Below are 54510 nucleotides of genomic sequence, written 5' to 3' on the forward strand. Positions count from 1 at the left end.
ACCCTAATCAAAACAAACCTCAACCAAAAAAGAACTAATTCATCAATTAATCTTTGATAGATGAATGTGGGCAATTTTCCATGTTGGCTGCTTTACTAAAACAAAAGTAGCTCTTCCTTGGATTTCCATATGTTCTCCAGTGAATGCTTTGTTGTCTACTAGCATTCCTTTTTGATTTAATTCCATTGCAACAACTGCCGAATCTCCAAAAATACTGATTTTTGGATTTTTTATTTCATAACTATAATCTGAAATACTAACAAATCTTAATTCTTCTAACTCTATGGTATTTTGGTAATCTTTTAGATCATATGGTGGTAAATCACTAAAACTGGAAAATTTGGGGTCGTTAAGATGAATGTCTTTTAGAACTGATGTATCTTTTGTGATTCCTGCATGAAATAATGCTTCAATTATTTTGATTATCTCCTCATTATCTGACAAAACTGTATTTCCGATATGAAAATATTCAGTTTAAGTCTTCTGCACAAATTAGGACAAAATCCTGATTATTCTTTAGACAATCTTTATTAATTATAGATTGATTGATTTTTTGATTTCAATGAGCACAAGATTAACTATGATATTTGGCAAAGAATTGCTAGTTGTCCTAACACTGTAAAGTGTGTTCAAAATTTTAACACATTAAAATTATGGAGAGAAATTTGATGAATAATATGGAAAAGATGATTGGTGCAAAGGCTTTGATGACGGCAATGGAGAAAGAAGGCGTCAAGGAAGTATTTGGTTTACCGGGTGGTGCAAATCTTCCGATGTATGATGAATTTGCTAGATGTAATATTAGACACATTTTGGCAAGACACGAGCAATCTGCAGCACATATGGCTGATGGATTTGGACGAGTAAGCAGAAAACCTGGAGTCTGTTTTGCAACATCTGGACCTGGAGCAACCAATATTCTAACAGGTATTGCAACAGCACAAGCTGACTCTGCACCAATGGTGGCAGTTACTGGGCAAGTTCCTACTCCGATGATTGGTAAAGATGCATTTCAAGAAAGCGATATTATTGGAATGGCTAACCCTGTTGTGAAATATGCATTTCAACCAAGACATGCTTCAGAAATACCTGAAGCTGTAAAGAAAGGATTTTTCATTGCAGAAACTGGAAGACCCGGACCTGTTTTAATTGACATTCCAAAAGATGTACAACAAAACGAAGCTGAAATGGTTTTTCCCGATGAATTTAAAATTCAAGGTTATCATCCTTGGACTGATCCTGATATTGTTGCAATAGAAAAAGCCATTGATATGTTACTTCATTCTCAAAAACCTGTAATCTTAGCTGGTGGTGGTACAATCATTTCATCAGCTTTTGCTGAATTACAAGCTATTGCTGAAGCATTAATGCTTCCTGTAGTAACTACTTTCAAAGGCAAAGGTGCATTTCCTGAAAACCATCCTTTGTCATTAGGTCCTATTGGAATGCATGGTCATGCAGAAGCAAACAAAATCATGACTGAGGCTGATTGTGTTTTAGCAATAGGAACTAGATTCTCTGATAGGTCTGTTGGAACTTTTGAAGAGTTTGAAAGAAATCTAAAGATTATTCACATGGATGTTGATCCTGCTGAGATTGGTAAAAACCAAACAGCACAACTTGCAGTAGTCGGAGATGTCCAGATGAATCTTAGAATTATGGTAAAATTACTTTTGCAAAAAGCAATTAAAAAAACTGAGGAAACTCCATGGGTAAAACATGTAAAGGAAACTAAAGCCTATTGGCAAGAAAATTTGAAACTTCATCCAGGTGAAATGGGTGCAGCAAAAATTTTACGTAAACTTCGAGAGATATTACCTAAAGAATCAATCATCACCACTGAAGTAGGACAACACCAAATGTGGGCATCATTGTTTTATGATGTGATTCAACCTGGAACCTTCTTTAGTTCTACAGGACTTGGTACTATGGGTTGGGGATTCCCAGCTGCAATTGGTGCCAAAGTAGCAAAACCTGATGTTCCTGTTGTAGATATTGCCGGTGATGGAAGCTTTGCAATGACTGAAAATTCCCTTGCAACTGCAGTGTTAGAAGACATTCCAGTAATTGTATTTGTATTAAACAACTTTACATTGGGAATGGTAGCTCAATGGCAAAGAACGTTCTATGAAAGAAGAATGATTGGTGTGGACCAAGGACATTGTCCTGATTATGTTAAATTAGCACAATCTTATGGAGCACAAGGAATACGTGCACAATCAATGGATGAACTTGATAAAGCAATCAGAGATGCATTGAGCAGTGATGTTGCAACAGTAATTGACATTCCAATTGATCCTGAAGAAGATGTATTGCCATTTGTTGCACCTGGAACTTCGCTTAAGGATATGATTTTACCATCATAGTGATTCATCATGTGGGCAATTCTTTCTATATTAGTTGAAAACAAACCTGGAATCTTATTCAAAGTAACACACCTATTTCGTGCAAGAGATTTCAATATTGATAGTATTTCTGTAGGTGTGACTGAAAATCCTGAATATTCCAAAATGACCATTACTACCGTTGGTGATGAAAAACAGATAGACCAGATTGTAAAGCAACTTGATAAAATGATTGATACTGTCAAAGTAGAGCGTTTAGATGAGCACAAAACCGTCTATAGAGAACTTAGTATTTTTAAGATTAAACTACGTAATGCTAATGATAGTATGGAGGTAAACAAATTGGCTAATGCATATGGTGGTAAAGTACATGATGTCAAAAAGGAATCTATCATGGTAGAATTAACTGCAACTCCTGATCAAATCAAAGCATTTGAAGAATTAGCAAAACCCTTTGGAATAATTGATGTTGCAAGAACTGGAGTTGCCGCCTTACAAAGGAGTGGTGCTGAATGAAAATTAGAATATTTGATACAACATTAAGAGATGGAGAACAAACAATTGGTGTATCGTTATCACCCGAACAAAAATTAGCAATTGCAAAAAAACTCGATGAATTAGGAGTAGATGCAATCGAAGCTGGATTTCCAGTGATCTCTGATGGTGAATTAAAAGCAGTAAAGATGATCACTTCTGAAGGATTATCTTGTGAGATTGCAGGATTAACAAGAACAATCAAAAAAGATATTGATGCTGCAGTTGATGCTGGATTAAATTATATTCATACATTCATTGCAACTTCTGATATTCATTTGGAACATAAACTCCAAATGACAAGAGAACAAGCACTTGAAAAAGCAATTGAAGCAGTAGAGTATGGCAAGTCTCGTGGTCTTCAAGTAGAATTTTCTGCTGAAGATGCTTCAAGAACAGATAGAGAGTTTTTGAAAAAAGTATTTGGTGAAGTTGCAAAAGCAGGTGCTGATAGAGTAAACATTCCTGATACTGTTGGATATTCTACTCCTGAATATATGGCACAAATCACAAAGGATACAATTGAAGCTACAAAACTTCCAGTTAGTGTTCACTGCCATAATGATTTTGGATTAGCTGTTGCAAACTCTTTGGCTGGAATTCATGCAGGAGCTACATGTGCTCATGTAACTATTAATGGAATTGGTGAAAGAGCCGGTAATGCCTCATTAGAAGAACTTTCTATGGCACTCAAATGTTTGCCTCATGAACAAAAGTATGAGACTAACATCAAATCTGAATTAATCTATGATGTATCTAGATTCATCTCAAAGACTGTAGGAATAATTGTTCAACCAAACAAGGCTATTGTTGGTGCAAATGCATTTGGCCATGAATCAGGAATACATACTCATGGTGTGTTGAACAATCCTCTTACCTATGAACCAATTAGCCCAGAACTTGTTGGCAGAAAAAGATGGCTTCAAGTTGGAAAACATGCTGGTGTACATGGGATGAATGCAATGTTGGCTGAATATGGTGTAAAACCAAGTGAAGAACAATCAAAACAAATCTTAGATAAAGTCAAAATAATTGGTGATCAAGGAAAACAACTCACCGATGTAGAGTTGTTATCTATTGCTAGTGATGTAATGGGTGAGAAGGATCTTAAAAGAATTGTACAATTAACTGGATTTTCAGTATCTACTGGAATTGGAACAATGCCATATGCATTTGTAAAATTAAATGTAGATGGTGAAGATCATGTTGGAACTGATTATGGTGTTGGCCCTGTTGATGCTGCATTAAACGCTATTCAAAAAGTTACTGGAAAACTTTCTGAAATCAGAATCAAAGATTACGGATTAGCATCTATTTCTGGAGGTTCTGGTGCTCTATGTGAGGTTACAGTAAAAGTGGAAGATGCATTGGGAAACAAAGTTTCCGCAAAATCTGTAGGTGAAGATATTGTTACTACGTCTGTCAAAGCAGTTATTGATGCTATTAACAGAATAATGCTCAAAAAATTACTTCAAGAAAAACAGATTAGCTAACTATCTATTTACAAAATTCATTCTGTTAATGAAGAGCTTTCTCTCCTGCTTCTGCAGTTCTGATTTTTACTAGTCTGCCTATGTCGTATGAAAATACTATTCCATCTCCTTTTTCACCTGATTTACCTGCATCTTGAATTGTCTCAATTATTTTATCTTCATCTTTGTCTGCACATAAAATCTCAATTTTCAATTTTGGAATATAATCACTAGTTCGATTCTTTACTCCTGCATGTGCTTTATGAATTCCCGTGATTTGTACTTGATAAATTGAAAACGTTGGAATTCCTATTTCTAAAAGTTTTTCTTGTATGTCATGAATCTTTATTGCTCTGACTACTGCTTCAATTTTTTTCAAATTCTTACTATGCTACTATGATTTTATATTTATATCATCTTTCCAATCATTTAAAATTCCCACCTGTGATTGTCAGTTATGTACAAAATCTCATTAATTACTGGTGATGGAATTGGGCCTGAATTATCTGAATCTGCAATTTCTGTATTAACTGCCATCAATGACAAACTTGATTTGAAATTTGATATAACAAAATTATCTGCAGGCGATAAGGCATTAGAACAAACAGGAAAAGCACTCCCTGATGAGACAGTTGATGCAATAAAACAATCTGATGCCTGCATGAAGGCCCCTGTTGGAGAAAGTGCTGCTGATGTAATTGTTGTTTTAAGAAGAATTCTTGATCTTTATGCAAATATTCGACCTGCAAAATCATATCCGCACATGCCTGCATTACGTGATGACATTGATATGGTTATAGTCAGAGAGAACACTGAAGATCTTTACACTGGCAAAGAATTTAGTTTAGGTGATTCTGCAGTTGCTTTGAGAATAATCTCTGAATATGCATCAAAGAGAATTGCAAAATATGCATTTGAAACTGCAAAACAACGTGACTCTATGCGCAAAGTAACATGTGTGCACAAGTCAAATGTAATGAGAGTTACAGATGGCTTGTTTGCAAAAACCTGTACTGAAGTCTCAAAAGATTATCCTGATATCACATTTGAACAAATGTATGTTGATGCATGTGCCATGAACTTAATTCGTCAACCTGAACAATTTGATGTCATTGTTACCACAAATCTTTTTGGTGATATTTTGTCTGATGAATCTTCTCAAGTTGTAGGTGGATTGGGAATGGCTCCAGCTGCAAATATCGGTGATAACTTTGCATTATTTGAACCCGTCCATGGCGCTGCATTTGATATTGCAGGACAAAATATTGCAAACCCTTCATCATTCTTACTTTCAATCAAAATGATGCTTGACTGGCTTGGAACAAAACATAATGATTCAAAATGTTTTGAAGTTGGCCAGAAATTAGAATCTACAATATTTGATTTAGTAAAAACTGGAATCAAAACCAAAGATATTGGTGGAGACAAAACAACATCTGAATTTACATCTGAGATAACAAAAAATCTTTAATTCTAATTTTTGAAACATATTTTTCCAAAACTGAATTTTTTGATGTTTCTTTAAATTTAGCGTTTTTTCAAATCTCTGCGTATTTTTTACTAATCCTTTATTATTAAGATGTTTTTTATTGTAAGAATCATGGGATTGGAAAATTATGATGAAGAAGGTCTACTTAAAGTCATAAAAACATTTGAATTATCTGAAAAAATTACAAAACTTACTTGGAATTGGGATAATTATTCTGATTCAGTTATGCAAGCACATGAACTAATTAGTCAGGGTCAAAAACTTTTTGTTGAAATTTCTGAATATGAGGCCCGACTTGGTTCTCATCTTAGTACATATCAGAAAAATAAAATTAATGAAGCCGTAGAAAATTTAGGAAAACTTATTCCTTATCTGAAAAATAAAATCAAACCTTCTGAAATTTTGGAAAAAACTGATTAATCATTAGATCTTCAGTCTTTTCTTTACATCTGATTTTGGTGGATTCAATGACCAAAAAAACATGGCCAAACATACTGGAATCAAAATTAGAACTGCTGCAATAACTGAGATCACATAAAATCCTCCTTCTAATCCTGGCATAAATGGTCCTGGAAAAACTGCATAAAACCACAAAAATCCAATAAAGATGAAAACAAGTCTGTTTTTTCTAACAAGTTGTCTTACAGTTAATTTTCTTTTATGGATGTAACATTTCTTACAACGTGTTCTATCATCTACCATACTATATCAGTGTACAAATGTGATTTCTGTGGTTCAAATTTTGGAGATAGAGTTTGTTACTTTTGTGAGAAAAATTGTTGTACATCTAGATCCATTTCTTTGAATTTATCTCTTTTTTTAAAAATTCCCAATTTTTATTAATCAGATTTTTTACGATTCATTAATGGTAAAATGTTGTATTTGTAAACTTGTTGAAGGACCTCTTAAAATTAAGGAAGGTAATCCAAAATACAAAGGAAAACCTATCTGTAAAGAATGCCAGGGTTATAGGAAACTATTGTTAGAAACAAAATAATCTATTCTGATTTTGGCTTGTTTTTTTCTGCCCAATCTTCATACATTTTGATTAATTCATCAACGTCTTTTCCATCTTCAGAATAAGTCACAATCACTCCAAAATTTCCTTTTTTATCATGACCTCTGGCAAAATATCCCCAAAAAGAATCTGGAAGTTTTTGAAAACTACTTGAATCATGTGAGACTCCAATCAAATTATTTCCAATTACTTCAACGACTTTTTTTGCATCTTCTTGTTCTATCATGTCTTGCTGATTGTTCTATTAGAATAAAAATCTGAATCTCTATGGTCTGAGTCTATCAGGATCCCTAGGATACAATACCACTTCTCTAACATTGTCTATTCCAATTAATGTGGTCATTAATCTGTCAAGACCCATCCCCCAACCTGAATGTGGAGGCATTCCCCAATCAAATGTCTTGAGGTGGTCTGTAAATTGTGTAGGATCTAATCCTTGTTCTTTGAGTCTTTCTTTGAGCATATCTGGATTATGTAGTCTGGTTCCTCCTGATGATAATTCCAAATATCCAAATTGCAAGTCAAATGAACGAGATAACGTAGTGTCCTCGTCTTTTTCTCTAATGTAAAATGGTTTTAGTTTCATTGGCCAGTCCATCAAGAAGAAAAATCCTGGATGATTCTTACCGATTATTCTTAAATGAGCATCCATCAAATCATCTCCAAATTCTACTTTTTCACCTTCTTTTTGTAATTCTTCAATACATTGATTGTATGTAATTCTCTCAAATGGTGATGCAGGTATCTCTATAGTGTGTCCAATTGATTCTTGCTCTTTTTTACAGTTTTCTGCAGTAAATTTGTACACGTTCATCACTAGTGATTCTAATACATCCATGACATCTGTGTAATCCATGAATGCTGCTTCAATGTCAATACTGGTAAATTCAGTTAGGTGTCGTCCTGTGTGGGAATTCTCTGCTCTGTAAAAGTTTGAAATCTCAAACACTCGTTCTAGTCCTAATGTCATTTGCTCTTTGTATAGTTGTGGGCTTTGAGCTAAATATGCTGTCTCTCCAAAATAATCTAATGAAAATAAATCTGCTCCTCCTTCACTAGCACTGCCAATAATTTTTGGTGTAGTGATCTCTAAGAATTTTTTTTCTGCTAATGTTTGACGTAGGGATTGTAATACGTGGTGTCTTAATTTGAAAATGGATGCTGTTTTTTGATTTCTCATATCTAATGCTCTATGATTAAGCCTTGTGTCGATGTTGCTTTCCACTCTTCCAATAGGATCAACTGGTAATGGATGAACTGCTTTTCCTAACACATCGATTTCTTCTGCTTTGATTTCAAATGCAAAATCTCTTGCTTTTGTTTCTTGTACTATTCCTTTTACACTTACGACACTTTGTCGATTAATCTCTCCAAGATTATCATTTAATTCCCCTTTTACAATAACTTGAGAAATTCCAGACACATCACGTAATGTGATAAATGACATTTTTCCTAACTTTCTTAAATCCTCAATCCAACCGCCTAAGACAACTTGTTTTCCAATTAATTCAGATGTAAGTTCTGAAATGTCATGAGTTTTTACAAAGACCATTACTTTCTACCTTTATCCTCAAATTCTATCTCAATGTCAAGGTTTCGGGCATTCTTCACAATCTCAACTACTTTTTCTGTATCGATTGGGAATTTAGGTGTCCATTTGCCTGATACAACTGCTTTTGTCTTTTGAACTCCTCCAGGAGCCCAAACTGAATTAATTGAAAGAATTTTTGTTGGAAAGAACAAATCTTCGATGAATCTCTTATCTGTCTCATCTGCTTCAACCAGCCAAATTTTGCCTTTGAATTGGTCTTGGAGTATTCGGTATAGTGTCCTGCTTTGCCTAATAATCATAATGTCATTTTTTGCCAAAGACAAAACAAAATTACCTTGAAATTCTTTACATGAGTATAATGTGAAATTTTCAATTTCATTATTTGATTTTGCAACTTTAGCTAGAATTATTGCTGCATCAACATCTGCTTGTGTTAATTCTCCTGATTCAACTTTGCCTTCACATTGGGGGCATAGTACTGCATTTTTTGCGTCAAACCCACATATTGGTAATTTCATTTGAATCGATTTTTCATTCTGACAAAGTTGTTTATATCCCTTAGTGCAAAACAGAAATTCTAGTTTGAATATGAAAAATTATGCGATTTCTATCTGTTAATGGATTAACGTCTAGATATGATTCTTCACAAGGTCCTGTCTATGCAGTAGATGATGTCGATTTTTCATTAAATGATGGAGAATCAATAGGGATTGCAGGTGAAAGTGCATGTGGAAAAAGTACTCTGGGATTGTCTATTATTCGCATGCTTTCAGGAGGGAAAACTCAAGGTGAGATTATCTTTAATGATGAATCTATTTTGGATATTAGTGAAACTGAATTTAATGAAAAATTTAGGTGGAAAAAAATATCCATGGTCTTTCAAGGTGCAATGAATTCTCTTGATCCTGTTTTTACTATTAACGAGCAATTTCTTGAAATCTTAAAACAGCATAACTATGAAGGTAATTCAAAACAGTTAATCTCTGATGCAATGAATTCTGTAAATCTTGATGATGCCGTTTTGAAAAAATATCCTCATGAACTTAGTGGTGGAATGAAACAAAGAGTTGTAATTGCTATGGCTTTACTCTTAAAACCAAAATTTGTAATTGCTGATGAACCTACTACTGCACTTGATGTTCTAATTCAGGCTCAAATAATCAATCTATTAAAATCTCTAAAAAAAGCAGGTATGTCTTTTATGCTAATTACCCATGATTTGGCAGTTCTATCTGAGATTGCTGATAAAGTTGGCATAATGTATGGTGGACAAATGATTGAATTTGGTTCTTCAGAAGAAATTTACAAAAATCCAAAACATCCGTATACCCAAGGACTTTTAGAATCAATTCCAACTTTGAAAGGAAACAAACCAAAATACATCAAAGGAATTCCTCCAAGCTTACTTGATGCTCCAACACAATGTCGATTTATTGATAGGTGTCCTTTGGTTGTTGAAAAATGTAAACAACTTCCACCTAAATTTAAAACTGAAACTGGATATGTTCGCTGTTGGTTATATGAAGACAAATAATTTATTTTGTTTTTAGATATTCTTCATCAATTTTTTTTAAATAGATTTCTTGAATCTGTGTAATTTCTCTTTGTGTAGTATTTTTACAAATCATTTTGGCATATTTTATTAAATCTGGATTGTCTTGTGTTTTTTCAAACTCTTCTATTTTCTGAAATGATTCTTGTTCAAATTTCATAACTTCTCTTAGTTCCTTACCAATTTCTTCTGCATTCATTTTTTCATATTCTTTAGAGTTTGATTTTCTAAAACTAATCTCATCAATTAGTTTTTGAATCTCATCAGGTGCATCCATGATATTTCATATTTCAAGTAATAAAAAAAGTTAATTTTGATTTTCTTTTTTATGCTCTAAAACATGTTTTAACCCATCTGTCATGCTAAGCGAATCTAAATCAATTTCACAATATGGGCATTTCAATTTCTAAGAATATTTTTTTACAATCGGTAGACAAGAATCAATAATTCTGAGTACTTCTGATCTGATTACTTTTTTATCAATTGATATCCACACCCTTTCTTTTTTGATTGCAAATGATATAGTTTGGACTTTTTTTCGCTCCTCCCATACAAATTCAATTTCTCCTAGATTTTTATCAAAAAATCCTTCCAAGTCTGTCTTTATGGCAATATGTGAGAATTGGTATTGGGTATTCTTTTCATTCAATAATGGGACTAAATCTGGACGTCTTTTGTATACCTGTAGTTCTCCACTTTCTCCTATTACTCCTACAAATCTAATGTAAGGACTAATTCCTGCTATCATTTCACAAATTTTCTCATAATCTTTTTTTGCCATTTACTGGAGTTGATAAAATATGATATTTTAATGATTGTCACACATCTTCTTCTAGTTTTAATTAAATAATACATGAAAACAGTTTGAACAGTGGATTTTGTTGATCTTTTTCCATTCGCTCCTGAAATAGGATATCTTAGTTTGGCACTTGTCAACTTTTTTGGTTCTCTTGTCCCCTTTGTTCCTTTACCTGGATTTTTGTTGTTAGCTACAATGGCTGTGGGTGATCAATTTGATCTACATGTGTTAGCAATATTATCTGCAGTTACTGCAACTGTGGCAAAACAGATAATTTTCTATGTCAGTTATGGTGGCCGAAAAATGATTAATGAAAAAACTCGAAAAAGAATGAGACCTTTTGAAAGACTAGTAAAACGATATGGCGCAGGTGCTGCATTCTTTGCTGCTGCAACTCCCATTCCTGATGATTTAGTTTATGTCCCATTAGGACTTGCAAAATATAATCCAAAACGATTCTTTATTGCAACTCTAACTGGAAAATTTGTTCTAAGTTATACTATTGTCTTTGTTTCTCATTATCTTGGATTGTCTTTGGTTGAACCGTTCCTTGAAAACATTGATGATGCTACTCCTGTTTACATTGGAATTATTATTTTTGGAGCCATGATGACTTCGGTTGTAGTTTTACTTTTACGATTAGATTGGCAAAGAATTCTTGGTAAATTTGCTCCTTGGACTTTGGATGAAAATAACAAAGACTAGATGTTTATTTTAAAATTCCACAACTTGTCTGTTGCTTCTTTTATTCCTATTCTAGGCGATGATACAATCTTTTTTACTTTAATCCCTTCTGTTATGTATAATTTTGAATCTTTTGTCAAATCTACCCCGTAATGCTCTTTTGTGATTTCTAATGCTTGAGTTAGTTTTGCAGGTCCGTTTGTAAGATTTTTCAAATCTTTTTTGTTTCTATTTTCTTGCATCTTCTTTATTCCTTTTTCTGGTTCAATTGCTCGAATTAGAACTGCTCCTGCTGTAACTTTTGGATTCCTAGCTACTACATTAAAACAATAATACATTCCGTATGTAAAATAAACATAAGCCATTCCTACATCTCCAAACATTGCTTTGTTTCTATCCGTGATTTTTCTATATGCATGACTTGCAGGATCGTCTTTGTGTCTGTAAGCTTCAGTCTCTGTTATTATTCCAGAAATCTCGCTTCTTCCTATTTTCCTGATAATTTTTTTACCTAACAGATTTTTTGCAACAGTTACTGTATCTTGAAGATAAAATTTTCTAGGAAGTGTATTCAATATCTATCACAACAGCTTTATTGTTTTTTAATTCATTGATTAAATCAAAAAGTTTTACAATGTCTTCGTTTAATGTTGAGATTAACTCTTGATTGTATATTGTTGCCGCAGGATGAATTGTCAAAAAATACAATTGCTTGTCTTTTCGCACTAATTTCCCTCTAAATTTTGTAATTTCTGAACCTCCTAGCACTGAATTAAATGCAGTATTTCCTAAAATGCAAATAATTTTTGGTTTTATTATTGAAATTTCTTTTTTTAGATATTCTTTACACGTGTCTCTTTCTTTTGTGCTTGGTACTCTGTTATTTGGGGGTCTGCATTTTACAACATTAGTAATGTACACATCTTCTCTAGAAATTCCTGCCCCTTCAAGTGCTGCAGAGAGCTTTTTTCCTGCTACTCCTACAAATGGCTCTCCATTCTTGTCTTCATTTCTTCCAGGGGCTTCTCCTACAAACATTACATCTGATTGAGAATTACCTTTTCCTGGAACAGAATTTGTTCTGGTTTTGCACAAATCACAGTTTGTACATTTGATTACATTTTGTTTTACTATTTCTAACTGATTCATCTAGTTCACACTCTTTACTGTTGCAACCCCTCTAATCGAAGGTCCACCGTTTCCCATAATCATTGATTGCATTGGATCACCTTTTCCACAATTTGTAATTGGTCTAACTGTAAAGTCGTTTCCACATGCATCAATTGATTCAAAAAATTCTGGTGCTGTTCCCATAACAATTACATCTCTGAGTAAATCTGTTACTTCTCCATTCTCAATTTTTTGTGCATATTGACATGATATACTCCAATTGTATCTTTTCATGTCAATTGATGGGATTTTCATATTGGAAATCAAATATCCATTTTTTACATCTTTTATCATCTCATTCACATTTTGATCTCCATTTCCAATACATGTGCATGCCATTCTAATCAATGGCATAAAACGAAAATTTGTTGCTCGCATATTTCCTGTAGGTGGTTCCTTGAAAATTTGTCCTGTCTCTCTATTCTGCATATGATTTTTCAAAACCCCTTTTTCCACTAGAGTAGTTTTTTTTGTTTGAACCCCTTCATCATCAAAAAAATACCATCCTAAACTTTCTTTAATCGTAGGATCATCAAAGACGTTTAGATGTTCGGAGCCAATTTTTTCTCCAATTTTCCCTTTCCACCATGCTCCTCCTGCCCATGCCATCTCTTTTCCTAAAACCCTATCTGCTTCTGATGGATGACCTAAAATTTCATGCGTAAGTAATGCTACAAAATCAGGATTCATAATCACAGTTGCTTTTTCTTCTTTTGCAGGTTTTGCTGATAATAACTCTGATGCTTTTTTAGCAATTTCTTGTGCACTGTTTTGTGTTTTGTTATTTCTTGTTATTTGCTCCATTCCTCCTCTTCCTCCTTCTGTAATGTTTACTGATTGTGTCAATCCTGATTCATGTGCAGTAGCAATCATATCAATTACTACGTCTGAAAAATTTTGTAAAATCTTAGAACCTTCACTGTTTGTAAAATATTTTGAATTATTTGCATACCATGGATTTACAATTGACTTAATAATTTTTGGTGTATCTGAAATAATTTTATTACATTCTGTTCCAATCTTGATTAACTTTTCTAAATTTGGTTTTTCTAGTATTGGGTAGTCTATCTTTTTCTTTACTGTAACACTTGGATATAGATTTAATTTTTCTTTTTTATTTTTTGCATAATGAATGGAATTTTTAATCGCTTCATCAATTGCGTTTTTAATTTCTTCTTTTGATTTTGGATTTGTAATTGAACAAAAACTCCATGTTCCATCTTTAACTAGTCTGATTCCTATTCCTGTATCATTAATTGATCTGACGTGCTCTGTTTCTCCATTTTCAATTAATACTGATTTCCTTTCTTGTTCTTCAGCCCTTGCATCGCAATATTGTACTCTTGCATCAACTGCATATTTTATAGCGTAATCTGCCAATTCTTGTAATTGGTCATCCATATGCTATGAAACTTGGAGGTATTCCTAAATCTTCTGGTTCTTAATTATTTGAAATAGCTGGCATGGTAAAGTAATACTCATCTTCAAACTCATAGTCTTTTTTTCCTACTTTGCGCAAGAATTCAAAGTACTGTGTACAGTTTTTGTAAAATTCTCTGTTTTTTTCGTACTCGTCCATGCTGTATGTTGCTAAATTGACATTTTTTGAAGAGAGTGAGTGATTTTAGTTCTCAGAGCTTGTTTTCTTTAAGTAGTTCCTATTGGACTTCTTGGTTGTTCTCCAGAATCTTGTTTTGGAAGAGTTAATGAAAACGTGGCTCCTTGATTTTGACTACTTTTTACTGAAATTTTTCCACCATGATTATCCACAATTCCTTTACAAATTGCAAGACCTAAACCACTTCCTCCCGTTTCTCTTGTTAAAGTGGCATCCACTTGATAGAATTTCTTGAATAGTTCTCCTTGTTTGTCAACTGGAATGCCGATTCCGTTATCTGAAACATTAATTTTAATTTCTGTTGGGAATTCTTCCATTGTAATATCAATTTTACCTGTATTTGGTGCTACTGCTGTTAGACTGTTTTTGATTAGATTTGACATGACTTGTTTTATTCTGTCAGGATCATGACTTATTTCTAAATCTCTAATGTTTGCAGTCAATTCAATGTTGTTCTTTGCTGCCTCTGGCAATAATGAATTTACTGAACTAGATATTGTTTCATTGATGTTTCTCATTTCTTTTTTCATTCTTAATTGACCTAATTCTAATTTTTGTGCATCAAGTAAATCTGAAATAATTGCTAACAGTGCTTCAGAACTGTTTTTGATAATTGAAATTCTTTCTTTTTGTTTAGCAGTTAGCTTTCCTAAATGTTCACTAAGCAAAATATCTGCATACCCTTGAATTGGAACTAGAGGGGTTTTCAATTCATGTGTAATCATTGCAAGAAATTCATCTTTTGCAATGTCTGTTTGTTTAGCTTCTTCTTCTTTTTCTTTAATTGTATTTGACATTATGTTGAAGTTACTAACTAGTTCTCCTACCTCGTCTGCACCTACATATTCTATCTTTTCTCCATACACTCCTTCTTTGACTTTGGAAATTGCTCGTGTAATTGACTCCAGTGGTGACAATGACTGTTTAATCACAAATACCACTATTGCAAAAATTGCTATGTTCATTGCTAATAATCCTTGAACAATAACTTCGCCTGATGAACTTTCAGATACTAATCTGTCATTCCATGTTTCAATAACTTCATCAACATGTTCAAACAAAATTAATTTTTGTTCATTCATCTCATTTTTAGCTACATTAAACTCTGGAGATAAAAGTGCCCTTTCTTCAAGTATTTGAATTCGGATTTGAATAGATTCCCACAATGGCTCTAATTGTCGTAATGAACTTGCATTTTCTCTAGGGATTTGTTCCAAATCTTCGTGAGTTTTTCCTATACTCTCTACGTCTATTCCTATTGTTGAAATTCCTAATAGTTTTCTAATTCCAGTTTCAAATTCTAACCTTTTTTCTTTTATGATTTCTTGTGAATTTCCTTCTTCTCCAATTGAAATCAACAAAGTCTGTTGACCTATAATTCTAGCACACTCTGCTAATTCTTGTGCAATTTGTTTGTGTCTATTATAATTTCTGTCTAGTGGGTCTAGTTCGTTGACAAATTTGTCTGTAAGTAAAACTAGATCTTGATTCTTTTGCAGTACATAGTTAACTGCATTTGTAGCTTCTTGATCAAACACTGAGGTTGTTTTCACATTTTCTGCTTTGAACTTGTAATTTTCCCATTCTGTTATGATGTCATTAAAAGTTGTACTAATTCCTGAATAAGGTTTGGCAACTTTTACACCATCTAACTCTCCACCACTTTGTATTTTGTTTAATATTAAATCCACATTTGCTATTTCATTATCTAAATTTTCTTTATCTTCCAAATTTCCATTTGCAACTGATATTGCATATCCTGAAATCGATTCAGCTTTTACTTTAACGTCTGATAATTCTATAATTGAATGTGATTCATCAAATTGTCCTGCCCCTTCTTGATATAACAAGAACAAGTTAATTCCAGCTACTGCCACCACCACCGATATCAAAAGATATGTCTTAGTGACTATTTTCATATGAAATTGGCCTCTAGCATATAGTATAAAAGTAATGGTCAGATTTTAGCTGTTGTTATTGTAATGTCTGATGAGTTTATCAAACTAGCAACTAAAGAAATTAATGAAGAAATTTTAGGCATAGAAAATATTCTAAACTCTTGTTCTGATGATGCTAAAGTCTTTCAAAATTCTGATCAACTTCAAAAACATACTCACAAAATCAAAGGGCTAGCCCCAATGATGGGTAAAGGGCCAATGGGTAGTTTGGCAACTGTTCTTGATGATATTTTAAAGCAAACCATGGCTGGAAAAACACCTCAAGGATTATTTGATGTCATGACTGCTTCTCATGAAAAATTGGTACAAAATATGAATAATAATTCTGATTTAGAGCCTGCAATTGAGAGAGCGAAAAGCCTACTATCAGGCATGTGATTATGAATATTTTTTATATGTAGAGATTTTTACTTTCATATGGCAAAAATAATGATAGCTGATGATTCTGATGCTATCCGGTTAGTTCTAAAAGATATTTTATCCATTGGTGAACATGAAATAGTTGCTGAAGCTGTTGATGGGGCAGAAGCAGTTGATTTTTACAAACAACACCGTCCTGAGATTCTTTTACTTGATTTGGCTATGCCAAAAAAAGATGGATTAGACGTGGTAAAAGAAGTAATTGAATATGATTCAAATGCAAAAATAATTTTAATCACTGCAAGTGATGATCAAAAAATTATAAATGAATGTTTGAATTGTGGTGCTACCTCTTACATTTCAAAACCTTTTGATTTTAACAGCGTTCTAAAATCAATCACTGATATCTCAGGAAACGATAATTAGGACACATTATAATTATAATTTGTAAGAAATTTGTCAAAAATTGTAGCTGATACTAGCGTTATAATTAATGGTCAATTAGTATCTCAAATAGAAAAAGGGTCTGTGAGAAATTCACAAATCATTATTCCTCAAGCTGTTTTAGATGAATTACAATCTCAAGCATCAAACAAAAAAGAACAAGGATTTGTAGGACTGGAAAAAATTCGTAAACTAAAAGATCTTTCTGGTAGTTTTGGTTTAGAAGTAATTCTGAAAGGTTCTCATCTATCTTCTGATGAAATTAAACTTGCAGGGGGTGGAAGAATTGATGCACTAATTGCTGATATGGCAAAACAAAATGATGCTACACTTTACACATCTGATCATGTACAGGATTTAGTTGCACAAGCAGAAGGTATTCCAACTGTATTTCTAAAAACAGAAATCACAAAAGAAACTTTGGAATTTCTAAAATTCTTTGATGCTGAAACTATGAGCGTTCATCTAAAAGAAAATCAATTCCCCCTTGCTAAACGAGGAAAACCTGGTGCATTTTCACTCACAAAAGTCAATGATGATCTCCTTACACGAGACTATCTGGAGATGATTTCTTCTCAAATTCTAGATGTTGTAAACGCAAATGATTCTAGTTCTATTGAGATATCTAAAACTGGGGCTTCTGTAGTTCAGTATGATGATTACAGAATTGCAATTACTCATCCTCCTTTCTCTGAATCATTTGAAATAACAATTGTTCATCCTATCATACAACTGTCTCTTGAGGATTATGATATCTCTGAAAAATTAATGGAGCGATTCTCTGATAGGGCAGAAGGAATTGTAATCTCTGGTGCTCCTGGTTCTGGAAAAAGTACTTTGGCATCAGGATTGGCAAATTTTTATCACAACAAAGGAAAGATTGTAAAAACATTTGAATCTCCACGTGATTTGCAAGTTGATCCTGGTATTACCCAATACAGTAAACTTGATGGTAGTTTTGATAATACTGCTGATATCTTACTTCTTGTACGTCCTGATTACACAGTATTTGATGAAGTGAGACGACGTGAAGACTTTAGAACATTTGCTGATTTGAGATTAACAGGAGTTGGAATGGTTGGTGTAGTTCATGCAAATTCCCCTTTAGATGCAATTCAAAGATTTATTGGAAAAATTGAGCTTGGAATAATTCCAAATGTTTTAGATACTGTAGTATTTGTCAAAGATGGGCAAATTGGAAAAGTCTATGACTTGGAGTTAAAGGTCAAGGTGCCTTCTGGAATGACTGAATCTGATCTTGCTAGACCTGTTATTGAAATTAGAGATTTTGCTGATAACACACTAGAGCATGAAATCTACACATTTGGTGAAGAAAACGTGATAGTTCCTGTGGGGAAAAAGACCAAAGTGGGCATAGAAAAACTAGCTGAAGACAAAATTCGTGAGACCTTTAAAAAATATGATCCAAGGGCTCAGGTTGAAATTCTTTCTGATAATAGAGTCAAGGTAATGGTTGATGAGCAATACATTCCATCTATTATTGGTAGAGGAGGCTCTAACATTAATGAAATTGAAAAATTATTACAGATACATGTTGATGTAGTCAAAAAAGACTCTGAGCATTATAATTTAGATTCTAATGATTTGCCATTTACTTTTTCAGAATCAAAGGTTGCCTTGATTCTTACTGTGAGCAAAGAATACACTGCAATGCATGCTGATGTTTATGTTGATGATGAATACATCACATCAATTCGAATTGGTAAAAAAGGACAAATCAAAATTCCAAAACGATCTGATGTTGCAAGAAATTTAATGAAACTTGCGTCATCTCAAAATGACATTAAATTATTTCTCAAAGATTTTTAAAATTTTCAATAATCTTTGGATTTGCTTTTAGAAATGTAATGAATTTTCTTAATTGTTTAATTGTCTTTGGATTAAGATGATGTTCTATTCCCTCTGCATCTTGATTTGCAGTATCGTACCCAATTCCTAGAATCTCAAAAAATTCTAATAGTATTCCATGCTTTTGTCTTATCCCCTCAGCTATGTCTGTGCCTTTTTTTGTTAAATTGATGCCACGATATTTTTCATATTCCAGATATCCTCCTTCATCTAATCTTTGAAGCATTTTGGTAACACTTGGTGCGCTGACATTCATGTGCCTTGAAATATCCAGAGTAGTTGCATATCCTTTCAACTCTACTAGTTCTGAAATAATTTCCAAATAATCCTCCATTCTGGTACTAGAACGGGCCCTTTCTGATTGATGGGCTGCTTTGATGGAATCTAATCTCTTGGAATTTTTATCTTTCATGTAATCTTTGTATCTAAATTTTATCTACTATAATTGAGTGTCTTTTCGCAGATTTTTAGTTACTCTTTGTTGACTCAGAAGTAACCGTTGTTGATCTTTGAATCTTAACTATTTTTTCCTACATTCAATATAGGATGACAGACCCCCTAAAGGAACGACTAGAAAAACTCCGTAAAATCTCTGAATCTGCAAAACGAAGAGCAAATTTGTATTCAGATGTTGCAAAAATGGATGATAAACACACTGCTCGTTCATTGGGTGCGCTTCAAAAAGCACCTGCTCCTGGAAAAAAACTCCAAAAAATAGGCTTTTTGATGTTGTGGATACCAGAACCTACCGGCGTTACATGTGCCGTTGGCGGTCCTATGATAGTTGCCGGTAGATACTTGGAAAAAAAATACAATAGCGCAACAATTCATGATATTGGCCATCAGACAAAAAACACATTCTCATCAATTAGTGATTTTAAAACATCTGTGATGAATTCCTAGATTATGTTTTTAGATTAGAATGTCTTTTTCTGAATTTACCAATGGTTTTTTTGGAACGTCAAATATCTCAAATGAATCTAAATATTTCAAGTGTTTTGAAATTGATTTTTCATCTAGTGTGATTAGTATTCTGTCATTATGCTGTATTTCGTATTGTGAAATATCTGATAGAAACCTTTCTCCATTGACAAAAACTTGAACTGTTTTCTTTTCTTCTCCACAAAATTCATTCATATCTTTGGAAAAATCATATTGCACAAAAATACAATTCTGTGTTATCTTTAATCCAATTGATGCAAAAAGCATCTCTAGTGGAACCCCTGTTGCATGTTTGTGAATTAGATATGGATTGTGATCCTCAAAATGAATATACTTACTTGATAGTTGAAATTGTGGTAGACCAAAATTTAGTTGTTCTCCATCTAACACCACAAGCATTGCTGCATGTGAATGATCACTTCCATATTTCCCAATATTGTATTGATTTGCCAAAATTTGTTCAGGACTCATGTTTAATGTATTTTGGATAATCTGTGAATCTATTTCATTTTGATTAATAAAATAATACGAAAAAAAACCTGCTGATACTATTCCAAAAACTATGATTCCTATTACAAGACTTTTACTTTTTGATTTTTGTGTAATTTCTAGTGGAATTGGTTGTTGATATTCAAAATTACTTTCTTCATAACGGCCTGGCAAACTGTCATCTGAATCAATATCCTTTGGGAGTGTTTTGTCTTCAGACAATTATATGGAATTTCTATTGTTTGTATAAATGTCCTTGATTCAAAAATTGATTAACGTATTTTAAAAGGCCTAGCCAAATTGAATTGTGACTACTAGGGCTCAGGCACTAATTCCAATCACAATTGCCGCTGTAATTATTGGAGTTGTAGGCTTGATGTCCATTCCTAGTGAGAGTAAATTAGAATCAGTCGAGTTTCCTAGGGGCACGATCATGGTTGATGATGTCCCGCTTGAGGTGCAAATAGCAGACACTGAACCCAGAAGAGTCCGTGGCTTGATGTTTCAAGATCAATTACCTTATGATCAAGGGATGATCTTTGTCTTTAATGAACCTGGACTATATTCTCTGTGGATGCTTAACATGCAATTTCCACTTGACATGATCTGGTTTGATGAAAACGGTAAAGTTGTTCATATCGAACAAGACGTTCCCCCATGCAAAGCTGCTCTAGAAATTGCTACATGTCAAAGCGTAGTTCCTGAAAATGATGCAGTTTACATTCTTGAGGTAACTGCTGGATTCATTGAACAAAACAATATCACAAAAGATTCTATTCTAACTATCATCTCAATTTAGAATTGCAAAACCTTATCTTTGAATAATAGATTTGTTGTTTGTGAATAAATTAATTATAATTCCAATAATTCTTGGTATTGCAGCTATTACTTCATATGCAATGTTAGTTCCTGAAGATTCTTCTGAACCTCTTACAACTCCGATCTATGATTCAGGTTTTACTTATTATGATATTGAAACAATTCAAACATCCCTAAAGGAACATGGAATTTTTGTTTCATCTCCTACAGCTATAACTGATCATACTATTAGTCAATACTGTACATTTTTTGAAAAAGGACTTCCAAGAAATGTAGAATATTGTACAACTACTGCTGTTTTAGATTCTGATGGTAATTCTATTGGAAACATCAATATCGGCGGAAGTACTTCGTCTCCAATTTTAGCAATTGCAAATCTTGAAACTGATACTTTGGAATCTGATAAAGAAACGACATATGCAATATTTGAGGCTGTAATACAAACACTTGTTTGTGATTGTTGGGAAGAAGAAGAATCCATTGGCTTTGAAACTATTCCTGAATGGCTAGATACCGTGCACACTTTCTATTATGACTCTGATGAGCGTAACATCAAATCAAAAATTGATAATTTGGCTGATACTGAAATTCTCTTTGAGATTACCTCAAAAGATAATTCTGTATTGCAGACATTAATTATCACAAAACACGTCTAATTATATACAACAAAATTCTTTGATTGGCGATTACAATGATTGATCATCTATGGCTTATTCCTTTAGGATTTGCAGCAGGTGTGCTGGGTTCTATGATTGGATTAGGTGGAGGTGTTATTGTAGTTCCAGTTTTAACTTTTTTGGGGTTTCCTCCAACTGCTGCTGCAAGTAACAGTCTTTTTGCAGCTCTTAGCAATGCAGTTGCATCTACAATATCCTATTCCAAACAAAAACGAATTGAATATTCTTTAGGATTAAAACTTGGCTTGTTATCTATTCCTGGAACTGTATTGGGTGCTGTTGTTTCTAGTGACGTGGCTTCAGATATTTTTAAGATATTGTTTGGATTTGTATTGATTGCTTCAGCAGCTTACATCTTCTTGAGAAAAAAACTTGCAACAAAAGAAAAGAAAATTTCTCTTCAAATGATGATTTTTGCAGTAGGTGCTAGTTTCTTTGCAGGAATCATATCTTCTTTCTTTGGAATAGGGGGCGGAATTGTGTTTGTTCCGTTAATGGTAGTTGGAATGGGAATGGCAATGAAAAAAGCTGCACCAACTTCTCAAATGATATTGCTATTTGCTTCATTATCTGGAGTAATTGTTCATAGCTTATTGGGACATCCTGATTTTCTTCAAGCGGGATTTTTGGCAATTGGCTCTTTTATTGGTGGACTAGTTGGAGCAAGATTATCTATTGATATCAAAGAAAGGTATCTTCAAATTTTAGTTTCTGTAGTTATTTTAATTGCAGCTGGAAAATTATTCTTTGATTCTTTGACTGGAAATTCTATATCTTTAGGATTTTAGGCTCAAAATTCTATTTGTGCTTTTATACAAATTTTGTAATGTAAATTGTTCGTCAGGTCTTATGATCTGAGGGCGGGGGAGACTAGTCGGCTCTCCTGTTTTAATTTTAAAATTGTTAGAATTGTTTTGGTAAATAATTTGGCGAGTTATTTTGGTGTTTTCTTCTAAATAGTATATGATATCTCAAGATTCGGTTTAATTTTTACCCAACATTCTGTGAGTGAATTCAAGTGAAGGCAGACCTGCAACGCATGTTAAATGGCAGCTGTCTTATCACGAATTCACTGGACATTATAGGACTATTAAATAATTAAAATATCCTTTAGTTGATTTCCTTTAAAATTAAATCAATTTTTGTCTTGCTTAATTATTTGATCATTCATTACTTATCCTTGGTGATAAACTATGACTACAAACTATTGCCAAAAATGTGGTGGATTTCTAGCAGAAGTTGTTAGATACACAAACCCTCAGACTGTCCAAAAGGTATGTCTTGGATGTGGTTATCGTCTTGGTGGTGATTCTAAATGGAGTTGATTTACAAGATGAAAAATCATGTTAAAAAGTGGAACAAGACTGTATTTTCAAACTTAGTAAAATTATCCAAACTAAGAGGAGGTGTGCATGATGAAGTGGTTTGATGAATTTGACGAAATATTTCACAGAATGAACCGACCATTCTTCGATATTGAAAATCTGTTTGATCAAATGTCAAAATCTGACGGTAAAACATTGGGACCATACGTCTACGGATATTCCATGACTGTAGGACCTGATGGAAAGCCTGTGATACAGGAATACGGAAACGTAAAGCCAAGTCTTCCTGATGCTTCAGGTAACAGACAACCTGTAGTCGAACAGATTTTGGATGAAAAAACAAAGCAGTTAAGACTAATTGTTGAACTTCCAGGTGTCGAAAAGAAGAACATTTCTGTAAATGTAGTCGACAATATTGCTCACATTGAAGCACCTTTCCAAGATTCCAAGTATGTAACAGATGTAAAGATTCAACATAAGGTTGATGAAAACTCTGTCAAAGCCTCATACAATAACGGAATTTTAGAAGTTGTCTTTGACACTAAACAAGAAGAAAAATCAAAAGGCAAAGTCGTTAAAATCGACTAACCTTTATTTTCTTTTTTTATTTTACAAGCATTTCTACTATGACCACTTCTTAATGAAAAAAATTGAAATCCTAGTTGTTAAAAGATAATTTCATTGAATGGCTAGGATCCATTTTTACTGCATAAATTAATCTTTTTTCAAGTTTCTTGATAAATGCGTCTCTGCAATCATCGCAACAAAACCTTTCATTTTTTCCTTCAAATAGGTTTTTACAATTTTTGCAAACCCGCAAATCATTCTTTTTGCTTTTAATTGATTTTAAACTCATTTTGTTTCATCACGTAATAACTGGTGATAACCGAATGGTTGGTATGTCGCTTAATAGACATAAGGAATGGTATTGAATGTCAGTATCTAGTAGACATCTACTACATGTAAATTGATTTGCTTGCTTGCATTCAGAACATTGTGATTTAACATGTAATTCTGTACCACAAGCACGACATAACGTATCTGGCAAATTTACCACCTTTGAAAAGTTATGTATTTCAAATATATGAAATATGAATCAGTTGATTTTATCCAAAATGAAATCAACTTGTATCTAGATTAATAGTTCAACACGTGTATTGTCATACAAGATAAGCGCGGTAGGGATGAGATTGAATAACAACACAATGTCTGAAAATATGAATGAAGGGGAAAACATTGAGGAGAAATTTGAACATCTGTTTCCCGAATACAACTATTCTGTAAACTCATCTTTTCATGAAAAAGACATGCGGAAGAGAAAACGCATGAAACTATATAGTGATATTCTGTAAATTAATCTAAAATAATTTGGATATTTTAATACTTAATTTTGGATTGGTTCCAAAAAAATAATTCATGAATATAATTTAAAAAATATTGATTCTAGATATAAAAAAAGACAGATTATTTCATCTGTCTTCTAGAGGTGTTATGAAAATTAAATATTGGTTACAATAAAGGCACCAATACCCATACCAATTACAACACCAATGCCCATACAGATCAGGTCAAATTTTACGACCTTTCTAAATGGAGCATGGACCATTTTGTCCCACGTGCTGATTTTTTGAGATTGCATATTTTTCACCTCGAATCTGCACATTACATAATTGAATTATTAAACAATCAGAGAGTTGACTTGATTTAATCTGAAATCAACTCCCAGCCTCTTTAATTAAGTGATAATTAATTATACAATATTAGAGATAGAAATGAACATCTACGATACAAAGACGCTTTCATGTAAAACATGTGGGAAAAACATTGGAGAAATAGAATATGATGCAGAAGTTTTGCTTCCAAAATGTGGCCAATGTGCAAATCCCCTTCCAGAAGGAGACAAGATATTGTATACAATCAGTGCAATAAAGAATCAACCACAAAAAGTGATGTTAACACATGCAAATCAATAAGCGAAGATATACGGTTCAGAAAAAATGTGATGATTGTAAAAGGATGCATTGTACAAATGGTTGCGTCTGTGATTGTCACCCTACACAGTGGTGGTAATAGGTGAAGGTAGAAATCATTCAATCCGAATCTGTTTCTGAATTGGATAGATTGATCAACGATTGCATACAAAGACGTGAAATTGTAGACATAAAACTCTCATCAACAATGTTGGATGAAGAAAAAATCTTATACACATCTTTGATCATGATTGATAGTTAATCTCATAGCACACAATCCTGTGCATTGTTGTTAAAGATAATTTATTCTCCAAGTTTAAATTCAGCATTACAAGTCTGAATTTGCCGTTACAAGGTTTGTAGGCAAAACCTAGTTGGTGAAATCCATACGGAAAGAAAAACCTTCAAGATAATTTTTACAGTGGGTTGTAATTATTAAAATTAATTTCCTGAGATTAAATCCCAGATAAATCCAAAAAATTCCTTTATCACAATAATCACTTTTAAAAAAACTAGTTAATTTTCAACCTAAAATTTCATTGACAAATAATAGACAAATTTTTAATCAATAATCGTACCTGGATTGAATTTGTTAAAAATGAATTATTTAAAGAAATCATCGTAAGTCTCTTTTGTTATAAAATTTCTTTTTTGTGACTGATGCAATAAACTCACATTGGTATGAACAGTATGGAAAGCTGTCCTCAAAAGTTCGTCTGCCGCAACACAGACATGTATTGACCTGCATTTAATTCTCCATATCTTGGTTGGCACATTTTGAAGAACAATATTCACTTGTACGCAGAGAGAAATGTTTGCCACAGATCTTACATTCTTGTTCAAAATAATCTTCTTCTGAAAATAACTTTCTTCGTGTTTTTGCCATTAATCAAAATCAAATCATTTTTTATTTTAAAATGAATATTTTTTGATTTACTATAGGATGAAGTTAACTAGTTGATTTCATTCTGACTGTAAATAACTGATTCATCTCTCAAATATTAAAAATCAAACATGATTTTGGAGATTAAATTGGTAAAAAAACGAAAGTCAATTACTGATGAGGAATAATAAGAGCAAAGAAACATGTCTCAATATCTTTGTCACTGCTTTTCTCTTCAGATGTGTTTCTTTTCTTATTCCTTTTTACCCTGATAAAATGAGACATGAAAAAGATTCTAGTTCTGGTTTTGTTTGTACTGGTTTTTACAACTTATCCAATTCAGGAATCTTTTGCTAAAATTCCAATAAAACGAGTCGAAGAAATTCGCTGTTCTAATATCTATGAAAAGTTCCTAAAAATGGGCGAAGATGGATTCCTAAAACGATATCCTGCATATCCAATCATGGACAAATGTATGATGTTGTTTAAAGATCCTAATTTTGTTTCTAAACATACGCCAAATTCAGAATCATCTGAGTCTAATCTCTCTCTTTTATCAACAGAAACAAAAATCATATCTTCTAGAACGATTGGTTCAAACAAAATTTTAACAAATTTTAGCATTTGTTATGATGAAAATAAACGAACAAACTATGTTCTGATTGCATCTGATCTGGAAAAGATTTTTGGTAAGGTACATAGACTGCCAGATAAGCCATGTCCTTCGTTTTGGATTGTGATTAATTCAATGGATATATCAAACACTCAATTTTCATGGGATTACGGGCACAAGTCAAATCCTCAAGTTGAGAGGAAGATGTTTTAAGACTGTTTATGCCTAAAATTCAATCCAATATTTCTAATGCTAATGTATTTTTACAATTTGGGCATTTTGGGATAACATCACTCATGATTATCATTTCACATTTATCACAAATTCTCATATCTTCAAAAATTTTTTTTCTGTATAAATACGACAACCAAACATCCCATTTTTGGAACTCTGATTTGTTAATGCAAATTCATATTTGCAGAAAGTAAACTTTCATAAAATAATTTTCATATTTTATTGGATGATGTATTTGTTATCTTGGTGGTTCTTTCTTGATTCTGTAGATGTTTCTTTTAGAAAGTACAATTGTTTCTCCTTCGTTATCTGTTCCTTCATAGTCTACTGCAATCTTTCCAAATTCATCATCCATGTCTTCTACTTGTGATATTGTAAATTTTAATTTCAAAACTTGATCTGTGTAAAATGGTTTAAGAAATCGTGTGTTTCTATTTTTCCATTCTGGGTCTCCATCTGTTCCAAGAAAAATAATATGATTTCCATAAATTTGACTTAGTCTTGTAAATTCTCCTTCCATTCTTGATAATATTGCACGTCCTGAAACAATTTGCTCACCTTTTTGTTTGTCTTCTAAGAATGCATTTCTAACTCTTGAAAAATTTAGATACTCTTCTAGTTCTTTTTCAGAAATACTGCATGTAGAATGAAATGCATCACCTACTCTGAATTCAGAAAATTTTTTCATTCTTATCTTGATTCGTCAACACAGAAAGTTACTTCAGATGATGAAGCCGCATTTTCTGATACTAGGAAATTAAAAGCATCTGCAATTTTTTGATTGTCTGGTTCTATGCCTGTGACAGAACCTGGGAAAATAGTAAACATTCTGATTTTAGATTTTAACACGTCGCTTAATTCTTGATTAACTGTAGTTGTAAATGGTCTTAGTGCTCCTCTGAAGACTTCGACTTGAGCTCTTTGTGTGCCTGTAACTTTTTTCCCAACTGGTAAATCTGGACCAATTATCATAATAGAGCCTGTTGTATCTTTGTATAGTCTTGGATCCTTTCCTCCTCCTGGAACAAATTGTTCTAGTGCTCTTTGTGCAACAGTTGCTGGAGTTGAGATGAATTTTGCTACTAGTTCTTCCCATCCTGCTCTAGTTAGGTCAGTCAAGTTTCCTGCTTCTGGGAGTTTTCCTGTGATGTGGACTACTGCTAAAATCTCTCCGATGTTTGTCTTGGCAGTGTTTAACCATCTTTCTACCTCTTCAGGGTTTTTGATATCTACTACATGAGAGTGGAATTTACCGCTGATTGAATCTTGAATTTCTTGAGGTGTTGATTGTGAAATGAAACATGCAACTTTGCCACCATTTTTCTCAACATGACTTGCCAAAAACTCTACTCTTTCTGCATCTGTTTTGTCTGTTCCATCAATAGTGAAGACTACTGATTTTCCTGTAAAGTCTGGTTGATGAACTCCTGGTGTAGTAGTTCCAATGTGTGGTTTTACTGGATAAAATACTCTGTCCCCTGGAATTACTTTACCATTGAGAATTTTTGCAATTTCATCATCACACAAATTGAGAACTGATTCAGCAACTTGTGATTGTGACAAAAATTCTCTATTTGCAATCATATGTGATGTGTTGTTTTGAACTTTCTCTGCTATAGTTTGAATTTTAGTTAATAGATTTGTAAATGTCTCTGTTAATTTTGCAACATCTTTACCATTTGCTAATTTTTCTGCAGTCTTTGCAATTCCTTCTTTATCAATTCCATCTGCTTGTATACATTCTAACAAATCATCTTTTGCCTCTTCAACTTCTACTGGGGTCAAGTCTTCAAAACCACTTACTCTCATAAATTCTGCTGCTGCTTTTGGATATACTGTCTTGTAAATTCTATCTGAGTGAACTGGACCTGGATTTGTTGCAATTGATATTATTCCTTTATCAGTTAATTCCCATGACATACATTCAGCTAGTCTATTCTTTGCACCTTGTGAAGCAGTATATGGACTTCTAAATCTGTAAGGTCTTTGTTCTAGTGGTCTTTCTTCAGTAAAGAATGTTGAAATTGTAATTATCTTTCCTCCTTCTTTCATTACTTTTAGTGCTTGAACTGAACCCCAAAACGTTCCAGTCAAATGGATTCCAATTGTACTTTTGAATTCATCTAATGGTGAATTTGCAAAACATGTAACAGGACCTGATACTCCTGCATTGTTAATTATGTAATCTACATTGGTTCCCTCATTTTTTAGAGTGTCAAACATTTCATTCATTGCTGTTTCATCTGCAACATCTACTCCTGCAAAAATTTTGACTGTAGCATTTGTACCCTGTGGGATTTTTCCTTCAAGCTCTTTTGCAGCTTCTTGTAATGGCTCTTTTCTTCTGCCAAGAATAATCACACTTGCACCATTTTCTACAAATTTTGTTGCAATGGCTTTTCCAATCCCTGTTCCGCTTCCTGTAACCAGTGCGACTTTGTCTTGGAATTTCAGCAAGATAAAAGTCTGAAATCTTTTGTAATATTTAATTGGATTGATCTCTAGAAGTTTTTTCTTGATATCTTTATTTGTGGGTATGATTCATGATTTTTTATGCATGATACAGAGCCAGATACATTTGTCTATCAGACATGGCCTGAGAAATTTAGTAGTATGTTAAAGGAGATCGGTGTAGATTCTGAATCCAAAGATATTGGAACTGATGATGTTGAACAAGGTGATTATTACAGTAGATATTTTGCTCATACCGCAAGAATGATAACAAATAGAGGATGTCTTGATGTCAAGAACTCTAACATTGACGTAATTCAAATTATTCAAAAGGGATAAAAATGCAAGATCCAAATCCACTCCCTTGGGGCGCACTAGACAGATATCAAGCACACTTTATTGTACGAAAAGACACTGGTAGAAACGTAGGTAACTATGTTGCAAAAACACAACTTCAAACTAGAGGTCATTTTGCATCAAAAACTGTTGAGAGTGTAAGTTGGAATGGTCCTGGTGCTCTTGCTGAAAAACTAAACCACGATTCTGAATTAAACGAGATGATTGCAAAACAGTCTGTAAAAGATGCAACCATCTATGTTGAACCAACTGAGAATGCAGTAAGAATCCGTGGTAAATGGGATAATCACTTAGCATTTGGAATTACAAAAGAACTTTTTGAAATCTATGACCGTATTGCTGGTCACATAAAATCTGTTTAGGCCTTCCACCAATCTAAAGCTAAAAAGTCAACATTATCTTTACCTTTTGGAATTGCCAAAATGAATTGTTTTCTTACTGTAGTTGCCAGTCTTCCTGCAAGCACAATTCCTGTTGATGTTATTGGTTCATTTCTATTGTACACTTGAATCAAAAATGGGGCATGATCTATTCCTGGACCTTTCTCATATACTGCAAAGTCACAACCAAACTTTATTCCGGGATTAATGATGTATCCTTTGTCTCTAAAGTTTTTGTAAACTAGATATTTTTTATCAAAATCATGATGTTCTTTTTTACAAATTTCTGTCATTTGTTCTGCTGTAACTTTGTGTTTTGATTTTGAAATTGTAATTTTTTTATTTTCAAGCAAATACAATGATTCAATTAAATCTAAAACAAGAGGTGCATCAATTTCTTCAATTTTTGGTTTTGGAATGCCTATAGGTTTTCCGTAATATCCATTACTGAAAAGTTTACGAGAGTCTTCAATATTCCAAACAATTACTCTGTTTTCAATTAACTCACCTTTCATGATTTTTCAAAAACTATAGTGTATATGAATTCATTAGCTTTTAGATGTTCTTTAAAATATAAAATAAAGTAAAAATGTAGTTGTGATTTGTTTATAGGCTCAATGCTAACAAAATGAAAGAATCTGATACTCTTTGACATTTATCTGCCATCTCTTCAATTCCCTCAATCACGTCTTTCATTAACATTAATTCTTTGGTGTTAGTTACTTCAGATAGAAGTTTTATTGTTGCTTGTCTGTATTTGATGTCTATTTCTCTTTCAATTGTTTGTGTTTCTTGTGCTAATTCAATTGCATTTGCAGTGTTTGTGTTAAGACTTCTAATGATTTCATTTAGTTTGTAGACTTCATCTACAACTAACTCAATTAGTTTTGTCAAGTCTTTGTCTAGTTTTGCACTTTTTAGAGTTGCTGGTTTTACATTTGAAAGTTTGAATGAAATTCCGGTAATGTAACCTGCAATTTCATCCATTGTGTATGCTGTGTTTAGAAGATTCTCTCTGTTCATGATCAAACCTCCAACATCTGCTACTTCTCGTGTAATCTTTCTTCTTAGATTTTCAACTTCTTCTTCAATTGTAGAGATTTGTTCTAATGTGTTTTTGATTCCTGTCTTGTCTTTTTTCATCATTAGTTCAGGAAGTGTTGCTAATTCTCTGGATGCATTTAGAATTCTATTGATTTCGTCTTGTAAAACTGCTATAGCCTTTCTTTTTGCTTGAACCTCAAGCTCTCCGCTATACATAACAAAAACTACCTAATCCTGAGGTAATTTAAATCCTCTATGATCTTTGATATTTTTTGAGCATGATTACATGAGACTTTTGTCATGTGCTACTTTTTTCTGACCTTGGTATAGTGTGATCACTTCTTCATTTGTGGATGCATCTTCTGCCATTTTTTCAACTCTTATCTTTCCTGTAAACTTTGGAAATCTCAATGCAAGTCCTGCACCTTTTCTGATTTTGTCTCTTGCTGCTTTGTGAATTGGACTAAGTGTAATTTCAGATGCAACCACTTCAATTACTAGTTCTGGTTCAAACCATACATCTGCTTCCATTTCACTGTCAATTCGTGGATTTTTCTTGATTGTTACTTTGGGATTTAGAATTTGGTATAATTGATCTAATGCATCATCTGAAAACCCTGTACCTACTTTACAAACACTGGTGAATGTATCTTCATCTTCTTCATATGTTGCTAAAAGTAGGGTGCCATAATTTCCTGTCCTTCTTCCTTTTCCAAAGAATCCTCCTATTACAACAAGATCTAAACTATCTCCCAATTCATTTTGATATTCTCTTTTGAGTTTAAGCCAATGACTTCCTCTTGAACCTGCTTGATATGGTTTGTCTAACATCTTTAACATTAATCCCTCACTTCCTGCATTGATACTGTTTTCAAAAAAGTCTTCAATGTCATTTTCATTTTTTACTATGGTCATTGGTATGTGTTTTACAAAATCGTCTTCTTTTACCACTTTTTCCATCTTCTCTCTTCTTTCTTTGTAGTCTAATTCCAAACAACTTTTTCCATTACAATACAAAACATCAAACAGATTTACTGTTATTGGATATTGTGTAACTGCTTTTTCTATCTTGTATTTTCTTCGTCTATGCATCAATTCTTGAAATGGTAAAAACTCTCCCGTGTTTTCATTGATTGCAACTGCTTCGGCCTCTAATACTATGTTTTCTGCTTGAATTGATTTTGGAATTTTTTCTATAATGTCTGGATAATAACTTGAAATATTTTCTAAGCTTCTTGAAAATAAAACTACTTTGTCTCCCTCAATATGTAGTTGCACTCTTTCTCCATCTAATTTGTATTCAGCTGCAAACTCTTTTCCCATTTTTTCAATTGCTTCTTGTTCACTCTTTACTCTGTCTGCAAGCATTGGCCTAATTGGATTAAACAAAATTATTTTGAATTTCTCTACTCCTTCTAATCCTTCTGTTGCCAAAACTTCTGCAACTTTTCCTAAATCACTAGAAACATTGTATGCATGCTCCAAAACTTTTCTATTTTCTTTGTTGCCAGAAAATGCTATTGCTAATGCGTCCATCACTGTATTTTCTGCAATTCCTAGTCTTAATGTCCCTAACAATATCTTTAGAATGAAACTTGCCTCTAACGGACTTGCATCATTGAGCAGACTGGAAATGTATTTCATTTTCATGTCTTGTGATCTGTTTCCTTCTAATTTTGCAATTTTGAATAGCGTTTCATAGACTCGCTCAACTGTAATGTCTTCTACAAGAAATGTTGTCTGCGTTTTTTGCTCTAGTATTATGGTTGCAGCATGTCCTATGTCTCCTCCCTTTCTATATTCCTCCTCAATTTTTTTAATTGGAATTCCTGAAGACTTTGATATTGCTCTTATTGCAAGTTTTTCTGCCACCCCTAATTCAACTCCTTCAAAATCTGGTCTGAGTTTTCCTTGTAGCAGATAGACTATCTTTGAAATTACTTCTTGTGGGGTTTTTTCAAATAATTCTACCAAGTACTGTGTTAATTCTAGTCTTTTTCTTGTTGATTCCATTTTGTTAAATGAATCAGCCAGTATGGAAAACTCCATTCTATTTCCTTGTGTGCTGTTGAATAAAAATTGAATCTAGATGTATCTGAAAATTGTTGGTTTGTCTGACTTTGGAAGATCTGATACTAATGCAAAGTTGCATAGTGGATAAGATTCCTTGTACTGTTTCATAAAACTCCATGCAACATCATGTGTCTTGAATTCTGTTCTTAATCCATCAATCTGACTCTTTTTTCCATATACGTCAAAGACTACCACTGAATATTGTTTTGGACGATTGTGAGGTTTTGCTTTGAGTAGCCATGCAAGTGCAAACACAAAGACTGCCCCTAATACGACATATTCTCCTGCAACTTTGAAAAAGTCTAAAATTATTACTGGTATGGTTTTGCCAAATAATACTGCCATGAAATTTGAAAATGAAATTACTGCTAATGCTGTGAAAATGTAAGTCTTCCAATCAAAAATCTTTTGAAAATCCATTTCTGCCTATATTCTGTAAGCTCTTTTTTGATTTAACTATTTCTTATGATTTGCAGATTTTGTAATGACTAATCTGGATCTTCGTAATTCTCTTTTCTGTCGCCGCTGGATGTAGTTCCTTCCATTGGTTTCATCTTACTTTCAAGAACATCCATTCTAGCTCTGTATCCTTCTGCGTATTCTAATTCTGATGGAACAAGTGTTGCTGGGTGGATGAATCCTTGACTTCTGATTGCCATAGCTTTTTCTGTTGCTCTTTCTCTGATTAGATCCCAATCTGGAGTTGAGAATCCGTCAAATGGTCCAGTAAACTTTCCATTATGCATACTAAAGACAAGTGCTTCTACTATTGGAATACAAAAGTTGATTGTAGCTGCAGAGTTTAGTTTTACAGGCATTAATGGCATGTTGTGACTACCTCTTGTATTTCCTGCAACAAAGTGTGGATTGTTAAATACACTTCCTACCTCTTCAGTTGCTGGGAACTTTTTTTGTGTTCTAACAACACAAATTGGATCGTCTTTTCCAACATATGTCCCTGCAATGTTATGTAATCTGTCAGTTGAAGCTGCTAGAATTGGTTCACCATCTTTTGTTGTAACTGAATCTACAACATATCTTCCTGGATACATTAATGCGGCTTCAATTGTTGGCTTGTCTTGCCATAACTCTAATTCTGCAATCTGAGCTTTTTCCACATCCATAATGTTGATTTTTACTCCGTCTGCAAGACTCTTGTTTACAATTAATCCTGTGTTACTTAGTGCATCTACAAACATTCTATAAATTGGATAGTTGAATGCACCTGGTTCTGTTTTATCTGCTGCAAATACTGTGAATGCCTCATTTGGCCTTTCTTCAAATTCCATCTCTGCAACTCCTGGACCCATTCCTTTTACGTTTCCAGAAAATGAATCTTTGAGCAAGTCTTGTCCCGCACCATACAGTCCCTCTTCTTTTGCAACTTGAGTTCCTGCCATGAATGCATCCCATGCCATTTTGTGAATTTTTTCATTGTCCACACCATGAGTATGAGACATTACGATATGAGTATCATCTCCACAATATCCTATGTAATAATCGATAAGCAAATCTGCTGAATTTTTGACGGTATTTTTTATTGCGTCTAATAATCCGTCACTAGGTTTTGTATGTCCTCCAACACCGCCAACATCGGCTTTGATAACTGAAACTGTAATTTTCATATCTTCCATTTTTGGACCTTTGATTTATGTGCTTTTAGCAAAGTCGTCTGATCTGAAATTAATTGAAAAATTTTAGATTTTTTTTCAAAAATTCATAACAGTAATAAATGCCCTCAGATACGCACTCTACATGGCAGATAAACCACACTTGAACCTGATTGTTACAGGTCATATTGATAATGGAAAATCAACAACTATGGGTCATTTCTTGATGGATCTTGGAGTTGTAGATGAAAGAACAATTGCAGCACATGCATCCGAATCCGAGAAGACCGGAAAAGGTGATACTTTCAAGTATGCATGGGTTATGGATAACATTAAGGATGAAAGAGAGAGAGGTATTACAATCGATCTTGCATTCCAAAAGTTTGAGTCTCCAAAGTACTTCTTTACTTTGATTGACGCTCCTGGTCACAGGGACTTTATTAAAAACATGATTACTGGTGCTTCTGAAGCAGATGCCGCCATTCTAGTACTATCCGCAAAAGAGGGTGAAACTGACACTGCAATTGCTGCAGGTGGTCAAGCAAGAGAACACGCATTCTTGCTCAAGACTTTAGGTGTAGGCCAACTAATTGTTGCAATCAACAAGATGGATGATAGCAACTATTCTGAAGAAGCATTCAAAACAGCCAAAGAAAAAGGCGAAAAATTAGTTAAATCTGTAGGTTACAAACTAGAAAACGTACCATTCATTCCAGTTTCTGGATGGAAAGGCGATAACTTGGTTAAAAAATCTGAGAATATGCCATGGTACTCTGGTAAAACACTACTTGAAGCATTTGATGACTTTACAGTATCTGAAAAACCAACTGGTAAACCATTACGTGTTCCAATTCAAGACGTTTACACTATCACTGGTGTCGGAACAGTACCTGTAGGTAGAGTTGAAACAGGAGTTATGAAAGCAGGCGACAAAATTGTTGTAATGCCTTCAGGTGCTCCTGGTGAAATCAAATCTATTGAGACTCACCACACAGAGATGCCATCTGCAGAAGCAGGTGATAACATTGGTTTCAACCTTAGAGGTGTTGAAAAGAAAGATATCAAAAGAGGCGATGTTCTAGGAACCCCTGACGCTCCACCAAATGTTGCAAAAGAATTCAAAGCACAAATTATTGTAATTCATCACCCAACAGCAATTGCACCTGGTTACACTCCAGTTATGCACGCACACACTGCACAAGTTGCAGCAACCGTTACTGAGTTCTTACAAAAGATCAACCCAGCAACTGGTGCCGTTGAGGAAGAAAACCCAAAGTTCCTCAAAGTTGGTGATTCTGCAATTGTAAAAATTAGACCGGTAAGACCAACTTGTATTGAAACATTCCAAGAATTCCCTGAGATGGGTAGATTCGCCCTTAGAGATATGGGTGCAACTATCGCAGCAGGAATCGTTAAGGAAATTACCGAAGAGTACAAACCATAGGCGGATTTTTTATGACTCAAACCGCCCGTGTAAAACTCACATCAACTAGTCTACCAAAATTAGACGGAGTATGTGGGGAAATCATGGGTATCGGTAAAAAAACCGGTGTTAAGGTAAAGGGTCCAACCCCACTTCCTGTAAAAAGACTCCATGTTGCAACTAGAAAATCCCCATGTGGTAGTGGAACTGAAACCTATGAAAAATGGGAGATGAAAATGCATAGAAGAATTATCAATATCAATGCTGATGATAAAGCAATCAGACAATTAATGAGACTAAAAATCCCTGATGACGTATACATTGAACTCTCCTTAACATAATCTCTAAATTACAGAAATTTTGATGATAAACATGGCTGAAGAAAACTTTGATGAAGTAGAAGAAACACCTGTTGAGACATTTGATGTAAACTATTCTTGTCTTAGATGTGGAACAATGGTTTCAAACACTGAACTATCTAGATTACCTGAAATCAAATGTATCTGTGGATTCAGAGTATTTACCAAAGTAAGACCTCCAGTAGTTAAAACAGTTAAAGCAATTTAGTTATCTGTCTTTTTTGTAACTGTGTTCTTTTTGTAAATGGGTTCTCATATCTTCCATATTTGAAAAAAACTTGTTACATTCTTTGCAATCATACTGCAAATCTTTTCCGTGAACAATTTGTTTGTGATTCATCAACTCTTCTTGTTTTGAAAACTTACTATTGCAAATGTCGCATTTAATTTTCTTAAAAAAACCCAATTGTTATCCTAACTCTGCCTTTTTTTTATCCCAACATGTTCTGCACAACTGACCATCAATCTTCCATTTTCCTTTTGGATTATATCTGATTAATCCCATTTTACCTCCACATAATGAACAAAAGTTTTTCTTTTTTCCATGGGATTCTTCTTTTTTATCAAAACATGGTTTGCAGAGCAGACCTTCCATATCCCATTGCCATCTTGGTTCCCACAAATCTGTAATTTTCTGAGTTTTACCACATTCAACACATGGTTGCCTTACTTTTCCTTCATAGTACTCTTTTTGTTTGTCAAAATGACAATCTCCACAAAGTGGACCTTTGATATTCCATTCTCTTTTTGGTTTGTGTTTGTGAGTTAGTTCTTTATTACAAATAGTGCAATGTGATGGTTTTTTACTAAATAATCCCATTTCAAATCTCCCTAATACAGCTTATTCTATAAATGTAAACAAAATAAAAATAACAAAAAAGCGTTTATTGACTTAGAAGTTTTTCAAGAGCTTGGCTTGCATTGAGCATACCGTTTCTCTTGGCATATTCTTCGATCATTTTGTATTGTTTTTCAGTAAAACATACTGGCATTGAACGTCGTTCCATGCATGCCAATAGTATTTTTTACTAATATCCTTTTCTCTCGGAAGATATTTCAAACCAATTTATCAATATTTGATGTGGCCAAAAAACGTCAGATCTTAGTTATTGGTAATAATACCAATGGTTGTACTCCTGAACATGAAAGAATTGCTTATGAAGTTGGATCAGAGATTGCAAAATCTAATTCTGTATTGATTACAGGTGGGTTGGGTGGAGTAATGACTGCAGCATCTCATGGTGCAAAGGATATGGGAGGTTTGACTGTTGGAATAATTCCTCAAGATGATGCTTCTGAGGCTAATGAATTCTGTGATATTGTAATTCCTACTGGAATGGGATTCACACGTGATTTTCTTAATGCCTTGAGTGCTGATGGTGTGATAATTATTGGTGGCGGTTCTGGAACCTTGTCGGAGGTTTGTGCATCATACATGTCCAAAAAACCAATGGTTGCAATTAGAAATCTTCATGGTTCTGTAGAACAATATATTGATGGATATTTAGATCATAGAGAAAATGTCAAAATAATAGGTGTAGACACACCTCAAGAAGCTGTTGAGAAAATTATAAAATTAATTTCTGCATAATATTATTTAATCAAAAGTGTGTATCTACCTTAATGGCAATTCAAAATGATGAAGAGTGCAAACAACTCATTGACAAATTAGACAAGGGACTGCCACCACAAATGATTGATGAGATTATATCATATCTTGAGAAAACAAACAACTCTGAATTTACAATGACTTTGGTAAAATACCTGAATAATCAAAACATTCAATCACGAAATTCTGTTTGGGCATTAAGCAGTCAAATTACAATGCTTGGAGAAGATATTAGTAAAATCAAAGAGCATTTAGGAATTACTTGATTTACTGCATAGATACAAGTAATGGATCTGGTTTGTAAAACTCACCGTGTTCTTCGGCAAGTTTGTTTAACTCATCTACAATATTTTTGATGCCTATCTCTTTTGCAGTCTCAAATAATGGCTTTTTTAGCCCTAGTCCTAACTGAGCAGCTTTTTCGATTTCATCAATGTCACTTGCACCATTTGTTACAAGCCATGCTGCATTGTTTAGAATATTTGCAACAAGTTGAATTGGATTACATTTTTCTGCTAATTCTTCAGACAGTGTAACTCTCTCATATTTGTCATCAGAATATTTGTAATACCCTTCACCTGATTTTTGTCCTAATTTTTTCTCATCAAACATTTTTTCAACTAGCGGATGTGGGTTGATCACCTTTTTGTCTCTCAAATGCATCTCCACTGTTGCTTTGTGAATAACATCCATACCTGTAAAGTCTGCTAGTTCAAATATTCCCATTGGAAATCCTAGTTTGAATTTTACTGCTGAATCAATTTCTTCAAGAGTTGCACTAGTTCTATCTTTAACAAAACATGCTTCATGAACCATTGGGATAAATAATCTATTAATGATAAAACCTGGAACATCTTTTCTACATAGAACTGCTTGTTTGTTAACTGATTTTACATAATCTTTTGTTAAATCAGTAATCTCTTGAGCTGTTTTTTCACCTGGAATCACTTCTACTAATTTCATTAATTGTGGAGGATTAAAGAAATGAATTCCAATGAATCTCTCTGGTCTTGATGTGGTGTTTGCAATCTCTGTAATTGGTAGAGTGCTTGTATTTGATGCAAAGATAACTTCTGGTGCTGCTACCTCGTCTAGTTCTGCATACACTTTTTTCTTTAAATCCATAATCTCTGGAACAACTTCGATTACTAGTTCTGCGTCTTTTACTGCTTCTTTCAAATCCACTACTGGTTTGATTCTGTTAAAAATTGCATCTCCTTCTTCTTTTGAAATTTTTTCTTTTGAAACTAGTTTATCTAAACTCCATCTTATTTTCTCCATTGCTTTATCCAAAAATTCTTGTTTAATGTCTCTTAGAACAATATTGTACCCTGCAGTTGCTGAAACTTGAGCAATACCGTGTCCCATTACTCCTGAACCCAAAACAGTGATATTTTTTATCGTCATGTTTTTCCAAAAATCACGTATCCTTTATAATGTATTTCAAAATTTTAAGAAAATATGGGTTTGTTCAAACGTAACAAAGACAATGATAGTAAAACAAAATGTGATACTTGTGGTACAGAACTACATGATCCCGAGCGCCTGAAAAGACATATGAAAAAAGCACATGGAAATGTCCCTGCAAAGAAATTAGATCCTAATTCAGGCGATGGCGGTACTTGGTAGGATGGAACTTAGCTCAAGTCAAAAGGCTGGATTAGTTTTTGGAGGTGCTTTTGTAGTTGCAGGATTGGTATTATCCACTATAGTTTTCCCATTTTGGAATTTAATTCGAGAAGATGTTTCTGAAGAAGTTAAAATTTTGAGTAATGATAATGGAGTATGTTATGTTGAAACCAGTGATGATATTCCTAAAACTATCGAAAACTGTATTGCACAACCTGGTGATGTAGTAACTATTACGTATGGTGAAGGTTTAGCATGGGCTACAATTACTGAACCATGATTAATGATTTAATATTAAAAAAAATATGAAATACCATGGATTGTATATTTTGTAAAATCATTGCAAAGGAAATCCCATCTAAAATTCTTGGGGAAACTTCTAACTCCATTTCGTTTCTAGATGCATTTCCTCTTGCAAAGGGACATGTCTTAGTAATCCCAAAAAATCATCACGAAAAAATTCAAGACATGTCAAATGATGAAAATACTGATTTATTTTCTCTTGTACATACGATGATTTCAAAAGTTGATTCTATTACTGGTGCAACTCTGGTTGCAGTTCATAATGGAAAAGAAGCTGGACAAGAAGTACCTCATGTTCACGTACATTTAGTTCCAAGATCATCTGATGACTCTGCATCTGCAATACACAGTATGTTTGATGGAACTGTAAAATTATCTGAATCTGAATCCGATGAACTTTATGAAAAATTAAAAATCTAATACTAGTATGGATACATTCGTTCTTTAGTATCTGCATCTTCAACAATTATTGCTTTTGTAGGGCAAGTCATGGCTGCATCCATAATCTTGTTTACTCCTGCACCTTTTTGATTAATCACTGATGATTTTGGATTCATCATTTTTTCTTTGTTTATTTCAAAAACATCTGGGGCGATTATTTCACAACTACAACATCCAATACACAAACTTGCATCCACATCTACAAAGAGATTGGGCTGTTTTTTAGGCTCTTTTGCCTTTTCATATTCTCCATTTTTTCCATCTGCACGAACTCTAGCATTATATTCTTCCCAGAAGTTTTTCTCATATTCTTTCCAAAAATCAGGATCTCCTTCTTCAAACTCTTTAGTGTATTTCCCCCAGTCTTGTTCTGGAATTTTTTCATCATCTGGTGCTCCCCATGGTTTTCTTTTGAAATTTGATTTCTGTTTTGCCTGTGTTGTTCCATGATGATAGACATCATTTCTCTGGTGATGATTATTTTTTAGAAATTCATAGGCCTCAGTAATTTTCATAAACTCACCATCTTCCGATTTTTTGTTTTTATCTGGATGATGCTCTAGTGCTTTTTTTCTAAAGGCTGACTTTATTTCATCTTGGGATGAACTCGAATCCACATCTAGAATCTTTAGGGCCTGATACGCATTCACTAAAATTTAGAGATTTGTCATATCATAAAAATAATTGCTTGTGTGTTATTCTAAAATGGTTTCATCTTCTGCTTTCCATGCTGGTTCAACAATGCACAAAAATCTCAAATTTCCCTCTCCGATGTTTTCAATGTTTTGCTTGGCATTTGGCGGGACATATGCTGAATCATCTTTTCCAAGTTCCATAATGTCATCATCGATTCTTAAATTTGCTTTGCCTTCAAGGATATAGTAAATTTCAGATGATCTCATTTGGTGCAGTGTTGATTTTTTTCTTGGTTCCAAAGTGAACTGAGCAAGACTATATCCTATTCCTCCTAATGTATTATGAGGATGAAAAAATTGTTTAATGCTGGTTCCTTCATTTCCTTGAATTGATTCTATCTCTGAATTTTTTCTCAGTGACATCTTTAGATTATTGTAGTGGCTTTTGTTTTAAAGTCTGATTCCCACCAAACTGTTTTGTATTCAGAATTCTTTCGTGGCAATATGTTTATTGCAATATGTGAAAATGTCTTTTTCTTATCTACAGAACCATGAGTGTGAAGTGTTTTTGCTGGTATGTGTACAATGTCTCCTTCATTAAGAGTAATTTTTTGAGTCTTTTTTATTTTGAAATTGTTTTTGGTTGTTCCATACTTTCTAAATATTTCCAAACTGCCTTTGCCTTTAGTTGCAATTAATATTTGATTTCCATTGTGTGTATGAAGTTTTGTTCTAGATCCTTTTTCAAAATGAACGTGATAGATATCTTGGTCAGTTGATTTAATTTTTTCAGATAACACCTTCATCCATGTCTTTGATGTAAACCACTTTGGATTTACATTTCTTTTATCGTTTGTTCCTTGAATGTTTGTTTTTTTCATCCTAAATTTTATCCAGAATTTTCTTTTTCTTTGACTGAAATTCTTTTTCAGTAAGAACTCCTGCCTTTCTGAGTTTTCCTAGTTTTTCAAGTGTTGCTAAATCCTCTTCAGTGTTTGATGATACATTTTTTGCAGCAGTAATTCCCTCTTCAATTTTTTTGGCACCTTTTTTGTGTAACTTTTCACTTTCTTTTTTTGCTTTACTTTGCATCTCTTTACTTGCTTTTGCTGCTTGTTTTGCTGTCATTGTTCCAAATTCTACTGCGTCTTCTAGAACCTCGTCTGCTCTTTTTACTCCATCATCAATTGCTTTATCTGCTTTTTTCAAAAATCTCTCAATATATCCGACTTTCTTTTTTGCTGCCATGATATAGTTTGAAAAATCTATTATTTAATTCCTAGTAGAATTGGTTTAATAGATAGAATTGCGTACTGTGAATAGTTTTGGCCCAGACGTATGATGTAAAGACTGTTGTTCTTCGAAAAAATCTTGAACTAGAAGGAGCAACTGAAATTGTAGAAGAAAAGAAGACAAAACCCTTCACATCATTATTGTCTAGACCAAAAAAGGAAGAAATCCACATCCATTCTGTCAAGCTATACTATGAGTGCATATTGTTGGTTTCTGGAAAATACATTGCTGATTACTATAGAAAGGCAACTCATACTCTCTCTGTCCCATCAAATGTAAAAGAAATTGAAATTGGAGATGGTGTATTTCAAACTCGCTCAAAGTCTGGACTTGAGAAAGCCTTTGTTGGAAAGAGAGGCAAAAACAAAATTGACATAAAATTAGAAGAACATGTGTTTGTTGAAGAAGAAGATGAACTTGCATTTGATCATCATGGAAGAGAGATAAAATTCCCATTCAAAGTAAATTCTAAAACTGTAGAGAATTATCCAAAGAAACTTTTACAACAAAACGAACCCAATGTTAAAAAACCTGAAATCACATATGCTGCTGCAATAGACAAACTTCAATCTCAACTAAAAAAACCACTTGAAACTGATGTTAGAGAACTTTCTGAAGAATTTGTATTGCGTGAAATTACTGAACTATATGTTCCAATATTTGAAGCAAGAGTAATTGGCCCAAACAAGAAAGTTGAAATTATTCGTATAGATGCAGTTAGAAAAAAGATTCTATAATTTAACTAATTTTCTGAATTGATCATTGCTGTGTAATTTTGTAAAAACCGGTTCTTCTTTTGCCCATGCCCTAATAACTTTGGGGCTTGCAGATACTGCTTGCTTTAGTAATTCTAGTGATTCTGGATATCTCTCAAGTGCTGCCATACTACGTGATTTTGCATAAATGACATTCACATTGTCTTTGAATTTTTTAGAGATTTCATTAAAAACATCTAATGCTTTTTTGTGTTCTCCTAACTCTGCTAACTGAACCCCTTTTTGGAAAAATGCATCCAAATTATTTGGATATTTTTTACAAACATTTGAAAAACAATTCAAGGCTTCTTCATTTCTTTTTAATTTCCCCAAAACAATACCTTTGTAGATCATAGCGTTTGGTTTTCTTGGGTCAATTGATATTGCTTTTTCTAAAACAGTTAGAGCCTCTTCATGTTCTTGGAGTTTGTCTAGTAGAACGCCTTTGTTAAAATAGGCTGAAGCATATTTGGAATCAGCTTCAATTGCCTTGTCATAGTATTCTGCAGCTCCTTGGATATTTCCAGTCTCTGCCATAGATATTCCTCTGTTGTTTAGTGCTTGAGCGTCTTTAGGATTGATTTGAATTAGTTTATCAAAACAAGTAATTGCATCTTGGTATTTTTTTACCAAGTTTAATGCCAGTCCTTTTTGGAGTAATGCTTCAGTATTTTCTGGCTCTTGTTTTAGAACTTTGTTGAAAAATGAAATTGCTGCTTTTGGTTGGTTCTTCTCTAGCATGCCCATTCCTTCATACATCAAATCTTCGGGGTCTTCTTTTTTGCCAAACAATCCCATAATTTTCTCACTTTTTTCTCTATTATCTAATTTTGCTAATTATTCAATGATTTGAATTTCTTGATTGCCTCTTTTGCCATGTCTTCTTGAGATTTTGCATCTGTATTAGTTGGGTCCTCAGTCGCATAGGCCTCTTTCTCCTCTTTTTTCTTTTCCATAATTTTTGGAATCACTTATTTTATAAAAACATGAAAATAAACTCTGATATTGCCTGAATTTTCCTTTCTAGCTGAAAAAGTCTTTGTTCACAGATGGCCCCATGATACTCCTCTGTGGAGCGATGAAATAAAAAAGAAACTAGATGACACCATATCAAAAAACCCTCAACCCAAAAAAATCACCATAAAAGAAAAGGTAATCCAAATCGAAGACTTTGAATTCTCAAAATTAATCAAGATTGGAATCTCTGTTCCATTTTTCAAAGATGAATGCAGGATGATATTTGAATCCCAATTTGGAGAATTATATGCTCATATTCACATTACTGTAAAATCCTCTGAATATATGGAAATTTTTTCAAAACTCAAATCTTGGAAATTAGAATTTTTTCCAAATGATTCTAACAAGTAAATTCTTCAGATGCCTTTACTATTTTTTTAATGTCTTCTTTAGAATGTGCATCTGATATTGCACCAAGTTTTCCTGGCAAAAAGAAGATTCCATCATGGGCTATCATCTTAAAATGATATTTTGCTAATAATTTCCCATCACATTTTGCAGCTTGAACTGAGTTTGAAATTTCTGTAATTCCATCTTTTAGAAAATGAGTCATAAACAAAGAACCTTTTCCAGTAACTGCGACTTTGCCATCAAATACTTTGGTCAATTCCTTTCTGGCAAATTTACCTAACTCGTTAATTTTTGAATAAACTGCTTTTTTTGTTTTTAGATGATTTAGTGTAGAATATCCTGCTACCATTGAGGCTGGATTTGCAGAAAATGTACCTCCGCCAACATAACTTCGCTCAGATTTTTTCTTGCCAGTTGTATCTGCAAATTCCATGATTTCCTTTCTTCCACACATTACTCCAATTGATAATCCTCCTCCAACTATTTTACCCAAAGTTACAATGTCAGGATCAAGATTCATTGTTGGATAAAGACAACCAAATCTGAATCGAAATCCAGTTACAATCTCATCTAGAATGAATAATGAATTATTTTTCTTACAAAACTCTTGAACCCCTTTCAAATAATCTGACTCTGCTGGTATGCATCCCCCTCCACCTAAAACTGGCTCAATAATCACTCCTGCCAAATCTTTAGAATATTTTTTCAAAATGGATAATGATGCTTCCAAGTCGTTGTAAGGAATTGACACAATCTGTTCTTCATTTACAACTCCCGAACTCTCAGATTCTGAAAATGGCCAGTTTACTGACTTTAGCAAATCAGAAGTATATCCATGCCATCCCCCATCTATCTTGGCAATTATTTTTCTGCCAGAAACTGAACGAGCTAGTCTTACTGCATACATTGTAGCTTCAGTACCTGATGTAACATAACGAATCTTTTCAGCTATTGGGACTGCTTTAGAAATCAACTCTGATAATTGTATTGTCTGCTCATTTACTGTTCCATACATCCAAGATTTCTCAATTTGTTTCTGCAAATTTTTCTTTACTGTTTTTGGACCGTGTCCTAAAATCAAAGCCCAATGACCCATCCAATAATCTGTATACTTGTTATCATCAACATCAATCAAATTTTTTCCTAAAGATGATTTCACAACAAATGGATATGGTTCATAAAATCTTATGTTATGAGAAACACCATTGACATGAAGTTTGGCAGATTTTGAAAATAGTTTTGCTGAAGTCTTTGTTTTCTTTTTGTATTCTCTGATGTAATCCAAAATCAAACTTTCAAGACTTATCTATCATTTTAACTATTGAAAATGGCATAGTTTGGCATAGTTATCCTAGCAGAATTTCAAAACTGCATAGTTTTGCATAGTTAGAACGTTGTAATTTTTACAAGAAATGGGGCCGATCAGGCATAATTTCTCGCATGGTTTATATGGATTCTGGCATGGTTACCTTTTGCATACGTAACGCAATAGGCGGCGCTTGTGATGAAGTATGGTATTATGCCATTTTGTGATTCATGGGCCTCCAGTTACGCATACAAAAATGAGGATTTGATCAAATGATCAATATCTGAGATGTGAAGATTATGTGCATCCGTCAATTCCAATTAAAGTACAAATGTACTTCAATAATCAAAATCAAAAATTTCAGAATCCGGTTGATCCTGCCGGACCTGACTGCTATCGGATTGATACTAAGCCATGCGAGTCATTGTAGTAATACAAGGCAGACGGCTCAGTAACGCGTAGTCAACCTACCCTATGGACGGGAATAACCTCGGGAAACTGAGTATAATGCCCGATAGAACACTATACCTGGAATGGTTTGTGTTCCAAATGAATGTCGCCGTAGGATGGGACTGCGGCCTATCAGTTTGTTGGTGAGGTAATGGCCCACCAAGACTATTACAGGTACGGGCTCTGAGAGGAGTAGCCCGGAGATGGGTACTGAGACACGGACCCAGGCCCTATGGGGCGCAGCAGGCGAGAAAACTTTGCAATGTGCGAAAGCACGACAAGGTTAATCCGAGTGGTTTGTGCTAAACGAACCTTTTGACAGTCCTAGAAACACTGTTGAATAAGGGGTGGGCAAGTTCTGGTGTCAGCCGCCGCGGTAAAACCAGCACCTCAAGTGGTCAGGATGATTATTGGGCCTAAAGCATCCGTAGCCGGCTCTGTAAGTTTTCGGTTAAATCTATACGCTCAACGTATAGGCTGCCGGGAATACTGCAGAGCTAGGGAGTGGGAGAGGTAGACGGTACTCGGTAGGAAGGGGTAAAATCCTTTGATCTATTGATGACCACCTGTGGCGAAGGCGGTCTACCAGAACACGTCCGACGGTGAGGGATGAAAGCTGGGGGAGCAAACCGGATTAGATACCCGGGTAGTCCCAGCTGTAAACTATGCAAACTCAGTGATGCATTGGCTTGTGGCCAATGCAGTGCTGCAGGGAAGCCGTTAAGTTTGCCGCCTGGGAAGTACGTACGCAAGTATGAAACTTAAAGGAATTGGCGGGGGAGCACCACAAGGGGTGAAGCCTGCGGTTCAATTGGAGTCAACGCCAGAAATCTTACCCGGAGAGACAGCAGAATGAAGGTCAAGCTGAAGACTTTACCAGACAAGCTGAGAGGTGGTGCATGGCCGTCGCCAGCTCGTGCCGTGAGATGTCCTGTTAAGTCAGGTAACGAGCGAGATCCCTGCCTCTAGTTGCCACCATTACTCTCAGGAGTAGTGGGGCGAATTAGCGGGACCGCCGCAGTTAATGCGGAGGAAGGAAGGGGCCACGGCAGGTCAGTATGCCCCGAAACTCTGGGGCCACACGCGGGCTGCAATGGTAACGACAATGGGTTTCGAATCCGAAAGGATGAGGTAATCCTCAAACGTTACCACAGTTATGACTGAGGGCTGCAACTCGCCCTCACGAATATGGAATCCCTAGTAACTGCGTGTCATTATCGCGCGGTGAATACGTCCCTGCTCCTTGCACACACCGCCCGTCGTTTCATTGAAGTGAGCTCTTAGCGAGGTGACGTCTGATTGGCGTTATCGAACTTGGGGTTCGTGACAAGGGAAAAGTCGTAACAAGGTGACCGTAGGGGAACCTGCGGTCGGATCACCTCCTTAGATAAGGAAAGTGTACGGATGCACTAATCTTCACATCAAATCATCGATGCAATGCATCACGAAAGTGGTGTATGAAGGATGTAGCGGGTCCCTGCCAGGGGACTTGCAATGATCGTCGTGCATAGTCGTGTAATATGTGGCTGAATTTGCCGGTGTAAAGACGGTAATAGGTGGATTGCTAGGCTTGAGGAGAGATGAAGGACGTGGCAAGCTGCGATAAGCTCGGGGTAGGCGCACGCATCCTATGATCCCGAGATGTCCGAATGAGAATCTTGCACTTATGTGCATTCCAGTACACTAGTATTGGAAGTCGAACCGTGGGAATTGAAGCATCTTAGTACCACGTGGAAAAGAAATCAATTGAGATTTCCCAAGTAGAGGCGATCGAAAAGGAAAGAGCCCAAACTGAATCCTTCGGGAGATGTGGTGTTTTGGTATGATAATATGGAATCTTGAAACACAGCTGAAATGTTCTGAAAAGTACTGACATAGAGGGTGATATCCCCGTAAGCGAAATGGGAAGAGTCCTATTCATACCCGAGTAGTTGTCCTTGGTAGTGGGCAATGAATACAGGTGAAAGTAGCATCTGAGGCTAAATATCTCTCAAGACCGATAGTGGACTAGTACCGTGAGGGAAAGCTGAAAAGTACCCCGGAAGGGGGGCGAAAAGTGCATGAAACCTATTACTTACAGACGTGCATGGCATGGAAGGTGATTTTTTCATTTTGGAGATTCTAGCAATAGAGTTGAAGATTTGATGTTCAAGTCATCAGTGTCATGCGTTCCGTCTCGAAACACGGGCCAGGGAGCTAACTGTCATGGCAAGCTTAAATCTTCAAAGATGAAGGCGAAGGGAAACCGAGTTCTCGCAGCATTGTGAGGAGAAGCGTGTGAAAGTGCGTAGAGTCATGGCGGCTAGGCTAGAAGCCAGTCGATCTATTCCTGGGCTAGATGAAGGCGGGCGAAAGCCCGCTGGAGGTCTTAAGACGTTCTGACGTGCAAATCGTTGTTGTGACCTGGGAATAGGGGTCAAAAACCAATCTAGACTGGCGCTCGCTAGTTCCAACCGAAGCGTCTCGCAGGGCGTGCTTTGTGGAGATAGTGTTTCCGGTAGAGCACTGATAGAGCGGCGCGGGGGAGAAATCCCTCACCGCTCATTCAAACTCCGAACGGATATACATCGTAGAAGCAAGGACACGGGTTCATGTGGCGTAAGGCTCATGACCGAAAGGGGTTTAACCCAGACTGAAGTTAAGGTCCCCAAATTTTTGCTAAGTGTCAAGCTAAAGAGCGTGTTCTCGCCAAGACAGCAGGGAGGTAAGCTCAGAAGCAGCTATCCTTTAAAAAGTGTGTAACAACTTACCTGCCGAGGGGGGATGCCTCAAAAACGGACGGGGCTAAAGCAAAGTACCGATACTTTAGATAATCATCAATGGATGATTCGTGGTAGGTTGGCGTAGTGATTGGGTCGAAGCAGGGCGGTGACGTCCTGTGGACCGGTTTCTATTGCAGATCCTGGCGGCAGTAACAGCATAGTATGGTGAGAATCCATACCACCGTAAGCGCAAGGGTTTCCAGGCAATGCGTTATCAGCCTGGAGGTAGTCGATCCTAAGATGTACCTCAACAGAGTACACCGAATGGGAAACTAGTTAATATTCTAGTACCTTGCATGGAGCGTTTGAGCTATATGATTCGCTTCCGGATAGGGATTGTACAATCGTCGTTGTATCCAACTATTCGAGAATTGGGGAGTGTCGTAATGACGAGAACCAGTTCGAGGTAGGAATGGCTCCGCGTTAGCGGAGTTTTCTCGATTCCAGGAGACCATGAAAGATTGTGTAGTTAGCAATGTGCAAGATCGTACCCAGAACCGACACAGGTGCGCTGGCTTAGTAAGCTAAGGTGCTACGGGTATACCGTATGGCGAGGGAATTCGGCAAATTAGTCCTGTAGCTTAGGTATAAGGGATGCCTGCGATCTTCATGAGGAATGGGGACCGCAGGTTGCAATGACAAGGGGGTTTCGACTGTTTAATAAAAACACAGGCGACTGCTAGTCCGAAAGGATTTGTATAGTCGCTGAATCCTGGCCGGTGCCGGTACCTAAAACTTGGGTTCAACCGAGCTAAGGGCCGGTTAACGCCGGGAGTAACTCTGACTCTCTTAAGGTAGCCAAATGCCTTGTCGGGTAAGTTCCGACGCGCATGAATGGAACAACGAGAGCCCCACTGTCCCCGCCTACAACCCGGTGAAGCCACATAAGGTGGACGAACAGTCCATCGCCTTCCATCGGGGAGAGAAGACCCCGTGGAGTTTTACTGCAGCTTGTGCTTGTGGTATAGTAAGAATTGCACAGGGTATCTGGGAGCCATGCTTAACACTCTCCGGGGTGTTAAGAAGCAACGATGTAACACCAGACTCTTTTTGCAGTACCACTTATCCAGTGAAGACCGGAGACACGTGCAGGTGGGCAGTTCGGCTGGGGCGGCACCCCTTTGAAAAGATATCAAAGGGGCCCAAAGTTGAGTTCAAACGGGGCAGAAATCCGTTGAAGAGGGCAAAGCCAAAAACTCGACTGAATGGATTTCCAAACGCACGGAATTCATAGACGAAAGTCTGGCTTAGCGATCCTTCGTGTGCCCACTATTGGGGCCCGGAGGTGACAGAAAAATTACCCCAGGGATAACAGGCTCGTCGCGGGCGAGAGCTCCTATCGACCCCGCGGTTTGGTACCTCGATGTCGGCTTTTCCTATCCTGGTCCTGCAGCAGGGGCCAAGGGTGAGGCTGCTCGCCTATTAAAAGGGAACATGAGCTGGGTTTAGACCGTCGTGAGACAGGTCGGTCTCTGCCTGATGGAAGCGTGAATAACTGAGGGGAAGTTGCTCCGAGTACGAGAGGAACAGAGCAGCGTGGCCACTGGTTTACCGGTTGTCTGACAAGGCAGGCCGGGCAGCTAAGCCGTTTAGGCTAAGTGCTGAAAGCATCTAAGCACGAATCCTATCCCGAGACAAGTTATTCTTTCGTAAGATGAAGGTCGGCAGCAGAAGACTGCGTTGATAGGAAGGTGGTGTAGATCACAAGCTTCGGCGAGTGGTGAGCCAGCCTTTACTAATAGACCAACACATCGGTTCAGCCACTTACATAGAGACTATGCGCGATGAATCATTTTATTCATCAAAGTGGAATATACACGACTTGTACGATGATTTCATTTTTAATCATGCTTAGCGAAGGCTATGCATTTTTTTATGATTTGAAATTCCCTAGTGAAAACTATGCACGACTATTTTACCTTGTTATTGAAAATAACACACAACCCTTTGTATTATATCCAATGGGATCGTAAACTGTACATGAAAACTTCGACAGCACTAAAGAAACTCAATCTAAATATTTCTGAATTTGAAGAACGACTTTTTGATCATTCTATTGTTGGAATTACTGATGAAGAAGGAACAATAATTTATGCAAATAAAAATTTCTGTGATATTTCAAAATACACTGCTGATGAATTAATTGGAAATGATCATAGAATATTAAAATCTAAAGAACATCCCCCTGAATTCTTTGCAGAGATGTGGGATACTATTACTGCTGGAAAAGTTTGGGAAGGTGAAATCAAAAACAAAGCAAAAGATGGCTCATTTTATTGGGTAAAAACAGTAATCATTCCAATCACTGGTGAAAAGGGAATCAAAAATTATGTTGCAATCAGAAATAACATTACTAAAGAAAAAGAGATTCAAGAAAGATTGCTAAGTATGGAAGATGCTCTTCTTAAACAAAATGTAACCTTGCTTTCAGAAGTTGAAAAGAAAAGCGAAGAGTTGGTAAAATCTGAAAGACTTGCAACTATTGGTACTATGGCAAGTAGAGTTGCACATGATTTGAAAAACCCTTTGACAATAATTCATACTTATGCTGATATGTTGACCCCTGAGATTCTTGCAAAACTAGATCCTCAAGACAAGGAAAAATGGTTTAGATTGCAAACATCTGTTTTGGATATGAATCGAATTATTGAAGATGTTTTGGATTTTGCACGAACTACAGAAATCAAAAAGAAAAAGGTTTCTTTCTTGAGTATCTTGAGATTGGCAATGAATCATGTAAAAACCAGTTATGGTATTGCCATTAATTTACCTGAAAATGATATTTCCATAAAATGCGATGCAAGAAAGATGGAAGGAGTAATGTCGAATTTACTTAACAACGCAGTTTATGCAGTTGATGGTCAAGGTGAAGTTGATGTGGAAATATCTTCAGATTCTAAAAACATTACAATCATTGTAAAAGACTCTGGACCTGGAATTCCTGAAAAAGATTTAGATAAAATATTTGAGCCTATGTATACCACAAAAACCACTGGTACAGGCTTGGGCCTTGTAATCTGTAAGAGTATTGTTGAGCAACATGGTGGAACTATATCTGTAAGTAACAAACCTACCACATTTACAATTACTATGCCTCTATCTTAGACTCTGATTTGGGATTATTCTTCTAACTCAATATCATTTTGAAGTTCTTTTGGTAATCCAATCCACCATTCTTTTTGATTTTCAGACATCAAAAAAACAGATCGAAGGTTGCTAATAGATCTGTTGGTAAAATCTTCAAAGTAATGGTTAAAGAAAATATGACAATGTTAGTCCTTCAAATATGTGGCATCTGAATTATCTTGAATATCTTTGATTTTAACAACAATCGTGTCTCCTAACTTGTTAAAGATTCTTTGTCTATTTTGATTTGTTAAAATCCATCCTAACACCACATCAAATGGTAACAAAAAGGATTTTCCAAAACTGCTAATTAATACACTTTTGAAATTTGGGGATTTGCCGTGCATGTTTACACTTTTCAAATTAAGAATTTTTTTACCAATTGTTTGTCCTGTTTTGTATTCTAGAATACTCCAATAAACAAAAAACATAACACTAGTTGGAATGTACTCGCTATTTTCTATCCAAAAAAAACTCTCTTTAAATTCATAATCTATTCCTCCAAATGATACAAAAATTATTGCAGTTGATATTGATGAAATTATGATAAAATCAATTAACCATGCAAAAAACCTGTCCGACCATTTTGCAAGAATAATTTTTGATGGTATCTTTGAGTCACTCACGAACTAATTAATTAATCCAAATTTATAAAACATGTTAATCATTAGTTAACCTCCATTACAACATATTTGATTTATCTCTCAACAACTATCAAAACACATGAAAGCAAAATTTGCAACATCTTGTGTTTCTTGTGGAGATAAAATTCAACCAGGAAAAGAGATCTCTAAAAACCACGATGAAAAATGGGTTCACAAGCATTGTGCTGAAGACTCTGAAGGATTACCCTAGAAATTAATATGACTCTGTTCAATTAATTTTGAATTTCTTTTTGGTATCAATTAACCCTCTTGATGTATTTTTGTGGACATTTCGTAGAAACGAAAAAGACACTGTAAATCTCTACAATACTTTATCCCCTGTTATGCAACTTGCAACTGGTGGATCTATGCTAAATTTTGGATACTGGTCTTCAGAGCATTCTAATCCTATATCTGCTCAGGCAAATCTATGCATGATTTTTGCAAATCTTGCTGAATTGTCTTCTGCCAAACATGTACTTGATGTTGGTAGTGGTTTGTCTGCCCCCTCTCATCTTTGGCAGCAAAAATTCCCACACATTCTCTTGTATGATGTCAACATCAACTATTCTCAATTATCATATGGGAAAAAACAAAAAATTGAATTTTTAAATTCCTCATCTACAAAACTTCCCTTTACAGATAATTCTGTAGATCGAGTTTTGGCATTAGAATCTGCACAACACTTCAAACCACTTTCTGATTTTATCTCTGAATCAAAAAGAGTGCTGACAAATTCTGGATTACTTGTAATTGCCATACCTATAACTCTTGGAACTTCTTCTCTCAAAGATTTGGGTATGTTGAAATTTACGTGGTCTTCTGAACATTATTCTTTAGATGATGTAAAAAACACCATAAACTCATCTGGGTTTGAAATTAAACATGAACAGTTAATTGGAAATTTTGTATATGATCCTCTTGCAGACTATTATTTGAAAAATAGAGAACAACTCAAAAAATCTATTTTACAAAAATATCCAAACTATGTTGAAAATATACTATGCAAATCAATCATTAAAATGAAAACTGCGTCTCAAAAAGGAATTATTGATTATGCGCTTCTCAAATGTAGTCCAAAAACTAGACAATGAGAATTCTTTTTTCAATCATGTATTCTAAGGCTTGAATGTATTCATCTTCTGAAGTCAATCCATCTATAAACCACATGGCACTTGTTTTCCACCATGAAGGAATTTTCAAACCATGATACTGTATCCCTTCTGATTCTTCAAACACGTTGGTCTGAAGTACTGATGTTTTTTCCCAGTTAGTGGTAATTTCAGTTTTCTCGAATTTTTCAGATAACAAAAGTCCTGTTTGTTTGTCAATTATTATTACCTTGGTTTTATCTTGATTTTCTGCAACCATTCCTTCTCTTAGAAGATTACCAATTGGGTATGTTGCAGTTCCATACACTTTGTATTTTTCATCAATTACATCCCCTATTTCTATTGGAACTTTATAGAGAAATTTCTCTGTTCTGCAACATTTTTCTTCAACAGGAATTCTTGATTCTTCATCTAGTAAGAACTGGTGATTTTTTATTCCTTCTTCTGAAATTATTCTTGAATTGATCATAATTCCCCCATCATCAATTTTTTCTACTTCAAACTTTTCTGTGATTGTGTTTCCGTATTTGCTAGTGTGAGAATAAGTAACATAATCTGTTTCTT

At 34.8% G+C, this 54510-nt stretch carries 71 protein-coding genes and 2 rRNA genes (1 of these 73 only partly in view); 37 read left to right on the forward strand and 36 right to left on the reverse strand.

The window, feature by feature from the left end:
* Window positions 1–42: 42 nt before the first annotated feature.
* Window positions 43–444, reverse strand: a complete 402-nt coding sequence (locus ACX12B_RS05420) for a YybH family protein (protein ID WP_459353026.1) — start codon at window positions 442–444, stop codon at window positions 43–45.
* Between the two features lie 224 nt (window positions 445–668).
* Between ACX12B_RS05420 and ilvB the strand changes: the two genes are divergently transcribed.
* From ilvB to ACX12B_RS05435, 3 genes are read left to right on the forward strand one after another with little or no spacing between them, the layout of a single operon-like run.
* The gene (gene ilvB, locus ACX12B_RS05425) at window positions 669–2366 is read left to right on the forward strand and encodes a biosynthetic-type acetolactate synthase large subunit (protein ID WP_459353027.1); all 1698 of its coding nucleotides are present in this window, start codon (window positions 669–671) and stop codon (window positions 2364–2366) included.
* 9 nt (window positions 2367–2375) lie between these two features.
* On the forward strand, window positions 2376–2861 hold the full coding sequence (gene ilvN, locus ACX12B_RS05430; RefSeq protein WP_459353028.1) for an acetolactate synthase small subunit: 486 nt from the start codon (window positions 2376–2378) through the stop codon (window positions 2859–2861).
* A complete protein-coding gene (locus tag ACX12B_RS05435; RefSeq protein WP_459353029.1) occupies window positions 2858–4372 on the forward strand; it encodes a 2-isopropylmalate synthase in 1515 nt (504 codons plus the stop codon). Before ilvN ends, ACX12B_RS05435 begins: the two co-directional genes overlap by 4 nt.
* Before the next feature lie 25 nt (window positions 4373–4397).
* Here the strand turns inward: ACX12B_RS05435 and ACX12B_RS05440 are convergent, their stop codons facing one another.
* Window positions 4398–4730 (reverse strand): P-II family nitrogen regulator, encoded by a 333-nt coding sequence (locus ACX12B_RS05440; RefSeq protein ID WP_459353030.1) that lies wholly within the window; start codon window positions 4728–4730, stop codon window positions 4398–4400.
* A 78-nt stretch (window positions 4731–4808) separates the two neighbouring features.
* Here ACX12B_RS05440 and ACX12B_RS05445 point away from each other — a divergent pair, with 78 nt between their 5' ends.
* Window positions 4809–5822 (forward strand): isocitrate/isopropylmalate dehydrogenase family protein, encoded by a 1014-nt coding sequence (locus ACX12B_RS05445; protein WP_459353031.1) that lies wholly within the window; start codon window positions 4809–4811, stop codon window positions 5820–5822.
* 129 nt (window positions 5823–5951) lie between these two features.
* Window positions 5952–6260: a hypothetical protein gene (locus ACX12B_RS05450; protein WP_459353032.1), complete on the forward strand. Its 309-nt coding sequence runs from the start codon at window positions 5952–5954 to the stop codon at window positions 6258–6260.
* Window positions 6261–6263: 3 nt separating this feature from the next.
* Here ACX12B_RS05450 and ACX12B_RS05455 read toward each other — a convergent pair whose 3' ends face one another.
* The gene (locus tag ACX12B_RS05455; RefSeq protein ID WP_459353033.1) at window positions 6264–6542 is read right to left on the reverse strand and encodes a hypothetical protein; all 279 of its coding nucleotides are present in this window, start codon (window positions 6540–6542) and stop codon (window positions 6264–6266) included.
* Window positions 6543–6705: 163 nt separating this feature from the next.
* Here ACX12B_RS05455 and ACX12B_RS05460 point away from each other — a divergent pair, with 163 nt between their 5' ends.
* Complete coding sequence (locus tag ACX12B_RS05460) at window positions 6706–6837, forward strand: hypothetical protein (RefSeq protein ID WP_459353034.1); 132 nt, start codon at window positions 6706–6708, stop codon at window positions 6835–6837.
* A gap of 1 nt (window position 6838) precedes the next feature.
* On the opposite strand, the gene ACX12B_RS05465 is transcribed toward ACX12B_RS05460, so the two are convergent.
* From ACX12B_RS05465 to ACX12B_RS05475, 3 genes are read right to left on the reverse strand one after another with little or no spacing between them, the layout of a single operon-like run.
* Window positions 6839–7084: a hypothetical protein gene (locus ACX12B_RS05465; RefSeq protein ID WP_459353035.1), complete on the reverse strand. Its 246-nt coding sequence runs from the start codon at window positions 7082–7084 to the stop codon at window positions 6839–6841.
* A gap of 39 nt (window positions 7085–7123) precedes the next feature.
* Window positions 7124–8410 (reverse strand): aspartate--tRNA(Asn) ligase, encoded by a 1287-nt coding sequence (gene aspS / locus ACX12B_RS05470; RefSeq protein ID WP_459353036.1) that lies wholly within the window; start codon window positions 8408–8410, stop codon window positions 7124–7126.
* On the reverse strand, window positions 8410–8928 hold the full coding sequence (locus ACX12B_RS05475) for a transcription elongation factor NusA (protein WP_459353037.1): 519 nt from the start codon (window positions 8926–8928) through the stop codon (window positions 8410–8412). Before ACX12B_RS05475 ends, aspS begins: the two co-directional genes overlap by 1 nt.
* 80 nt (window positions 8929–9008) lie before the next feature.
* Here ACX12B_RS05475 and ACX12B_RS05480 point away from each other — a divergent pair, with 80 nt between their 5' ends.
* Window positions 9009–9944 (forward strand): ABC transporter ATP-binding protein, encoded by a 936-nt coding sequence (locus ACX12B_RS05480; RefSeq protein WP_459353038.1) that lies wholly within the window; start codon window positions 9009–9011, stop codon window positions 9942–9944.
* A gap of 1 nt (window position 9945) precedes the next feature.
* On the opposite strand, the gene ACX12B_RS05485 is transcribed toward ACX12B_RS05480, so the two are convergent.
* Window positions 9946–10239, reverse strand: a complete 294-nt coding sequence (locus ACX12B_RS05485; RefSeq protein WP_459353039.1) for a hypothetical protein — start codon at window positions 10237–10239, stop codon at window positions 9946–9948.
* A gap of 129 nt (window positions 10240–10368) precedes the next feature.
* Window positions 10369–10743, reverse strand: coding sequence for a hypothetical protein (locus tag ACX12B_RS05490; RefSeq protein ID WP_459353040.1), 375 nt, complete (start codon window positions 10741–10743; stop codon window positions 10369–10371).
* A gap of 90 nt (window positions 10744–10833) precedes the next feature.
* Here ACX12B_RS05490 and ACX12B_RS05495 point away from each other — a divergent pair, with 90 nt between their 5' ends.
* A complete protein-coding gene (locus ACX12B_RS05495) occupies window positions 10834–11466 on the forward strand; it encodes a VTT domain-containing protein (RefSeq protein WP_459353041.1) in 633 nt (210 codons plus the stop codon).
* Here the strand turns inward: ACX12B_RS05495 and ACX12B_RS05500 are convergent.
* From ACX12B_RS05500 to ACX12B_RS05520, 5 genes are all read right to left on the reverse strand, one after another.
* Entirely contained in the window at window positions 11463–12020 is a 558-nt protein-coding gene (locus tag ACX12B_RS05500) for a DNA-3-methyladenine glycosylase (RefSeq protein ID WP_459353042.1), read from the reverse strand. The two genes, ACX12B_RS05495 and ACX12B_RS05500, sit on opposite strands and share 4 nt — an antisense overlap.
* Window positions 12004–12594: a uracil-DNA glycosylase gene (locus ACX12B_RS05505; RefSeq protein WP_459353043.1), complete on the reverse strand. Its 591-nt coding sequence runs from the start codon at window positions 12592–12594 to the stop codon at window positions 12004–12006. The genes ACX12B_RS05500 and ACX12B_RS05505 overlap by 17 nt, the downstream gene beginning before the upstream one ends.
* Window positions 12595–14016, reverse strand: a complete 1422-nt coding sequence (locus ACX12B_RS05510; protein WP_459353044.1) for a TldD/PmbA family protein — start codon at window positions 14014–14016, stop codon at window positions 12595–12597. It lies immediately after the preceding gene.
* Window positions 14017–14056: 40 nt separating this feature from the next.
* The gene (locus ACX12B_RS05515) at window positions 14057–14194 is read right to left on the reverse strand and encodes a hypothetical protein (protein ID WP_459353045.1); all 138 of its coding nucleotides are present in this window, start codon (window positions 14192–14194) and stop codon (window positions 14057–14059) included.
* A gap of 68 nt (window positions 14195–14262) precedes the next feature.
* Window positions 14263–16152, reverse strand: a complete 1890-nt coding sequence (locus tag ACX12B_RS05520; protein WP_459353046.1) for a sensor histidine kinase — start codon at window positions 16150–16152, stop codon at window positions 14263–14265.
* A 63-nt stretch (window positions 16153–16215) separates the two neighbouring features.
* On the opposite strand from ACX12B_RS05520, the gene ACX12B_RS05525 reads away from it, so the two are divergent.
* The 3 genes from ACX12B_RS05525 to ACX12B_RS05535 are packed head-to-tail and all read left to right on the forward strand — an operon-like array spanning window position 16216 to window position 18825.
* A complete protein-coding gene (locus ACX12B_RS05525; protein ID WP_459353047.1) occupies window positions 16216–16569 on the forward strand; it encodes a phosphorelay protein in 354 nt (117 codons plus the stop codon).
* A 39-nt stretch (window positions 16570–16608) separates the two neighbouring features.
* Window positions 16609–16977 carry a response regulator gene (locus ACX12B_RS05530; protein WP_459353048.1) on the forward strand — a complete coding sequence of 123 codons (369 nt, stop codon included), beginning with the start codon at window positions 16609–16611 and terminating at the stop codon, window positions 16975–16977.
* Window positions 16978–17007: 30 nt separating this feature from the next.
* On the forward strand, window positions 17008–18825 hold the full coding sequence (locus tag ACX12B_RS05535; protein ID WP_459353049.1) for an ATPase, T2SS/T4P/T4SS family: 1818 nt from the start codon (window positions 17008–17010) through the stop codon (window positions 18823–18825).
* Here ACX12B_RS05535 and ACX12B_RS05540 read toward each other — a convergent pair.
* The gene (locus ACX12B_RS05540; RefSeq protein WP_459353050.1) at window positions 18812–19276 is read right to left on the reverse strand and encodes a metal-dependent transcriptional regulator; all 465 of its coding nucleotides are present in this window, start codon (window positions 19274–19276) and stop codon (window positions 18812–18814) included. The genes ACX12B_RS05535 and ACX12B_RS05540 overlap by 14 nt on opposite strands.
* 134 nt (window positions 19277–19410) lie before the next feature.
* Here ACX12B_RS05540 and ACX12B_RS05545 point away from each other — a divergent pair, with 134 nt between their 5' ends.
* Window positions 19411–19767 carry a hypothetical protein gene (locus ACX12B_RS05545; RefSeq protein ID WP_459353051.1) on the forward strand — a complete coding sequence of 119 codons (357 nt, stop codon included), beginning with the start codon at window positions 19411–19413 and terminating at the stop codon, window positions 19765–19767.
* Between the two features lie 9 nt (window positions 19768–19776).
* On the opposite strand, the gene ACX12B_RS05550 is transcribed toward ACX12B_RS05545, so the two are convergent.
* Entirely contained in the window at window positions 19777–20517 is a 741-nt protein-coding gene (locus ACX12B_RS05550) for a hypothetical protein (RefSeq protein WP_459353052.1), read from the reverse strand.
* A gap of 85 nt (window positions 20518–20602) precedes the next feature.
* On the opposite strand from ACX12B_RS05550, the gene ACX12B_RS05555 reads away from it, so the two are divergent.
* The 5 genes from ACX12B_RS05555 to hsp20 all read left to right on the forward strand — a co-directional run bounded on the left by ACX12B_RS05555 (window position 20603) and on the right by hsp20 (window position 23704).
* A complete protein-coding gene (locus tag ACX12B_RS05555) occupies window positions 20603–21094 on the forward strand; it encodes a DUF192 domain-containing protein (protein ID WP_459353053.1) in 492 nt (163 codons plus the stop codon).
* 40 nt (window positions 21095–21134) lie between these two features.
* Entirely contained in the window at window positions 21135–21770 is a 636-nt protein-coding gene (locus tag ACX12B_RS05560) for a hypothetical protein (RefSeq protein WP_459353054.1), read from the forward strand.
* Between the two features lie 35 nt (window positions 21771–21805).
* Window positions 21806–22579, forward strand: coding sequence for a sulfite exporter TauE/SafE family protein (locus ACX12B_RS05565; RefSeq protein WP_459353055.1), 774 nt, complete (start codon window positions 21806–21808; stop codon window positions 22577–22579).
* Window positions 22580–22984: 405 nt separating this feature from the next.
* Window positions 22985–23116 carry a hypothetical protein gene (locus tag ACX12B_RS05570; RefSeq protein WP_459353056.1) on the forward strand — a complete coding sequence of 44 codons (132 nt, stop codon included), beginning with the start codon at window positions 22985–22987 and terminating at the stop codon, window positions 23114–23116.
* A gap of 87 nt (window positions 23117–23203) precedes the next feature.
* On the forward strand, window positions 23204–23704 hold the full coding sequence (gene hsp20, locus ACX12B_RS05575) for an archaeal heat shock protein Hsp20 (protein ID WP_459353057.1): 501 nt from the start codon (window positions 23204–23206) through the stop codon (window positions 23702–23704).
* A 910-nt stretch (window positions 23705–24614) separates the two neighbouring features.
* Here the strand turns inward: hsp20 and ACX12B_RS05580 are convergent.
* A complete protein-coding gene (locus tag ACX12B_RS05580; RefSeq protein ID WP_459353058.1) occupies window positions 24615–24755 on the reverse strand; it encodes a hypothetical protein in 141 nt (46 codons plus the stop codon).
* A gap of 133 nt (window positions 24756–24888) precedes the next feature.
* Between ACX12B_RS05580 and ACX12B_RS05585 the strand changes: the two genes are divergently transcribed.
* From ACX12B_RS05585 to ACX12B_RS05595, 3 genes are all read left to right on the forward strand, one after another.
* Complete coding sequence (locus tag ACX12B_RS05585) at window positions 24889–25089, forward strand: hypothetical protein (protein WP_459353059.1); 201 nt, start codon at window positions 24889–24891, stop codon at window positions 25087–25089.
* Between the two features lie 100 nt (window positions 25090–25189).
* Window positions 25190–25348 (forward strand): hypothetical protein, encoded by a 159-nt coding sequence (locus ACX12B_RS05590; RefSeq protein ID WP_459353060.1) that lies wholly within the window; start codon window positions 25190–25192, stop codon window positions 25346–25348.
* Between the two features lie 904 nt (window positions 25349–26252).
* Window positions 26253–26795: a hypothetical protein gene (locus ACX12B_RS05595; protein ID WP_459353061.1), complete on the forward strand. Its 543-nt coding sequence runs from the start codon at window positions 26253–26255 to the stop codon at window positions 26793–26795.
* A gap of 259 nt (window positions 26796–27054) precedes the next feature.
* Here ACX12B_RS05595 and ACX12B_RS05600 read toward each other — a convergent pair whose 3' ends face one another.
* Entirely contained in the window at window positions 27055–27504 is a 450-nt protein-coding gene (locus tag ACX12B_RS05600) for a hypothetical protein (RefSeq protein ID WP_459353062.1), read from the reverse strand.
* A gap of 2 nt (window positions 27505–27506) precedes the next feature.
* Complete coding sequence (locus tag ACX12B_RS05605) at window positions 27507–29273, reverse strand: SDR family NAD(P)-dependent oxidoreductase (RefSeq protein ID WP_459353063.1); 1767 nt, start codon at window positions 29271–29273, stop codon at window positions 27507–27509.
* 96 nt (window positions 29274–29369) lie between these two features.
* Between ACX12B_RS05605 and ACX12B_RS05610 the strand changes: the two genes are divergently transcribed.
* Together ACX12B_RS05610 and ACX12B_RS05615 are read left to right on the forward strand one after the other, a co-directional pair.
* Entirely contained in the window at window positions 29370–29606 is a 237-nt protein-coding gene (locus tag ACX12B_RS05610) for a hypothetical protein (protein WP_459353064.1), read from the forward strand.
* 2 nt (window positions 29607–29608) lie between these two features.
* Window positions 29609–29986 carry a hypothetical protein gene (locus ACX12B_RS05615; protein ID WP_459353065.1) on the forward strand — a complete coding sequence of 126 codons (378 nt, stop codon included), beginning with the start codon at window positions 29609–29611 and terminating at the stop codon, window positions 29984–29986.
* Here ACX12B_RS05615 and endA read toward each other — a convergent pair.
* The 5 genes from endA to fbp form a co-directional block, all read right to left on the reverse strand.
* Window positions 29983–30519, reverse strand: a complete 537-nt coding sequence (endA, locus tag ACX12B_RS05620; RefSeq protein ID WP_459353066.1) for a tRNA-intron lyase — start codon at window positions 30517–30519, stop codon at window positions 29983–29985. The two genes, ACX12B_RS05615 and endA, sit on opposite strands and share 4 nt — an antisense overlap.
* Before the next feature lie 91 nt (window positions 30520–30610).
* Complete coding sequence (locus ACX12B_RS05625) at window positions 30611–31264, reverse strand: DUF47 domain-containing protein (protein WP_428324003.1); 654 nt, start codon at window positions 31262–31264, stop codon at window positions 30611–30613.
* A 66-nt stretch (window positions 31265–31330) separates the two neighbouring features.
* Window positions 31331–33097, reverse strand: coding sequence for an ATP-dependent DNA ligase (locus ACX12B_RS05630; protein ID WP_459353067.1), 1767 nt, complete (start codon window positions 33095–33097; stop codon window positions 31331–31333).
* Window positions 33098–33133: 36 nt separating this feature from the next.
* Window positions 33134–33541 (reverse strand): hypothetical protein, encoded by a 408-nt coding sequence (locus ACX12B_RS05635; protein WP_459353068.1) that lies wholly within the window; start codon window positions 33539–33541, stop codon window positions 33134–33136.
* Between the two features lie 68 nt (window positions 33542–33609).
* Entirely contained in the window at window positions 33610–34746 is a 1137-nt protein-coding gene (gene fbp / locus ACX12B_RS05640; RefSeq protein ID WP_459353143.1) for a fructose-1,6-bisphosphate aldolase/phosphatase, read from the reverse strand.
* Window positions 34747–34876: 130 nt separating this feature from the next.
* Here fbp and tuf point away from each other — a divergent pair, with 130 nt between their 5' ends.
* From tuf to ACX12B_RS05655, 3 genes are read left to right on the forward strand one after another with little or no spacing between them, the layout of a single operon-like run.
* Window positions 34877–36175: a translation elongation factor EF-1 subunit alpha gene (gene tuf, locus ACX12B_RS05645; RefSeq protein ID WP_459353069.1), complete on the forward strand. Its 1299-nt coding sequence runs from the start codon at window positions 34877–34879 to the stop codon at window positions 36173–36175.
* Window positions 36176–36186: 11 nt separating this feature from the next.
* Entirely contained in the window at window positions 36187–36495 is a 309-nt protein-coding gene (rpsJ, locus tag ACX12B_RS05650; protein ID WP_008299200.1) for a 30S ribosomal protein S10, read from the forward strand.
* Window positions 36496–36517: 22 nt separating this feature from the next.
* Window positions 36518–36721 carry a TFIIB-type zinc ribbon-containing protein gene (locus tag ACX12B_RS05655; protein ID WP_012215415.1) on the forward strand — a complete coding sequence of 68 codons (204 nt, stop codon included), beginning with the start codon at window positions 36518–36520 and terminating at the stop codon, window positions 36719–36721.
* On the opposite strand, the gene ACX12B_RS05660 is transcribed toward ACX12B_RS05655, so the two are convergent.
* The 3 genes from ACX12B_RS05660 to ACX12B_RS05670 form a co-directional block, all read right to left on the reverse strand.
* A complete protein-coding gene (locus ACX12B_RS05660) occupies window positions 36722–36919 on the reverse strand; it encodes a C2H2-type zinc finger protein (protein WP_459353070.1) in 198 nt (65 codons plus the stop codon).
* A gap of 3 nt (window positions 36920–36922) precedes the next feature.
* Entirely contained in the window at window positions 36923–37333 is a 411-nt protein-coding gene (locus ACX12B_RS05665) for a hypothetical protein (protein WP_459353071.1), read from the reverse strand.
* A 64-nt stretch (window positions 37334–37397) separates the two neighbouring features.
* On the reverse strand, window positions 37398–37520 hold the full coding sequence (locus ACX12B_RS05670) for a hypothetical protein (RefSeq protein ID WP_459353072.1): 123 nt from the start codon (window positions 37518–37520) through the stop codon (window positions 37398–37400).
* 74 nt (window positions 37521–37594) lie between these two features.
* Between ACX12B_RS05670 and ACX12B_RS05675 the strand changes: the two genes are divergently transcribed.
* Both ACX12B_RS05675 and ACX12B_RS05680 read left to right on the forward strand, forming a co-directional pair.
* Complete coding sequence (locus tag ACX12B_RS05675) at window positions 37595–38104, forward strand: TIGR00725 family protein (protein ID WP_459353073.1); 510 nt, start codon at window positions 37595–37597, stop codon at window positions 38102–38104.
* Between the two features lie 32 nt (window positions 38105–38136).
* On the forward strand, window positions 38137–38388 hold the full coding sequence (locus ACX12B_RS05680) for a hypothetical protein (protein ID WP_459353074.1): 252 nt from the start codon (window positions 38137–38139) through the stop codon (window positions 38386–38388).
* A 1-nt stretch (window position 38389) separates the two neighbouring features.
* On the opposite strand, the gene ACX12B_RS05685 is transcribed toward ACX12B_RS05680, so the two are convergent.
* Entirely contained in the window at window positions 38390–39529 is a 1140-nt protein-coding gene (locus ACX12B_RS05685; protein WP_459353075.1) for a 3-hydroxyacyl-CoA dehydrogenase, read from the reverse strand.
* A 54-nt stretch (window positions 39530–39583) separates the two neighbouring features.
* Between ACX12B_RS05685 and ACX12B_RS05690 the strand changes: the two genes are divergently transcribed.
* The 3 genes from ACX12B_RS05690 to ACX12B_RS05700 are packed head-to-tail and all read left to right on the forward strand — an operon-like array spanning window position 39584 to window position 40474.
* Window positions 39584–39751 carry a hypothetical protein gene (locus ACX12B_RS05690; RefSeq protein ID WP_459353076.1) on the forward strand — a complete coding sequence of 56 codons (168 nt, stop codon included), beginning with the start codon at window positions 39584–39586 and terminating at the stop codon, window positions 39749–39751.
* A 1-nt stretch (window position 39752) separates the two neighbouring features.
* A complete protein-coding gene (locus tag ACX12B_RS05695) occupies window positions 39753–40031 on the forward strand; it encodes a hypothetical protein (protein WP_459353077.1) in 279 nt (92 codons plus the stop codon).
* 35 nt (window positions 40032–40066) lie between these two features.
* Window positions 40067–40474, forward strand: a complete 408-nt coding sequence (locus tag ACX12B_RS05700; RefSeq protein WP_459353078.1) for an HIT family protein — start codon at window positions 40067–40069, stop codon at window positions 40472–40474.
* Between the two features lie 2 nt (window positions 40475–40476).
* Here ACX12B_RS05700 and ACX12B_RS05705 read toward each other — a convergent pair whose 3' ends face one another.
* Genes ACX12B_RS05705 through ACX12B_RS05720 form a run of 4 tightly spaced genes read right to left on the reverse strand, consistent with a single transcriptional unit; the run spans window position 40477 to window position 42378 of the window.
* Window positions 40477–41145 (reverse strand): DnaJ domain-containing protein, encoded by a 669-nt coding sequence (locus ACX12B_RS05705; protein WP_459353079.1) that lies wholly within the window; start codon window positions 41143–41145, stop codon window positions 40477–40479.
* Window positions 41146–41190: 45 nt separating this feature from the next.
* Entirely contained in the window at window positions 41191–41553 is a 363-nt protein-coding gene (locus ACX12B_RS05710; RefSeq protein WP_459353080.1) for a cupin domain-containing protein, read from the reverse strand.
* 2 nt (window positions 41554–41555) lie between these two features.
* Complete coding sequence (locus tag ACX12B_RS05715; RefSeq protein ID WP_459353081.1) at window positions 41556–42011, reverse strand: cupin domain-containing protein; 456 nt, start codon at window positions 42009–42011, stop codon at window positions 41556–41558.
* Window position 42012: 1 nt separating this feature from the next.
* Window positions 42013–42378, reverse strand: coding sequence for an SHOCT domain-containing protein (locus ACX12B_RS05720; protein WP_459353082.1), 366 nt, complete (start codon window positions 42376–42378; stop codon window positions 42013–42015).
* Between the two features lie 77 nt (window positions 42379–42455).
* On the opposite strand from ACX12B_RS05720, the gene ACX12B_RS05725 reads away from it, so the two are divergent.
* Entirely contained in the window at window positions 42456–43160 is a 705-nt protein-coding gene (locus ACX12B_RS05725; protein WP_459353083.1) for a hypothetical protein, read from the forward strand.
* Here ACX12B_RS05725 and ACX12B_RS05730 read toward each other — a convergent pair.
* Both ACX12B_RS05730 and ACX12B_RS05735 read right to left on the reverse strand, forming a co-directional pair.
* Entirely contained in the window at window positions 43155–43976 is an 822-nt protein-coding gene (locus ACX12B_RS05730; RefSeq protein WP_459353084.1) for a tetratricopeptide repeat protein, read from the reverse strand. The two genes, ACX12B_RS05725 and ACX12B_RS05730, sit on opposite strands and share 6 nt — an antisense overlap.
* Window positions 43977–44011: 35 nt before the next feature.
* Entirely contained in the window at window positions 44012–44134 is a 123-nt protein-coding gene (locus tag ACX12B_RS05735; RefSeq protein WP_459353085.1) for a hypothetical protein, read from the reverse strand.
* A gap of 49 nt (window positions 44135–44183) precedes the next feature.
* Between ACX12B_RS05735 and ACX12B_RS05740 the strand changes: the two genes are divergently transcribed.
* Window positions 44184–44546, forward strand: a complete 363-nt coding sequence (locus ACX12B_RS05740; protein WP_459353086.1) for a hypothetical protein — start codon at window positions 44184–44186, stop codon at window positions 44544–44546.
* Here the strand turns inward: ACX12B_RS05740 and ACX12B_RS05745 are convergent.
* On the reverse strand, window positions 44536–45837 hold the full coding sequence (locus ACX12B_RS05745; RefSeq protein ID WP_459353087.1) for an aspartate aminotransferase family protein: 1302 nt from the start codon (window positions 45835–45837) through the stop codon (window positions 44536–44538). The genes ACX12B_RS05740 and ACX12B_RS05745 overlap by 11 nt on opposite strands.
* 379 nt (window positions 45838–46216) lie before the next feature.
* Here ACX12B_RS05745 and ACX12B_RS05750 point away from each other — a divergent pair.
* The 3 genes from ACX12B_RS05750 (at window position 46217) to ACX12B_RS05760 (ending at window position 52169) form a co-directional block, all read left to right on the forward strand.
* A 16S ribosomal RNA gene (locus ACX12B_RS05750) occupies window positions 46217–47686 on the forward strand.
* 147 nt (window positions 47687–47833) lie between these two features.
* Window positions 47834–50823 (forward strand): 23S ribosomal RNA (locus ACX12B_RS05755).
* The 16S and 23S rRNA genes sit together here, the layout of an rRNA operon.
* A 221-nt stretch (window positions 50824–51044) precedes the next feature.
* Window positions 51045–52169, forward strand: coding sequence for a sensor histidine kinase (locus ACX12B_RS05760; RefSeq protein WP_459353088.1), 1125 nt, complete (start codon window positions 51045–51047; stop codon window positions 52167–52169).
* Between the two features lie 167 nt (window positions 52170–52336).
* Here the strand turns inward: ACX12B_RS05760 and ACX12B_RS05765 are convergent, their stop codons facing one another.
* Window positions 52337–52816, reverse strand: a complete 480-nt coding sequence (locus ACX12B_RS05765; protein ID WP_459353089.1) for an RDD family protein — start codon at window positions 52814–52816, stop codon at window positions 52337–52339.
* 97 nt (window positions 52817–52913) lie between these two features.
* Between ACX12B_RS05765 and ACX12B_RS05770 the strand changes: the two genes are divergently transcribed.
* Complete coding sequence (locus ACX12B_RS05770) at window positions 52914–53045, forward strand: hypothetical protein (protein ID WP_459353090.1); 132 nt, start codon at window positions 52914–52916, stop codon at window positions 53043–53045.
* 40 nt (window positions 53046–53085) lie between these two features.
* Window positions 53086–53928, forward strand: coding sequence for a class I SAM-dependent methyltransferase (locus tag ACX12B_RS05775; protein ID WP_459353091.1), 843 nt, complete (start codon window positions 53086–53088; stop codon window positions 53926–53928).
* Here the strand turns inward: ACX12B_RS05775 and ACX12B_RS05780 are convergent.
* A protein-coding gene (locus tag ACX12B_RS05780; protein WP_459353092.1) for a hypothetical protein crosses the window boundary here: on the reverse strand, window positions 53918–54510 show its 3' portion. The gene runs 502 nt beyond the window's last position; only the last 593 of its 1095 coding nucleotides appear in the window; its start codon lies off the right edge, out of view; its stop codon occupies window positions 53918–53920. The two genes, ACX12B_RS05775 and ACX12B_RS05780, sit on opposite strands and share 11 nt — an antisense overlap.

The organism is Nitrosopumilus sp. S6 (assembly GCF_054515815.1).

What these genes read in the sequence shown, in the direction of transcription:
- rpsJ (WP_008299200.1), top strand. Translation starts at nt 36,187, where the DNA reads ATGACTCAAACCGCCCGTGTAAAACTCACATCAACTAGTCTACCAAAA.
- ACX12B_RS05435 (WP_459353029.1), top strand. Translation starts at nt 2,858, where the DNA reads ATGAAAATTAGAATATTTGATACAACATTAAGAGATGGAGAACAAACA.
- ilvB (WP_459353027.1), top strand. Translation starts at nt 669, where the DNA reads ATGAATAATATGGAAAAGATGATTGGTGCAAAGGCTTTGATGACGGCA.
- ACX12B_RS05545 (WP_459353051.1), top strand. Translation starts at nt 19,411, where the DNA reads ATGACAGACCCCCTAAAGGAACGACTAGAAAAACTCCGTAAAATCTCT.
- ACX12B_RS05655 (WP_012215415.1), top strand. Translation starts at nt 36,518, where the DNA reads ATGATAAACATGGCTGAAGAAAACTTTGATGAAGTAGAAGAAACACCT.
- ACX12B_RS05610 (WP_459353064.1), top strand. Translation starts at nt 29,370, where the DNA reads ATGCATGATACAGAGCCAGATACATTTGTCTATCAGACATGGCCTGAG.
- ACX12B_RS05760 (WP_459353088.1), top strand. Translation starts at nt 51,045, where the DNA reads ATGAAAACTTCGACAGCACTAAAGAAACTCAATCTAAATATTTCTGAA.
- fbp (WP_459353143.1), bottom strand. Translation starts at nt 34,746, where the DNA reads ATGAAAATTACAGTTTCAGTTATCAAAGCCGATGTTGGCGGTGTTGGA.
- ACX12B_RS05450 (WP_459353032.1), top strand. Translation starts at nt 5,952, where the DNA reads ATGGGATTGGAAAATTATGATGAAGAAGGTCTACTTAAAGTCATAAAA.
- ACX12B_RS05460 (WP_459353034.1), top strand. Translation starts at nt 6,706, where the DNA reads ATGGTAAAATGTTGTATTTGTAAACTTGTTGAAGGACCTCTTAAAATT.
- ACX12B_RS05625 (WP_428324003.1), bottom strand. Translation starts at nt 31,264, where the DNA reads ATGTATAGCGGAGAGCTTGAGGTTCAAGCAAAAAGAAAGGCTATAGCA.
- ACX12B_RS05690 (WP_459353076.1), top strand. Translation starts at nt 39,584, where the DNA reads ATGGGTTTGTTCAAACGTAACAAAGACAATGATAGTAAAACAAAATGT.
- ACX12B_RS05490 (WP_459353040.1), bottom strand. Translation starts at nt 10,743, where the DNA reads ATGGCAAAAAAAGATTATGAGAAAATTTGTGAAATGATAGCAGGAATT.
- ACX12B_RS05475 (WP_459353037.1), bottom strand. Translation starts at nt 8,928, where the DNA reads ATGAAATTACCAATATGTGGGTTTGACGCAAAAAATGCAGTACTATGC.
- ACX12B_RS05680 (WP_459353074.1), top strand. Translation starts at nt 38,137, where the DNA reads ATGGCAATTCAAAATGATGAAGAGTGCAAACAACTCATTGACAAATTA.
- ACX12B_RS05525 (WP_459353047.1), top strand. Translation starts at nt 16,216, where the DNA reads ATGTCTGATGAGTTTATCAAACTAGCAACTAAAGAAATTAATGAAGAA.
- ACX12B_RS05520 (WP_459353046.1), bottom strand. Translation starts at nt 16,152, where the DNA reads ATGAAAATAGTCACTAAGACATATCTTTTGATATCGGTGGTGGTGGCA.
- ACX12B_RS05565 (WP_459353055.1), top strand. Translation starts at nt 21,806, where the DNA reads ATGATTGATCATCTATGGCTTATTCCTTTAGGATTTGCAGCAGGTGTG.
- ACX12B_RS05670 (WP_459353072.1), bottom strand. Translation starts at nt 37,520, where the DNA reads ATGGAACGACGTTCAATGCCAGTATGTTTTACTGAAAAACAATACAAA.
- ACX12B_RS05695 (WP_459353077.1), top strand. Translation starts at nt 39,753, where the DNA reads ATGGAACTTAGCTCAAGTCAAAAGGCTGGATTAGTTTTTGGAGGTGCT.
- ACX12B_RS05720 (WP_459353082.1), bottom strand. Translation starts at nt 42,378, where the DNA reads ATGGCAGCAAAAAAGAAAGTCGGATATATTGAGAGATTTTTGAAAAAA.
- ACX12B_RS05485 (WP_459353039.1), bottom strand. Translation starts at nt 10,239, where the DNA reads ATGGATGCACCTGATGAGATTCAAAAACTAATTGATGAGATTAGTTTT.
- ACX12B_RS05510 (WP_459353044.1), bottom strand. Translation starts at nt 14,016, where the DNA reads ATGGATGACCAATTACAAGAATTGGCAGATTACGCTATAAAATATGCA.
- ACX12B_RS05715 (WP_459353081.1), bottom strand. Translation starts at nt 42,011, where the DNA reads ATGAAAAAAACAAACATTCAAGGAACAAACGATAAAAGAAATGTAAAT.
- ACX12B_RS05665 (WP_459353071.1), bottom strand. Translation starts at nt 37,333, where the DNA reads ATGGGATTATTTAGTAAAAAACCATCACATTGCACTATTTGTAATAAA.
- ACX12B_RS05630 (WP_459353067.1), bottom strand. Translation starts at nt 33,097, where the DNA reads ATGGAGTTTTCCATACTGGCTGATTCATTTAACAAAATGGAATCAACA.
- ACX12B_RS05735 (WP_459353085.1), bottom strand. Translation starts at nt 44,134, where the DNA reads ATGGAAAAGAAAAAAGAGGAGAAAGAGGCCTATGCGACTGAGGACCCA.
- ACX12B_RS05465 (WP_459353035.1), bottom strand. Translation starts at nt 7,084, where the DNA reads ATGATAGAACAAGAAGATGCAAAAAAAGTCGTTGAAGTAATTGGAAAT.
- ACX12B_RS05505 (WP_459353043.1), bottom strand. Translation starts at nt 12,594, where the DNA reads ATGAATCAGTTAGAAATAGTAAAACAAAATGTAATCAAATGTACAAAC.
- ACX12B_RS05570 (WP_459353056.1), top strand. Translation starts at nt 22,985, where the DNA reads ATGACTACAAACTATTGCCAAAAATGTGGTGGATTTCTAGCAGAAGTT.
- ACX12B_RS05635 (WP_459353068.1), bottom strand. Translation starts at nt 33,541, where the DNA reads ATGGATTTTCAAAAGATTTTTGATTGGAAGACTTACATTTTCACAGCA.
- ACX12B_RS05445 (WP_459353031.1), top strand. Translation starts at nt 4,809, where the DNA reads ATGTACAAAATCTCATTAATTACTGGTGATGGAATTGGGCCTGAATTA.
- ACX12B_RS05710 (WP_459353080.1), bottom strand. Translation starts at nt 41,553, where the DNA reads ATGTCACTGAGAAAAAATTCAGAGATAGAATCAATTCAAGGAAATGAA.
- ACX12B_RS05530 (WP_459353048.1), top strand. Translation starts at nt 16,609, where the DNA reads ATGGCAAAAATAATGATAGCTGATGATTCTGATGCTATCCGGTTAGTT.
- tuf (WP_459353069.1), top strand. Translation starts at nt 34,877, where the DNA reads ATGGCAGATAAACCACACTTGAACCTGATTGTTACAGGTCATATTGAT.
- ACX12B_RS05455 (WP_459353033.1), bottom strand. Translation starts at nt 6,542, where the DNA reads ATGGTAGATGATAGAACACGTTGTAAGAAATGTTACATCCATAAAAGA.
- ACX12B_RS05540 (WP_459353050.1), bottom strand. Translation starts at nt 19,276, where the DNA reads ATGAAAGATAAAAATTCCAAGAGATTAGATTCCATCAAAGCAGCCCAT.
- hsp20 (WP_459353057.1), top strand. Translation starts at nt 23,204, where the DNA reads ATGATGAAGTGGTTTGATGAATTTGACGAAATATTTCACAGAATGAAC.
- ACX12B_RS05770 (WP_459353090.1), top strand. Translation starts at nt 52,914, where the DNA reads ATGAAAGCAAAATTTGCAACATCTTGTGTTTCTTGTGGAGATAAAATT.
- ACX12B_RS05580 (WP_459353058.1), bottom strand. Translation starts at nt 24,755, where the DNA reads ATGCAATCTCAAAAAATCAGCACGTGGGACAAAATGGTCCATGCTCCA.
- ACX12B_RS05700 (WP_459353078.1), top strand. Translation starts at nt 40,067, where the DNA reads ATGGATTGTATATTTTGTAAAATCATTGCAAAGGAAATCCCATCTAAA.
- ACX12B_RS05730 (WP_459353084.1), bottom strand. Translation starts at nt 43,976, where the DNA reads ATGGGATTGTTTGGCAAAAAAGAAGACCCCGAAGATTTGATGTATGAA.
- ACX12B_RS05515 (WP_459353045.1), bottom strand. Translation starts at nt 14,194, where the DNA reads ATGGACGAGTACGAAAAAAACAGAGAATTTTACAAAAACTGTACACAG.
- ACX12B_RS05615 (WP_459353065.1), top strand. Translation starts at nt 29,609, where the DNA reads ATGCAAGATCCAAATCCACTCCCTTGGGGCGCACTAGACAGATATCAA.
- endA (WP_459353066.1), bottom strand. Translation starts at nt 30,519, where the DNA reads ATGAAAGGTGAGTTAATTGAAAACAGAGTAATTGTTTGGAATATTGAA.
- ACX12B_RS05585 (WP_459353059.1), top strand. Translation starts at nt 24,889, where the DNA reads ATGAACATCTACGATACAAAGACGCTTTCATGTAAAACATGTGGGAAA.
- ACX12B_RS05600 (WP_459353062.1), bottom strand. Translation starts at nt 27,504, where the DNA reads ATGAAAAAATTTTCTGAATTCAGAGTAGGTGATGCATTTCATTCTACA.
- ACX12B_RS05685 (WP_459353075.1), bottom strand. Translation starts at nt 39,529, where the DNA reads ATGACGATAAAAAATATCACTGTTTTGGGTTCAGGAGTAATGGGACAC.
- ACX12B_RS05595 (WP_459353061.1), top strand. Translation starts at nt 26,253, where the DNA reads ATGAAAAAGATTCTAGTTCTGGTTTTGTTTGTACTGGTTTTTACAACT.
- ilvN (WP_459353028.1), top strand. Translation starts at nt 2,376, where the DNA reads ATGTGGGCAATTCTTTCTATATTAGTTGAAAACAAACCTGGAATCTTA.
- aspS (WP_459353036.1), bottom strand. Translation starts at nt 8,410, where the DNA reads ATGGTCTTTGTAAAAACTCATGACATTTCAGAACTTACATCTGAATTA.
- ACX12B_RS05480 (WP_459353038.1), top strand. Translation starts at nt 9,009, where the DNA reads ATGCGATTTCTATCTGTTAATGGATTAACGTCTAGATATGATTCTTCA.